Raw genomic sequence first — 51,856 nt, forward strand, 5'->3', positions numbered from 1 at the left:
GAACACAGAAGTTAAGCTTCTAAACGCCGAGAGTAGTTGAGGGATCGCCCTCTGCAAGGGTAGGACGTTGCCGCGCGAATAAAAAAGTCTTCGATGTAAATCGAAGGCTTTTTGTTAATATTGCCGTTTTAGCTCAGGAGGTAGAGCGTTTCCATGGTAAGGAAGAGGTCCCGGGTTCAAATCCCGGAAACGGCTTAATGTTAAGAAAATATAATATTAGTTAATATATATATAACAATGAGTTCATTTTATTGAAAACGAACGGTTGGATTTGAGCAGTGAGAATGATTGATATAACAATTGTTTTCACTGCTTTTTTTATTTGTTTTGGAATTTAAAAATGAATCTTTAAACCATTTTTTTAAAAATTGAACGTAATAATTTATTTTGATATAACATTCTTTGAAAAGGAGGGATAACATATGAACAATAAAAAATTACCCTATAATTTTGATTTCACAGATATTTTGATGAAGACACCAACCGAATTAATTGTCGAAGGTAATCGATTAGCAATTGATACGAAGTTCAATGACATAGCGAATTATAAAGTTCAGCAACGCGATGTTTTGAAAATAATGAAACCGAAAAACGATTTGCTATATAAAGATTTACTTGAAACGAAAAGAAGGCGAATGTCTAAGTCTCCGTTTTCATTCTTTAGAGGTTCAGTAGATATTATGAATTATGATTTAAACCATTACAGTAATTCAGGAATTAAAACCTTAATTGGTGGAGATGCTCATTTAGGTAACTTCGGTTACTACGGATCATCAGAAGGACAGTTACTGTTCGACATGAACGATTTTGATGAATCACACATTGATTATTGGGAATATGATGTTAAACGCTTATTGGTTAGCGCATTACTCGTTGCTAAACAACAGGACTTTAAATTAAAGAAAAAAGTAGAACCCTTCCTAAAAAAATCTGTTATAACATATCTCAAGACTTTGAAGTATATGAGTAATTTAACAGCAATGGAAAGATTTATAACTCCAAACACACTAAAAAATATTTCGAGTAGTTTCTCTAAAATCCATGAATCTAAAAATACTTTTGATAAATCATTTAAAAAAATTGTCAGTAAGACTATCGATAAGGCTATTAATAGTAATTCTGATTATGCAGTTAAAAAATATACGACCACCGTAAAAGGGCAAAAACAATTTATTGAAAATGATCCTGTTACAGTGCATGTAGGAAATGATGATTATGAAAAGTTGATAAAAGGGTATACTAAATACCTTCATCATTCGAAAAGTGATATTAAACAGTTCCTATTACAATTTCACATCGTAGATATTGTACGACATACGGTTGGGGTTGGAAGTGTTGGTACACTTTGTTATCTAATATTACTAGAAAATTTTACCGGTGATAATTTAGTTTTACAAGTGAAACAAGGATTACCAATTTATCAAAACGATGGAATTTATATAGATGACAAGCATTCAACAGGTGAAGACATTGTCAATTGTCAATTGATACTACAAAGTGCATCAGATCCATTCCTAGGTTACTTTAATATTGATAATAATAGTTTTTATGTACGTCAATTTAAAGATATGAAGGGATCAGTAAAACTAAAAAAATTAGATTTTTCAGCATTTTGTGATTATGTAAATGTATGTATTAGTTTATTAGCAAGAGCCCACAGTCAATCACCAACTTTTTATAAAATCATTGGTTATTTAGAAAGTAAAGATTGGATACCCGAAGCCTTAGTAAAGTACTCAACTCGTTATGTTGAACAAGTGGAATTAGATTTTAAGTCCTTTACTGGAGGCGAAAAGCATGGGAATAAAATCTAAATATAAAGGTGATTTGTATAATCGAGACTTAAGCTGGTTACTTTTCAATCGTAGAGTAATTGAATTAGCTAACAACTATAACGTCCCATATTTAAATAAATTAAAGTTTCTATCTATTGCTTCAAGCAATTTAGATGAATTCTATAGCGTTAGGGTTCCGAGCATTAAAAGCCAAGAAACTTTAACGAATGACGGACATGATTCAAAAACAATGTTAAAGTATTCAGAAATACTAAAAAAACTCCATGAGATAAATAATAATAACTTTAAAATACAATCTAACTATTTTAAATTGTTAATTAAACAATTACCTGATTTAGGTATTGGTAATTTTGTTAAGTATGATGATTTATGCGATCGAATGAAACAAAAAGCCAACCAAAAATTTGATGAAAAAATTTTACCATTTTTAACAAGCACAACCTTTAATTCGGAATATAATTTAGACTTTATGAAAAATAAATGGATGGCAATAGCAACTTTGGTTAAAACAAAAAATGATACTTCGATTCGTGTTATGCCAATACCACCATATATCAGACGAACAGTTAGTTTGAAGGTCGATGGGAAAAAGCAATATTTGATGATGGAAGATCTAATCATCAATAACTTGAGAAATTTATATGACGATGGCGAAATCAAAGATGTAATCGTATTTCGGTTGAGTCGAGATCTAGATGCATCAATTGATTTAGAAAAAAATAACGGTAGCAAAAAAACTATCCAGAATTTGCGCCACTATCTAGCGAACCGGGAAAAAGGTAAAATCACAATGCTAGAAATACAAGATTTGCCTAATACCAATGAAAAATTCATTAATACCTTTATAAAAAAATTTAAAATTGAACCAAATGATGTATTTAAAATCGATACACCATTAGATTTAACTTTTATGTTTCCTTTAATAAATTCGTGGACTAAGAAACATCCTGAATTATCATATCCTGATTTTTCAGGGACAAAATGGAATTATAAGAAATCAATGCAGGAGTACCTCAATAAACACAATTTACTTTTACAATACCCTTATGATTCTTTTGAACAATTCATTCAGTTCCTAAAAGAAGCGGTTGATAATCCTCAAACGATAGCAATCAAACAAACAATCTATCGAGTCGCGGATAATTCTGAAGTAATTGAGTTACTGAAAAAGGCTTCAAGAAAAGGAATTAAAGTGACAGTGGTGGTTGAACTGAGAGCTAGGTTTGATGAGACTAATAATCTAAAAGTGACTGATGAATTGGAAGATGCTGGATGCGAAATTATATTTGGAAAAAAATATATGAAAGTGCACAGCAAAGCATGTTTGGTCATAATGAATGATAAAAGTAGTGTTAGAGGGTATGTGCAGATAGGAACTGGAAATTATAACGAACAAACAGCGAAGGGATTTGTTGACTTAAGTTTATATTCTAGTTCAGAAGGATATGTTAACTGCTTAAAATCCTTCTTTGATTATCTATCACACAATGGTGATTGTTCACGTTCACCAAAATATAATTCAATTGTGTCGTCACCAAATCGAATTGAAGACATGGTTATACAAAATATAAATAGAGTTAAGGAATATTATCAAAAATATGGTAAAGGAAAAGTTTTCCTTAAGGTAAATTCTTTAACAGATATTGATGTCATAGCAGCAATCTATGATGCTGCGAAGGTGGGGGTCCCTTTTAGGCTAGTCATAAGAGGATCATGTTGTTTGAAACTAGGAATTTGCGGTGAAAAAGAAAATATCGTTGTTTCTAGTATCGTCGGAGAGTTTCTCGAACACAGCAGAATATATGCATTTTATACAGACAAACCATCCTTTTGGATTTCCTCAGCCGATTTAATGACCAGAAATATGGTTAACCGTGTTGAATTAGCCGTTAAAATTATGGACAAACACAATATTAATAAAATTCAAAAGATTATTGATATCTATTCCGAAGATGATGTTGATGGTTTCTTCTTGGACAAGGAAGGAAATTATTTTAAGTATGAAAATTCTAAGAATCGCTCTGCACAACAAACATTTATCGAGGAAAGCATAAAATTATCCAGTCAAACTTCAAAGCAAAATAAGATTTATAAATTGATTACTGAAAAAATAAGTAAATTGAAGAATCTCCTAATTTCAAGAAAAAATAAAAATGCGTAGCAATGATTAGGTATGGTTCTTTAATAATTAATAATAAAATAAAAGGCCAATCGTAATTGATTGGTCTTTTTTGTTTGTTATTTAATTTTTCTATCAATCTTAACTTCATTAATTGGTAGGTTTGCGTTCGCAATAATTGGTGAAACGGGTCCATTGCTTATTAAGGTTAAATGATGCATTGCTCGAGTGGCAATGGTATAGAGTGTTCCAACGTAATCATCATTTGGATAATTATCCTTTGAAACGTTCCAAGCAATGACAGAATCAAATTCCAAACCTTTAGCTAAGTAAATTGGCATGATGACAATTCCCTTTGGAAGTGATCTATCCGTATCTGCTAGCAATGTTGGATTAAGTTGATTATAAGTGTGTTGATGAAGTTGTTTGGCTTCTGTTAGGTTCTTGGTAACAATCGCAACAGTACCTTCATCCTTTAGTTCTTGTTTAGCACATTTAACCAATGCTTCGATACATTCATTTTCGTTATGACGAATAAAGATTTCAGGTGACTTACCTGGACGGTTAAACGCTTCAATTTCATCACCATTAGGTAATAATGATTTGGCGAAATTGGTGATTGGATAAGTTGAACGATATGATCGATTTAAAGTAATCAACCTTGATTTCTTAGTAGCAAATGCTTCGTTTAACTTATTTAGTAATTCTTGAGGTGCTTCAACAGCTTTAAACAATGCCTGTTCACTGTCACCAATTAAGTTAATCTTGGTTTGTGGGAAAGCATGCTTAATGTAAATTAATTGAGCAATTGAGTAGTCTTGCATCTCATCAACGAATAAGTATTGCATTGTTTGGTTTTGACCGCCACCGATCATTAAATCACGCATGTATAAAAGTGGGGCGGCATCGTCTAGACGAACCTGGTGCAATTCGATTGAATCGTCAAAAGAATCAACATCATCATTCCATGCATCAACGTTAACGTATTTGGGTAAGACCACTTGTTGCATAAAACGTTGGTATTGAAGATATGGATCAAAGAATGAACCATTGTATAAAGCATCGTAGACTTTTCTGAAGTGTTCGGTCACGATTTGTTTTGCGATAAAGTATCTTTCATCGTCTTCGTCTTGGAAACTACCAAGTTGATGACCTTCCATAAAGTCATGATATTGTTCTGAGTTAAGTTGATCGATTTCATCGTCAACCCATGGCTTATAAACTTCAACTTCAATGCGTTTCTTTAAGATTTCAATCAAACGATTCTTGGTCTTTAAGAACTTATCAGCCGGTTTCATTTGTTTGGGTTGAGAAGCGTAGATATCCTTAATCACGTCAGCGTCAAAGAATACTTTACCGTCAATTAAAATACTTTGAAAGGCAATGTCATTATTAAAAACGTTGTTGATATAGTTCTCGATAGAGGTCATGTATTGATGACCACGTTTGAATGATTGAATCGTTTTTTCATCATCAGTGTATGCTTGTTCGGTTTCGTATTGATCAAACAAGCTTTGGACCTTTACACCTTCAAGTCGATGATCAATAAATTCTTGTAAGGTTACCTGTCTCATATTACGTTCACCTAAACTAGGTAAAACATCTGAAATGTAATGTGAGAATAAACGGTTAGGGGAGAATAGAATGATTTGGTCGGCTTGAAGAGAACTTCTACTGTGATACAACAAAAATGCAATTCGTTGTAGGATTGCTGAAGTCTTACCGGAACCGGCAACACCTTGAACCACGAGTAAATCACTATAAGTATCTCTAATGATGTCGTTTTGTTCCTTTTGGATTGTCGAAACGATGTTTTGCATCACTTCATCATGTTGTTGTCCTAACACGGATTGTAGCATTTCATCACCAACGGTTTCGTTGGTATCAAACATGTTATTAATCTCTCCGTGACTAATTTGAAACTGACGTTTCTTTTCTAAGTCAGTAGTTTGTTTTCCGGCGGGAGTTTGGTATGAAACTTTTCCTAACGTTCCGTTGTAATAGATACTAGAGATAGGGGCACGCCAATCGTAGACTAAGAAATTTTCGTTATCATCAACGAATGAAGCGGTCCCGATATATAAACTTTCTGTATCGTCATCACCGTCGTCTTTGATATCAATTCGTCCAAAGTATGGTGAATCAGCCAGTTTTTTATATGTTTCAAGTTGGTTCTTAATAATTGCTTCGCTTTGGACTACTTTATTAACTAGTCCTCTTTGTTGTTGGAGGTCGGCAGAAGTTTCAATTCTATCATCGACTTCGACGTAGTTAACAGAAGTATTGTTACCGTAGTTTTGTTGAACACGCTTTGTTTCATTGTGTGCTTTTTGGTATTCAGCTTCTGTCTTATCGATGCGTTTGTGTAATTTGGCGACAACTTTATCGACACGATTTTGTTCATTTGTAAGATCGTTATTAGCCATTTTTACCTCCTAATTTATTGTTAAATCCGTACATTTATGCTCAATAATTCTAATTAGATTTTGCCGTCATGTCAATTAATATCCTTTTTGACATGTCTATTTAAATCCAGTAAAATATAGTTAATATTAAAGTAAGTAGCGATGTCATTTACAGAGAGATTATGTATTACTGAAAGTAATCACGACTAGCGAAATGGATGAAGTTATGGGATTGCACCCTTATCGCAGAGTGGCAAATGATTATACATTTGCAAGTTAGGTGGTACCGCGCTCAAGCGTCCTATTGTTTTTTTAACAATGGGGCGCTTTTTTTGGAAAGGAAGTAACAAAATGGCAGATAAAAAAGTAATTCTAACTGGTGATCGACCAACCGGTAAACTACATATCGGACACTACGTTGGATCATTAAAGAATAGAGTTGCACTACAAAACTCAGGTGAATATGACACCAATATCATGATTGCGGACATGCAAGCATTAACTGATAATGCTCGTGACCCAGAAAAAATCAGAAACTCACTATTACAAGTTGCTTTGGATTACTTAGCTGTCGGAATTGATCCAGAAAAATCAACTATCTTGGTTCAATCACAAATTCCCGCACTAAACGAATTAACAATGCACTACTTAAACTTAGTTTCAGTTAACCGTTTGAAGAGAAACCCAACTGTTAAGACTGAAATTCAACAAAAGAAGTTTGGTGAGAGTGTTCCTGCTGGATTCTTCATTTACCCAGTCAGCCAAGCTGCAGATATTACTGCATTTAAAGCCGACACAGTTCCGGTTGGTGAAGATCAAGAACCAATGCTAGAACAAACTAGAGAAATCGTTAGAAGTATCAACGGTATCTATGGTAAGGATGTATTAGTTGAACCAGAAGGCTACTTCCCACCAAAGGGAATGGGTAGAATTCCTGGTCTAGATGGAAACGCTAAGATGAGTAAATCATTGAACAACGCCATCTACTTGGCCGACGATGCTGACACTATTCAAAAGAAAGTAATGTCAATGTACACAGATCCTAACCACATTCACGTGGAAGATCCTGGTCAAGTTGAAGGAAACACTGTTTTCACTTATCTAGACATTTTTGCTGATGATAAACAAAAGGTTAGCGAATTAAAGGAACAATACAGACACGGTGGTCTAGGAGACGTTAAGATTAAGCGTTACTTAAATGAAGTACTACAAGCTGAATTGGCACCAATTAGAGAACGTCGTGAACAATTCGAAAAGGATCCACAAGCAGTTTATGACATTCTAAAGGCTGGTAGTGAAAAAGCGAATAAGGTAGCCAACCAAACCCTAGATGAAGTAAGGGATGCTATTGGTATTAATTACTTTAAATAAAATACTATTTTAGGAGTTTAGGGTGAATCGGATGGAGAACTTAGTAATTGTTGACATCGGTTCGAATTCTGCTCGAATGTCCATCTATCGAATTGAAAATGATGGTTATTGCGTTGAATTAAAACGTAGTAAAAGTGATAGCCGTCTATCCGAGGGAATGGGAAAAGAAAAGATTCTACAACCGGTTGCAATTAATCGGACAATTAATGCTTTAAAGTCTTTCAAAAGAATTTATAGCTCAATGAATAATGCCACTGTGATTACCATTGCAACTGCTGCGGTTCGACAAGCTGAAAACCAAAAAGCTTTTATTCGCAAGGTAAGAAAGAAAGTTGGCTTAGACGTTAGAGTTTTATCAGGTCGTGAAGAAGCTTATTACGATTATTTAGGTGTCGTTAATAAGATTAAGATGAACGACTACATGGTGATGGATATTGGTGGTGCCAGTATCGAATTGGTCCGCGTTCAAGGAAAGAAACGTCGTGATTTAATTAGTTTGCCAATTGGTGCCGTCAATATTTCAGAACGTTTTAAATTGAATAACTCTGTTCACGCAGCTGACCTATTCAACGCACAACGTTTCTTAAAGGAAAACATACATCGAGTTCCTTGGCTTAAAAAAGCGGATCACTATCAATTAGTTGTTTTGGGAGGAGCTGCAAGAAGTTTAGCGAGAATTAATCGTAGTCACCAACACTTCAAAAACTCTGATAACCTAAACGGCTATCATCTAAATCAACGCCAAGTGATGGGAACGTATGAATTACTTTTACGTAAAAACTTACACAATCGAAAAGAAATTCACGGATTAGAAAACGAGCGAGCTGATATTATACTAGGTGGTCTACTACCTCTTATCACAGTTATTGATGAAATTGATTCAAGAAGAATCGTATTTTCTGAAGGCGGTGTAAGGGAAGGACTTATTGCTGAATATATAAAGAAGCACTATCGAAACTATTAAAGAGGTTTTTAATCCAATTAGGGTTAAAAACCTTTTTAAATGCCGAATATTTAAATAATGTTATCATAAATATCAGATATAAATACCGCACATCCGGGGGGACTAATAATGGGAACTTTTAAACATTTTTACCACCGTAATTACGATGATAGAATGAAACTAATCAGTGAATTTGCTGGATTAGACATGAATGAAAAACATGAAATGACTGGCGACTATCATCAATCAAGTGATAGTTTAGTTGAAAATTATGTAACTGATTACTCCGTTCCTGAAGGAGTGGCCGTTAACTTTATGATTAATGGTAAAGAAAAGATTGTTCCAATGGTCACAGAAGAACCATCCGTGATTGCGGCAGCCAGCAATGGTGCCCGTTTATTTGCCAAAGATCAAGGCATTAAGGCTGAAGTGTTAGGTCGTAACTTGATGGGTCAAATTGTCGTAAAAACAAGCGATATAAACCTATTGATTGGAATTGTGAATACACATCAACAACACATTATTGATGTCGCTAACCAATCGCATCCATCAATTTTAGAATATGGTGGCGGTGCTAAGAAGGTGCGTGTTAGAAAACTAGACGACAACTACGCGTCAGTTGATTTGTTTGTAAACGTTGGTGAGGCCATGGGTGCAAACATTATTAATTCCATGCTTGAAGCAACGGCGGAATTCATCGATGAACGTTTTAATGGGGATGTTTTGATGAGCATCCTATCTAACTACGGTGAAGATAACTTGGTGAAGGTTTCAGGAACAGTTCCCGTTAGTCAACTTGGTAATCCTGACACCAATGGAATCGACGTGGCTAAAAGAATTGTGGAAGCATCCCATATTGCCCAAATTGATCCGTATCGTGCTGCCACTCATAACAAGGGCATCATGAATGGAATCGATGCAGTAGTAATGGCAATGGGAAATGATTGGCGTGCCGTCGAAGCCGGCATCCATTCGTTTGCTTGTAGGGATGGTCAATACAAAGGATTATCTAACTGGTCAATTGACGGTGATAAGTTGGTTGGTGAAATGACAATTCCGTTGTCATTAGGTTTTATTGGTGGTGCCGTAAAGGTATTGCCAAAGGTTAAAATCAATCAACACCTATCACAAGTAACGTCAAAAGATGAACTAAGTCAATTGGTTGCCTCAGTTGGTCTAGCTCAAAACCTAGCTGCACTAAATGCTTTAGTCACTGATGGAATTCAAAAGGGTCATATGAACCTACAATTGAATTCATTGGTAATGAGTGCTGGGGCAAAGGGCGAAGAAATAAAACAAGTTGTTTCAGAAATGAGAGCTAATCATTTAAACGACTTAAAGTCAGCCCAAAAAATCTTAAATCAAATTAGAAATAATAATGAAGGTGAATTTTAATGGAAATCGAATTAAATCAAGATACACAAAGTTTAATAAACGTTGTAAATAAATTTTTCCCAGGTAAAATTGAAGTTCAATTTATCGGACAACTTCAATCTGGATACGTTAGACATGATCAAGCTCAAGTAGTACAAGATGGTAAGAACCTATTCGTTCAAATCTCTGACATGTCAGCTCCTAACTACACTGCTTCACATGAACTAATTCACTTGTTGATGACTCTACGTGGTTTTCCACAAGTATTCTTCTCACTATCAACTGGTCAAGACGAATTAGACGAACAACTAGAAGTAATGGGAACTGAACTATTTGATATCGTTGCCCACTTTGTGGTTGTTTCAGAACAAAGAAAACACGGTCTAATCAACGACGACATCGAAAAGATGTACCTAAAGGGTATTCAAAACACTATCGAACCCGAACCAGAAGAACTAGACAATGCGATGGAATTACGTCTACTAACTCTAATTGATGCCCACGTATTCTACGGTGACAAGTTCGATTCATTTGCTCGTCCAACCCTTGAAAAAGATTACCCAGTTGCTCTAAAGGCTGCTGATGAAATTTACAAGATTATCACTGAAAAACCAACTGATTCACCATTTGGTTTCAGAAGAAATGTTGTTAAGTTATTCAAGGCATTCGATGAACAACTAAAGAAGTGGGGATTACCTGCATTGCATAACTCAGAATTTGCAACTATCTCCAGTGTTGTTTCAGAAAGACAACTAAACCTAAACGTAAAACAACAATTTGAAATCTTCCATTCAGAATTACATGATAAAGAAACTGGTCGTCGTGCATACGTTGGTTTCAACAAATCAGATGATCAAAACTCATTCGTGATTCCTGCACCAACTGGTATGGATGACAGCCCAGAATACTTCAAGAAGTTATACGCTATGACTGTTCAAGAATTATTTAAAGAACTAAAAATGCCATATATCATTAGAAAATAAGGCAGGAGGCAATCTGATGGATAAGGAAATTCAATCATTATTTGATAATGCAAAAAATATCGTATTTTTGACAGGAGCCGGGGTATCGACAGCTTCCAACATTCCAGACTATCGTTCTAAGAATGGACTATATGCAACTGATACAACTGGAAAACCAGCGGAATATTATTTAAGCCATGCATGTTTAGTTAATGAACCAGATGTGTTTTACACATTTGTGAAGGAAAATATGTACTATCCAGATGCCAAACCTAATGTAATTCACGAAAAACAAGCTAAGCTTACCAGAGAAGGTAGAGCTAGTGTAATCACTCAAAATGTTGATGGATTATACGGTGCTGCCAACACCAAGAACTTAATTGAATTTCACGGTAATCTATACGACGTATACTGCCAAAAGTGTCATCAAAGAGTTGATTGGCACGAATACATGCAAAGCGATAAGCATGCAGATTGCGGTGGAACCCTTCGCCCAGGAATTGTTTTATACGATGAAGGACTTAACCAAGCCAATGTGGTCAATAGTGTGCAACTAATGGAAAAGGCCGACTTGGTGGTCATCGTTGGAACTTCCATGCGCGTTTACCCATTTGCCGGTTTATTAGATTACCGCAATCCGAATGCAAAAGTGATTGCAGTGAACCAAGAAAAGTTGAACTTAGGAATCGATTTTAAGATGATTCAAGATGATGCAACTAAATTCTTTAGTGAATTGAAATAAGAAGGAAGATGATGGTTTAATGATAACTTTAGGAGTAACGACTTGGAGCGAACATCCAGCATTGATTAATGGTGAAAATCGTGCCGTTAAGTTAAACGAGTACGCTGCCCATTTTCCCGTTGTGGAAGTTGATAACCCGTTTTACGGCATTCCACAGGAAAAAACAGTGCGTCAATGGATGCGTCAAGTCCCAGATTCATTCCAATTTATCTTAAAAGCCAACCAATTAATGACCAAGCATGACATGCGTTCACAGATGGCTGCCGATGATGATCAAAGAAGACAGGCATTTAGTGATTACGTCAAAATGCTTAAACCATTAATGGAAACCAATCAATTGAAGACAGTCTTGTTTCAATTTCCACCATATTTCCAACGTAATAATGACAACATCCGTTATCTAATGACTATCCGTGAGTTGATGGGGAGAAAGGTGCCAATTGCAGTTGAGTTTAGAAATCCGACATGGACGGAAAAATCGATGCAAACATCAATTCAAAATTATTTAAAACGTCTTGGGATGACATTTGTGATTGCCGACGAACCACATAACTTAAACGATGGAATTGAGTTATTACCAATGGTGACCACATCCAAAATGGCGATGCTAAGACTACACGGTCGAAATGCTCAGGGATGGTTTAACCAAGACAAGAATTGGCGTAGCCAAAGAACGTTGTACAAATACAGTGAAGAAGAGTTGCAAGAATTCGCTGACATCGTCACTAAATTAAATAAACAAGTCGATGAGGTGTGTGTAATCTTTAATAACAACTCTGGTAGGGATGCCGCACCAAACGCATTACAATTAAAAGAGATGTTGCACGTGTCATTTAACGATTTGGCACCAATGCAATTAGATTTGTTCTAAGAGCAATATTATTGACAATTCAAGTATGATATACTAATAGTTAATATTAATTACTGGTTGAAAGGATGATTTACATGGCTGATAACAATACTTTTTATGTTACAACGCCTATCTACTACCCATCAGGACGTTTACATATCGGGAACTCATACACTACCATTGCGTGTGATGCTTTAGCCCGTTACAAGCGTGCTGAAGGTTTTGACGTGTTCTTCCTAACAGGAACAGATGAACACGGTCTAAAAATCGAAGAAAAGGCAGAATCATTAAACACCACTCCACAAGAATACGTGGACAAGATGGCTGCACAAATTAAAGACTTATGGAAGAAATTGGACATCTCAAACGACAAGTTCATCAGAACCACTGATGCTCAACACAGAGAAGTTGTTCAAAAGATTTTCCAACAATTATTAGATCAAGGTGACATTTACCTAGGTGAATACTCAGGTTGGTACTCAGTGTCAGACGAAGAATACTTCACCGAATCACAATTAGCAGAAGTATACAAAGATGATAACGGAAACGTTATTGGTGGAAAGGCTCCATCAGGACACGAAGTTGAACTAGTTAACGAAAAGTCATACTTCTTCAAGATGAGTAAGTACGCTGATTGGTTGCTACAATACTACAAAGATCATCCTGATTTTATTCAACCAGAATCAAGAATGAACGAAATGATTAATAACTTCATCAAACCAGGTCTAGAAGATTTGGCTGTTTCTAGAACATCATTTAGTTGGGGAATTCCTGTTAAATCAAATCCAGAACACGTAGTTTACGTATGGATTGATGCGCTATCAAACTATATTAGTGCATTAGGATACGATACTGATGACGATTCACTATTCCAAAAATTCTGGCCTGCTGATGTCCACATGGTTGGTAAGGAAATCGTTAGATTCCACACAATTTACTGGCCAATCATCTTACATGCTTTAGGTTTACCATTACCAAAACATGTTATCGGTCATGGTTGGTTAACCATGAAAGACGGTAAGATGTCTAAGTCAAAGGGTAACGTTATTTACCCAGAAGTCTTAGCTGAAAGATACGGTTTGGATGCAGTAAGATACTACTTACTAAAGGCCGTGCCATTTGGTAACGATGGAGTATTTACTCCAGAAGACTTCGTAGATCGTATCAACTATGATTTAGCAAACGATTTAGGTAACTTATTAAACCGTACCGTTTCAATGATTAACAAGTACGAAGGCGGTGTGATTCCAGAATTTAAGTCAAACTTCTTAGAACCTGACAAGGAACTAGAAGCACTAAGTAAGGATGTTATTGCTGAATACAAGACTAAGATGGATGAATCACGCTTCTCAGATGCTTTAGCTGCTGTTTGGCAATTAGTTTCTCAAACTAACAAGTACATCGACCAAACTACACCATGGATTTTAGCTAAGAATGAAAACGATGGTGATGCTGAAAAGCTTGCTGATGTAATGGCTCATTTAGCTGCCAGCTTACGAGTAATTGGTCTATTAATTAGCCCAATTATGACTAATGCACCAAAACAAATCTTTACTCAATTAGGTTTAGATAATCAAGCAATTGATTTAACTAACATTTCAATCGAAGATTTACCAACTGGTGGTAAAGTTGTTGCTAAAGGAACTCCAATCTTCCCACGTTTAGACAAGGAAGAAGAAGTCGACTTTATCAAGAACCAAATGACTAAGTCAGACAAGAAGAAGGGTCGCGCAGCCAAGGAAGAAGCTAAGAAACAAGCTCAAGTAGATCAAGAGGGCGCTGAAAGTGCTGCTGACAAGAAAGAAATTAAGTTCGACACCTTTGAAAAGGTAGAACTAAAGGTTGCCGAAGTTAAGAACGTTGAACGTGTCGAAGGGGCAGATAAACTATTGAAGTTTACTCTAGACGCAGGTAAGGAAGAAACTACTCAAATCCTTTCAGGAATTGCTAAGTGGTACCCAGACTTCGAAAAACTAATCGGTAAAAAAGTAATCATAGTTTCCAATTTGAAACCTAGAAAGATGCGTGGCCAATTGAGCCAAGGAATGTTACTATCCGTTGAACATGACGATGGCAGCATTGAATTAGTTACAATTGGTAGCCAATTTGAAAATGGTGCCACTTTGGAATAATGGTGAGATAACAAACTAAAAAATAGCCATTAATTCAAAACGAATTGATGGCTATTTTTACGATAGGAGCAAATATGATGCAAATTTTTGATTCACATACGCATTTAAATGATGATGCTTTTAGAGGACAAGTACCGGAATATATTGAACACGCCAAGAAACTTGGTGTTACAAAGATGGCAATTGTTGGATCAAACCGTCAAATGAACGAAGAAGCGATTGAACTAGCTCATCAATACGATAACCTATACGCAATCGTCGGTTGGCATCCCGAAGATGCAATGAACTATAACGATGAAGAAGAAGCCATGTTATACAAGCAACTACAAGACGATAAGGTCGTTGCTTTAGGTGAAATCGGTCTTGATTACAATCAAAGTACCGCACCTAAGAAGGCTCAATTCAACGTTTTCAAACGCCAAATTAAGATTGCTCAAGAACTAGGCATGCCAATCTCAGTGCATAACCGTGATGCCTTTGAAGATACTTACGCCATTTTGAAGGAAATGGGCGTTAACAACGGTATCATTCACAGCTTTAATGGGGATGCTGAATGGTTGAACAAGATTATGGATTTAGGGATGTACGTCTCATACTCTGGTGTTGCCAGTTTTAAAAAGACCAAGGAAATCCATGATGCCGTTTCTAAAACACCAATCGATAGAATGCTAGTGGAAACAGATGCACCTTATTTGGCACCTGAACCATTACGTGGTCATCAAAACGAACCAGGATATACTCTATACACCGTCGAAGCGGTTGCTAGATTCAGAGATACAACCCCAGATAAGATTGCCGATGCAACTTATCAAAACGCACTACGAATTTTTGGATTGGATGAATAATGGAAAAAATCAAAGAAGTAATCGTGGTAGAAGGCCGCGACGATACCAAAAGAATAAAAATGGCTGTAGATTGTGACACCATCGAGACCAGAGGATCAGCAATCGATGATAAGACACTTGCGTTGATTAAGAAACTAGACAAGCAACGTGGAGTGATTGTTTTTACTGATCCAGATTTTTCTGGTGAACGCATCAGAAAAATTATCACGCAAGAAGTGCCGAATGCTAAACACGCATTTGTCGACCGTAAAAAGTCGGTACCAACTAAGAGTGATGGCTCTTTAGGTGTTGAACACGCCAGCGTTGAAACCATCAGAGAAGCATTAAAAAACGTCTATACAGCAGACACTAACCACGAGAGTGAAATCTCAGTGGCTGATTTAACTGCCGCTAGAGTTATTAATGATTCTAAAGCTAAGGTCAGACGCACCCAATTATGTAATGAATTGAAGATTGGATACGTGAACGGTAAACAACTGTTGAAACGACTATCCATGTTTGGAATTACCAAAGAACAGTTTAACGAAGCACTAAGTCATATTAAGGAGTAAACAATGTCAAATAATCCAGAAATTGCTAGCCCAGCTAGAACGCAAGCTATCTTAAATCGTTTCCATTTATCAGCTAAGAAGAGTCTAGGACAAAACTTTTTAACTGATTTAAATGTATTAACTAAGATTGTGGATGCTGCCCACCTAACAGATACCGATAATGTTATCGAAATTGGACCAGGGATTGGTGGTCTAACCGAATTCCTGGCACGTAGTTCAAAACGTGTGCTAGCGTTTGAAATTGACCAAAATTTATTACCTGTATTGGATGAAACACTAAGCCCATACGATAATGTTGAAGTGATTAACCAAGACATCCTACAAGCTAATTTACCCGCTATTATTGAAGAAAAGTTCAATAACGAACGTCCAATTAAGGTGGTTGCCAACCTACCTTACTACATCACAACGCCAATCATTTTGGATTTATTAAAGGGTAATGCCGAATTCGACAACATCACTGTAATGATGCAAAAAGAAGTTGCGCAACGACTAGAAGCTAAACCAGGTAGCAAGGATTATGGATCATTATCCGTAATTATCCAATACCTAAACGACGTTAAATTAGCATTCGAAGTATCTAGAAAATCATTTATTCCCGCACCAAATGTTGATTCAGCAATCGTGACTTTGGAAAGAAAAGAAACCATTGAAAACGAAGTGTTTGATGAAAAGGCATTTGCTAGCTTTGTAAGGGGATGCTTTGCTCACCGTAGAAAGACTTTATGGAACAACTTACAAGGATTATTCGGTAAGGATGCTGAAACCAAAGAAAAGGTCCAAGCTGTCTTAGATGAGTTTGATATTCAACCAAGCATTCGTCCTGAAAAGTTAACTGTTGATCAATACGTCGACTTAACTAATAAATTCCATTCTATAAAATTGGTATAATATTATTTGATTATTAAAAACCTCTGTGATATAATTTTGATTTTTAATATTCTCCGTGGTATAATGAACCTACTAGAGAGGTGAATATTATGCCAACCAGTTTGACTGACATTAAGAGCCACTTGGACACTCGCCTAGGCGAAAAAGTTGTTGTAACTGTTCAAGTAGGAAGAAATAAAACATTAGAACGCCATGGGATGTTAGCAGAAACATTCCCAGCTGTGTTTGTTGTTGAGTTAGAAGAAGATGAAAATCTTAAGAGAGTATCATACAGTTACACCGATATTCTAACCAAGAACATCGAAATGGATTTTACCGACGAAGTAAGTGAAGAAGCTTAAAACTAAGAGCTAATAATGTTTATTAGCTCTTTTTATTTTGCTCTTTTGACAAAATCCGAAAGTTTCACTGACTTTTCATTTTAACTTTAGTATAATGTTAATAAATAATTTAGTTAAATTGGGGGTGTGATACTTGAGAACCGTAGAGAAAGCATGCGCCAAACTTAACCTAGGCTTGGATACGCCGTATCGTCATAAAGACGGCAAAATTGAGTGGAATATGATAATGACCTCGATTGAATTATCAGATTACGTCGAGATTGTTACCGAAAAAGGAAACGGGATTTCCGTTCACTGTAATCGTGTGTTTTTACCACAAGATCATCGCAACTTAGCATATCAAGCAGCATTTCTACTTAAAAAGAAATTTGGAATTCAACAAAAGGTGGATATCCATATCAGAAAGAATATTCCTGTTGCTGCTGGAATGGGTGGAGGATCATCTGATGCTGCCGCTGTCATTCGTGGTCTGAATCGTCTCTGGGATTTACATATGACTGATCAGGAAATGGCAACGTTTGGATTGCAACTTGATTCAGACGTTCCATACTGTGTTTATAGTCAGACAGCGATGGTTACCGGAAAAGGTGACAACATCGAGTTAATGCCAAAGCTGCCAAAGATGTATTTCGTAATTGTGAAACCAAAAGTAAGTGTTTCAACGCCAGAAATCTTAAATAAGATTGATTACGATAAGTTAGAACATGTGAATGTTAACGAATTGGCAGAAGCAGTCGAGACACAAGATTATGATCAAATCGTTTCTCATATGGGAAATGTATTGGAACCATTGTCTGCAAAGCATCACAGTGAAATCAGAAAGATTAAAGAAAAGTTCGAAAAATATGGTGCCGATAGTGCTCAAATGTCAGGAACTGGACCGACTGTATTTGGAATTTGTAAAACAGAAAGCCAGGCAAAACACATTTTTAATAGCATTCGCGGTTTCTGTTCTGAGGTATATATTGTAAGACCTGTATAAAAATATCCGTTTAGGTGAAAGCTTAAACGGATATTTTTTTATTATTTAGTTTAAAAAGTATCTTAAATCCGAACATTATGATAAAATTTAAATGTAGTTTTTACTTAATGAGGTGAAAGAATGAAAGCAAAGCGTAGTGCGCGTCTAGTAGATATGACTCGCTACTTAATGGAGAATCCTAATACGGTAGTACCATTGACTTTTTTTGCAAATCGTTATGATTCTGCTAAGTCATCTATTAGTGAAGACCTAACCATTTTACGAAAAACATTTATGGAAACAGGAACTGGTGTATTAGAAACCATTCCGGGTGCCGCTGGTGGAAGTATGTTCATGCCCGGCATTCAAAAACAAGAAGCTAGTCAATTTATTGACGAAGTTCAATCAGCATTAGCTGACAATTCAAGAGTTTTACCTGGTGGATACGTATATATGAACGACCTACTTAACCGTCCATCAATTTTGAGACAAATTGGTCGAATTATTGCGACATTATACAGCGACAAGAAGATTGATGCTGTGTTAACTGTTGCCACTAAGGGTATTCCGGTTGCACAAAGCGTTGCAACCTTATTAAACGCCCCATTCGTGATTGCTAGACACGATTCTAGAATTACCGATGGTTCAACTATTAGTGTGAACTATATTTCAGGTTCGCAAAAGAGAATCGAAAAGATGGTTCTATCAAAACGTAGTTTACCTGCTAATTCCAACGTCTTAATCGTAGATGATTTCCTACGTGGTGGGGGATCAGCCGATGGACTATGTAGTTTAATCAAAGAATTTGATAGTGAAGTTGCCGGAATTGCGTTCGTTGCTGAACGTGACTATGAGGGTCAACGTAAGATTAGCGAAGACGATTACACTTCATTATTCAAGATTGATACTAATAACGGTGATATTAAAGTTGATTTAGGAAACTTTACCTACGATAACTTTAGCGACTTCACCAAGGAGGAAGAATAATGACGACTAGAAATACAATTATTTTAGCTGCCGGTAAAGGTACGCGAATGAAGTCAAAACTATACAAAGTTTTGCATCAAGTTTGTGGTCGTACAATGGTTGATTGTGTATTAACACAAGTAGAAAAAATTCATATGGATAACATTGTTACTGTAGTTGGTTTTGGTGCCGAAGACGTTAAAACTCAACTAGGTGACAGAAGCCAATATGCATTACAAGAAAAACAACTAGGAACAGGGGACGCAGTTAAAAAGACTGCTGACATTCTAGAAGACGTTGATGGATCAACAATGGTTGTTAGTGGAGACACTCCACTATTCACTGCCGAAACTTTTGATCACTTGTTCACTCAACACGAAGAAAGTGGTGCGGTTGCCACTGTATTAACTTCAAAAGCGCCTAACCCATTTGGTTATGGTCGTATCGTTCGTGATGACAAGGGTAACGTTAACAAGATCGTTGAACAAAAGGACGCCTCAGTTGCCGAACAAAACATCGATGAAATTAACACTGGTGTTTACGTTTTCGATAACCATGAATTATTTGAAGCGCTAAAGAAGGTTAAAAACGATAACGCCCAAGGCGAATACTACCTACCTGACGTTATTGGTATCTTCAAAGAAGAAGGTAAAAACGTTGGTGCTTACCAAATGAAAAACTTTGATGAGTCAATGGGTGTAAACGATAGGATTGCACTTTCAAAGGCTAACCAAGTAATGCAACAACGCATTAATGAATACCACATGTCAAACGGTGTTACCATGCCTAACCCTAATGATACATACATTGACTTTGGTGTTGAAATTGGTCAAGACACAATCGTAGAACCAGGTGTTCATATCAGTGGACACACTAAGATTGGTAACGATTGTAAGATTGGTGCCAACTCAGAAATTAGAGACTGCATCATTCACGACAACGTTACTGTGACATCGTCATTACTTGAAGAATCAGAAATGATGGAAGGCTCAAACATTGGACCTTACTCACATCTTCGCCCAGAAGCTAAGATTGGTGAAAACGTTCATCTTGGAAACTTCGTCGAAGTTAAGAAAGCCCAAATTGATGAAGGTACTAAGGTAGGTCACTTAACTTACGTTGGTAACGCCCATCTAGGCAAGAATATTAACGTTGGTTGTGGTGTTATCTTTGCTAACTACGATGGTAAGAATAAACACAATACTGAAGTGGGTGACAATTCATTTATTGGAAGCAATGCTAACTTAATTGCTCCATTACACATTGATGACCACACATTTATTGCTGCTGGTTCTACCATTACTGATGACGTAAAACAATACGATATGGCGATTGCTAGACAACGTCAAACCAACAAACCAGGATATTTCAAAAAGCTTCCATATGCTGATTAAGAGATAATCCAATGATATTTTATTTATTATTTGTATAATTTTTGCATGAAAAATTATCAATTATAGTGTAAAATTAACTGTGAATTAAGAATATAGTTACGAATTATAGAATTTATTGTTAGGTGGAGGACTTATGGCTGAAAGATATTCTGATCCTAAATTGAAGATTTTCGCTTTAAACTCTAACATTCCTTTGGCAGAAAAAATTGCTGATCGTGTTGGTGTTGATTTAGGTGAAACATCCGTTGACAGATTTAGCGATGGTGAAATTAGAATTAACATTGAAGAAAGTATCCGTGGGGATAACTGTTATATCATTCAATCTACATCAGCTCCCGTTAATGATAATTTAATGGAATTAATGATTATGATTGATGCTCTTAGACGTGCAAGTGCTAAGACAATTAATGTGGTAATCCCATATTATGGTTACGCTAGACAAGACCGTAAGGCTCGTTCTAGAGAACCAATTACTGCAAAGCTAGTTGCTAACATGCTTGAAACTGCTGGAATTGACCGTGTAGTTGCATTGGACTTACATGCTGCTCAAATCCAAGGTTTCTTCGATGTTCCAGTTGATCACATGATGGGTGCACCATTATTAGCTGATCACTTTATTAACCACGGCTGGGACTCAAACGCAGTCGTAGTTTCACCTGACCACGGTGGTGTAGTTCGTGCCCGTGCATTGGCCGAATTCCTAAAGGCACCAATTGCCATTATCGACAAGCGTCGTCCTAAGGCAAACGTTGCTGAAATCATGAACATTATTGGTGATGTTAAAGGTAAGTCATGTTTGATGGTTGATGACATGATTGATACTGCTGGTACTATTACTTTAGGTGCCCAAGCATTAATGGATGCTGGTGCTAAAGAAGTATACGCATGTTGTACACACCCTGTACTATCAGGTCCTGCAATTGATCGTATCCAAAAATCACCAATCAAGAAGCTAGTTGTTACTGATACAATTCGCTTACCTGAAGAAAAACAAATTGATAAGATTGAACAAATCTCAGTTGCTCCATTAATCGGGGACGCAATTAAGCGTATTAACGAAGATCGTGCCGTTAGTCCATTATTCAGCAACCGTTTCAGAAGTAACGCAGAATAATGAATAAACCAAAGAGATTAGGACTGTTAGTAGCGTTAGTTGGAATCGTTATTGCTTTAATAGCAATGGTGTTTAAAATTAGTGCTATTACGATTAGTAACTATCTATTCTTGATAGGACTACTAATCACAGTCACTGGCTTGATTGGAGTATTATCCAAGGGGCATCTTTTCACTGGATGGCGCATTTTTCACCGTAAGGATGATGATGAGCGCTTTGAAAACGAAAAGATTCCAGCCAACAAAATTGGAGGCATGAAGAATGCCAAAATTGTGGTACGACCATTTGCACAGTTAATGTTAATAATTGGAATTATCTGGATTGCATTTGCAATCATTATCACACTATAAAAAAAGAACTCACTTCATTGAAGTGAGTTCTTTTTGTTTGGTATCGATTATTTTAAAGCAAAGTTTCTAATTGCGTATGCAACACCATTTTCTTTGTTTGTCTTAGTAACTTTGTTGGCAACTTCTTTTAAGTCGTCAGCAGCATTACCCATGGCAACACCTGTACCAGCATAGGTAACCATGCTGATATCGTTTCCTTGATCACCAATAGCCATTACGTTTTCAGCGGTTAGGCCTAAACGAGTAGCAAGCTTACTTAAGGCAGCACCCTTAGAAGCTTGTTGGTTCACAAATTCGATAAAGACAGGTTCGCTTCGAACCATTGTTAAGTGGTCTAAGAAACTTTCAGGAACTGCAGGAATAGCCTTGTCGATAATGTCTGGGTCGGCGATAAGCATGGCCTTAACAATTTCGGTTTCTGAAGTGATTTCTTGTGGTTCACGAACACGAATTGGCATTCTAACTAGGTAACTTTCTGCAACACTGTATGGACTTAGGTCACGGTTAGTGGTGTAGATGTAGTCAGTAGTTTCAATTTGGAAGTTGGTGTTTAATTTGTGACTTAGTTTTTCTAGTTCAACGAAGTCTTTGTAATCTAGGTCGAACTTTTCAATGATGTTGGCGTCAGCATCTTGTAGTTGAGCACCATTGAATGTAATAGCGTATTCGTCGCTACCAGAAATATTTAATTTCTTTAGGTATGGTTTAACACCGGTCAAAGGACGTCCTGTACATAGGACCACTTTGATACCATTGTTTCTTGCTTCGGTAACGGCATCGATTGTTTCTTGAGCTAAAATGTTTTCTTCGTTTAAAAGGGTACCATCAATATCAATGGCAATTAATTTGATTTCACTCATGGAGAAATCCTCCTTACTTGATTAATTCATCATTTTTAATGTGTTTTTGAAACTCTTGATAGACTGGTTCGAATAAATCGATATCACTATCTTTAGATAACATTTCCTTAGGGAAGAAGAAGCGTTCATCACCTAAATGCTTACCGGTAACGGCACTAACTAATTGGGAAATCTTTGATAGTTCAATCATTGTACCATCATTTCTTCTAAGTTCAATTTGTGTAGCGTGATGTTTTTTGTTTGGATCGTAAGCATCATATGGTAAGTCGAAACTGTTATTAATGGCGGTGTAGTATTTGGTTTCAAAACCGGCTTCTTGAATCCACTTTTGCATGGTTGGAATCAATGATTCTGTTTCGTTGTTGTATTCGACGGACTTGAATGGCTTTCTATTAATGAATCGGTCTGCTAAATCAGCTAGGATTTGATCATCTGACTCAATCCAGTTGATGAAGTATGTGTTCAATACTCCATCATCTAGTTTCAAATAGTCATCAATAGTGAAGTCATTCTTGAAGAATGGCATTAATAGGTGCGGAGTTAAACGGTCGTTTTGATCTAACTTACCGGATAGTTTCTTGGCTCTTTGAAGTAGGTGACTTAGGATTACTTCCATTGAACGAGATACTGGATGGAAGTACACTTGCATGTACATTTGCAAACGGGAGATGATGTAGTCTTCAACGGCATGCATTCCGTTGATTTCAAAACAGATACCACCTTCGTATGGTCTCATCACACGCAAAATTCTGGTTAAATCAAAGTTACCGTAATTAGCGCCAGTATTGTACGCATCCCTTAGTAGGTAATCCATTCTATCGGCGTCGCATTGACTAGAAATCATTTGAACCACTTGTTGGTTTGGATAAGTGTGATCGATGACACTAGCAACTTCCTTAGGGAAGCTAGGGCTAATCTTACTTAAAACTTGGTTAACTTCTGTTTTTTCGGAAGTGATGATTTCTTGGGTGATTGCCTCGTGATTGGTACCAAAGATATGTTCAAAGGTATGTGAGTAAGCACCGTGGCCGATATCATGAAGTAATGCGGCACATAGCGCAACTAATCTTTGGGAGTCATCCCATAGACCGTCGCCAGCACCTTTGCTAGGATAGTTTCTAAGGAAACCATCACAGATACGACGAGTTATTTCGTACACTCCTAAACTGTGGGTAAATCTTGAATGTTCTGCACCATGGAATGTGTATGAAGCAGGACCTAATTGTTTTATTCTTCTTAATCGTTGGAATTCTTTAGTATTAATCAAATCTAAAATGACTTGGTGTTGTACGTAAATGTAGTTAAGAACCGGATCTCGAAAAACCTTTTCTCGAGGTAGTAGTTTTTCTTGGTATTCCAAATTCTTACCTCCTTACTATTATATATAAGTTATTTATGCTTATTATAACAAAGTTTTAAATGAAATAATTAATTTTCCAACCATTAATTAATGCATTTATGTAGATGTCCGTATATAATATTAGTTTGTGATATATGAAATGAGGGAAGGTGAGTCAGTGTGATGAATAAAAATGAAAATGCTCAAAAGGTTGTTGTGAACTTAAAGACAACTATTTTCCAAGATGCAGAGCGCGAAGACTTTATTTTTGAAGAAGTGGGGAGCCTAGTTCAAATGAACAATGGCCTATACCTTCGCTTTACCGAACATCAAGAAAACCAAGCGGTAGCCAACGTGACTTTAAAGATTACCGATGAACATGTTCAATTGACCCGCCAAGCAAAGGGTGGACATCACTCTAGAATGATTTTTGATGAAAACAAAGATCACGACACAATTTACCAAACTGAGTATGGTCCAATAAAAATTTTGGTCAAAACCAAAGAGCTAAACTACGATTATAATGAAGATATAATGAATGGTAAGCTTGGGATTGACTACGAATTACATTCTGGCGGAATGATTGTGGGAGAGTACAATCTTGCATTGCAATTTTCTGCTTAAAAAGGTATGATATTAATAGTATTTTGAAAGGACGTGCACCGATTTGAAATTACAAGCCTTAGAAGGTAAAGACAAAAAAGAATTATCAATGGTCGAAGTTGCTCACGCAATTCTTTCTGAACGTGGGGAAGTAATGGCCTTTGCTGATATCGCCAACGAAATCCAAAAATATTTGGGTGATTCTGATGAAGAAATTCGTAAACGATTGGTACAGTTCTACACAGATATGAACGTTGATGGTAGTTTTATTTCTTTAGGTGATAATCTTTGGGGACTAAGAACTTGGTATCCATATGATTCAATCGATGAAGCTACAGTTCATCCTGAAGACGAAGATATCGATCGTCCTAGAAAGAAAAAGCGTCGTAAGGTTAACGCATTCTTAGCTGATGCTTCTGACGATGATGACGTTATCGATTACGATGATGATGATCCAGAAGACCAAGACGACGAATTTGAAGATGCCGATGAAGGTATCGACGAAACCGACAAGTATCACAAAGATTTAGATGAAATTGACGAAGAGAACGATGTTGACGACGATAACATTCCTGATGGTATCGAAGGCGAATTGTCAGAATTACATGATGATGACGATGACATCGACGATGATTCTAAAGATTAATTTTTCCTAGAAAATAATAATTATATTTCTTGACTATAAACCTAGAACAATGTAATATTATTTTTGGGCTCCTTACAAAAGAGTTTGTAAGGACAATTGATCGATTATAGTAATCAATGACTCCCTATTCTCAATGAATAGGGAGTTTTTAATTTTTACCCTAATAGATTTTATGAGGAGTTTTTCACATGACTAAATATGTTTTTGTTACTGGTGGGGTTGTTTCTTCACTAGGAAAAGGAATTGTTTCTGCATCACTAGGACGTTTATTAAAAAACCGTGGGATTAACATTACTATTCAAAAGTTTGATCCATACGTTAACGTCGACCCAGGTACTATGAGCCCATACCAACACGGTGAAGTGTTTGTTACTAATGATGGTACTGAAACTGACCTTGATTTAGGTCACTATGAACGTTTCATTGATAATGACTTAAATAAATACTCAAATGTAACTACTGGTAAAATTTATTCAGAAGTATTGAGAAAAGAACGCCGCGGTGACTACTTAGGTGCAACTGTTCAAGTTATTCCTCATATCACTGGTATGATTAAAGAAAAAATCATGCGTGCAGCTAAGGTATCAAACGCTGATATCGTAATTACTGAAATTGGTGGTACTGTTGGTGATATCGAATCACTACCATTCCTAGAAGCTATTCGTCAAATGAAGAGCGAAGTAGGGGATGAAAATGTATTCTACATCCACACCACTTTAATTCCTTACTTACGTGCTGCTGGCGAAATGAAGACTAAGCCAACACAACACTCAGTTAAAGAACTACGTGGTTTAGGTATCCAACCAAACCTATTAGTTGTTAGAACTGAACAAGATGTTACTGATGCAATGAAGAGAAAGATTGCTTTATTCTGTGATGTTAAGCCAGAAGCTGTTGTTGAATCAAAAGATGCTCCAACACTTTACACTATTCCATTGATGCTAGAAGCTCAAGGTATGGATCAACAAGTTGTTGACCACTTTGGTATCGATGCTCCTAAGGCTGACATGACTGAATGGAAGGCTCTAGAACAAAAAGTACAAAACTTAAAGAATGTTGTTAACATTACTTTAGTTGGTAAATACGTAAAACTAAAGGATGCTTACATTTCAATTACTGAATCATTACGTCATGCTGGTTACCCAGTTGATGCAAAGATTAACCTAAAGATGTTAAATTCAGAACTAGTTACTGAAGATAACGTAGAAGAATTACTTGGCGATGCTGATGGTATTATCGTTCCTGGTGGATTCGGTGACCGTGGTATCGAAGGTATGATTACTGCAGTTAAGTATGCTCGTGAAAACGACGTTCCTTACTTAGGTGTATGTTTAGGTATGCAAATTGCAAGTATCGAATTTGCTCGTGACGTATTAGGTTACAAAGACGCAAACACTACTGAAATTGATCCTGAAACTCCACACAAGATTATTGACTTAATGGCTGACCAAGCTGATATCGATGGTATGGGTGGAACTCAACGTTTAGGTGCTTACCCATGTAAGCTAAAACCTGGTACTGTAACTGCTGCAGCATACGGTAACAAGGCTGAAATTTCAGAACGTCACAGACACCGTTACGAATACAACAACGAATACAGAGAAGAAATGGAAGCTCACGGTCTAGTTATTGCCGGTACTTCTCCAGATGATCACTTGGTAGAAGTTGTTGAAATTCCTACTAACAAGTTCTTCGTTGCTGCTCAATATCACCCAGAATTCCTATCACGTCCAACAAGACCTGAAGGATTATTCAAGGCTTTCGTTGCTGCTGCACACGAACAACATGAAGAAAATAACAAATAATATGTTTTAAAGAAAAGGCCGGGAATTTTCCTGGCCTTTTTTATTGTTTTTGTTAAATGTATGTTTAATTTAGCCGAAACTATTGTATTTTTAATATTTATTATTTAATATTGTTATTGTTCACTATTATTTTAGTGAAACTGTAAGCGAGGAATTTAAACAATGAATAAAATGATAATAAAGGGTGGCCATCGCCTATCTGGTAATGTGACCATTGGTGGAGCTAAGAATAGTACTGTTGCATTAATCCCAGCAGCTATCTTAGCCGACACGCCAGTGCAATTTGACATGGTGCCAAACATCTTAGATGTTCACAATCTAATGGTGATTTTGGAATCAATGAATGTCTCATCAGATTTTGCCGATGGAATATTAAACGTCGACCCAACAACAATAAATGAAAGTGCTTTACCAAGTAAGGCAATTAAAAGTTTAAGAGCATCATACTACTTCATGGGGGCATTATTAGGACGCTTCGGTCGTGCTAAGATTACTTTCCCTGGTGGAGATAACATCGGTCCTAGACCAATTGACCAACACATCAAAGCTTTTGAAGCAATGGGAGCAAAGGTTGAAAATGATGGTGATGAAATCATCATCACAACTGACGAAGATGGTTTACATGGAGCACAAATCTTTTTAGATGTTGTGTCAGTGGGGGCAACCATTAACGCCATCCTAGCAGCTGTTAAGGCTAAGGGCTCAACTGTCATCAGAAATGCTGCCAAGGAACCAGAAATTATTGATGTTGTGACATTCTTGAATAACATGGGTGCAAAGATTAGAGGTGCCGGCACAGATGTTATCAGAATCGAAGGGGTAGAATCACTTCGTGCCAAGAATACTCATATCATTATCCCAGATAGAATCGAAGCTGGAACATACCTATCCATGGCAGCTGCATATGGTGACGGTGTGAAAATTCAAAACGTGATTCCAGAACATTTGGAATCATTCATTGCGAAGTTACAAGAAATGGGTATTGATCTACAAATCAATGAAGATAGTATCTATGTTCCAAAGACTGAAGACCTTAAGAACATCGAAATTAAGACAATGCCATACCCAGGCTTTGCCACTGATTTACAACAACCAATCACGCCACTACTACTAATGGCGGCTGGTGACAGTACAATCATTGATACAATTTATCCAAAGAGAACCAAGCACATCGATGAATTAAAGAAGATGGGTGCAAAGATTAGATACGATGAAGGTAACGGTACAATCATCGTTAGTCATACCAACGAACTTGTTGGTTCAAAGATTGAAGCAGGGGAAATTCGTGCTGGGGCATCAGAAATGATTGCCGGTCTTATGGCAGAAGGTACCACTGTAATCGACAATGCTGACAACATCCTACGTGGTTATGACAACATCATTGATAAGCTAACTAACCTAAACGCTGTCGTTGAACTAGTTAACGACGAAAGTTAATTTTCGTGTTGAATTAACTTCTATTTAGTGTTACTATAATCAAGTCGACTAAACGATAATCTCTGAATCAACATATGATGCAGGGCAAAGGAGCGATTTATAATGAAACAAGGAATTCATCCAGAATACCACCAAGTGGTATTCCAAGATACAAGTACTGGTTTTAAATTCATGGCTGGTTCAACTATGAACTCAGCTGAAACTATCACTATGGATGATGGTAATGAATATCCATTAGTACGTCTTGAAATTTCTTCAGATTCTCATCCATTCTACACTGGCCGTGAAAAGTTCACTCAAGCCGATGGTGCTGTGGATCGTTTCAACAAGAAATACGGTTTCAAGTAAAGATAAAAAAAGACATATCCGTTTCGGATATGTCTTTTTTTTACATATTTAACACATAGTCAATCCATTTTGGCATCGCTTCGTTGATTTGATCAAAGGTTAAATCAAAGTTGCCGGTATACCATGGATCTGCGATTTCTGAACCTTGCATTCCATCGATAACATCTAGACATAGATGAATCTTGTGGGCTTGATCCTTAGGCGCCCAATGTAGCAGGTTGTTAATGTTTTCGAAGTCCATTCCAATGATTAAATCATAGTTTTGGAAATCTGATGCTTCGATTTGTCTTGAGTGTTGACCAGCATAGCTAATATGTTTTTGGTTCAACAATTTACGAACTTCTGGGTGTGGCGGATTGCCGATTTCTTCAGTACTGGTTGCAGCTGAATCGACTTGAATTTCGTTTTCTAATCCACGTTCTTTAATGATTTTGCTAAAAATAGCCTGAGCCATTGCAGAACGACAAACGTTTCCATGGCACACAAATAAGACTTTTTTCAAAGTAGTCACGTCCCCATTAATTATTATCCATTAAACATATTAACAGTGTTTTGACAATTAGTTAATAGTTTTTATAAGACCTCATTAAAAATAAAGGATTGTCTCATAAAGGATTGAAAAATCGCATTTAAAATAATTTATCGTTTCATGTTATAATATGCGTAACACTTATCGAACTGATGAAATGGAGATTTATTAGATATGAAAATGTCACTTACAGAAGTTGCTCGTGCGGTTTCTGCGCAAAACGATATTAGCGGATATGAAGATATTGATATTACTAGTGTTGCTTTTGATAGCAGGGAACTAACAGACGGGGCACTATTTGTGCCACTTGTTAGTCAAAATGATGGTCACGACTACATTCAAAGTGCAATTGATAATGGTGCCGTTGCAACTTTCTGGCAAAAAGACCACGAAAATGCTCCAACAGATTTTCCAATTATCGTTGTTGATAATACATTAGAAGCACTACAAAGATTGAGCCAATACTACCTAGCTAAGATTAATCCTAAGGTAGTCGCAATTACAGGAAGTAATGGAAAGACCACTACCAAGGATATGGTGGCTTCAGTATTATCCACTCAATTCAATGTCACAAAGACCCATGCTAATTTCAATAACGAAATTGGTGTACCAATGACTATTTTAGATATGGAACCAAACACCGAGGTGTTGGTTGTTGAAATGGGAATGGATCGTCCAGGCCAATTAGATTTCTTAAGTCATTTAGTTGAACCAGACGTAGCTGCCATCACAATGATTGGTGAAGCTCACATCGAATTCTTTGGCACTCGCGACAAGATTGCTGATGCCAAAATGGAAATCGTTAATGGCCTAAAAGAAGACGGTATCTTCGTTTATAACGGTGACGAACCACTATTAGCAAGTCGCAGTGAATCACTACCGTTCAAACGTACTTTTGGTTTGGCTGAAGATGATGATTTTTATGCATACGACATTGCTGGGAATGAAGTACAAACTACATTCAAGGTTAATAAGTACCCGGATGTTGAATTCAAGATTCCAATGATTGGTGAATACAATGTTAACAACGCATTGGTAGCCATCACCATCGGTGACTTATACAGAATCAGAGAAGAAAACATCCAAAAAGCATTATTGAACGTTAATTTGACTAATAATCGTACTGAATGGATTGAAGGAAGTAAACACGAAATGATCCTTTCAGACGTTTATAATTCAAATCCTACTGCTGTAAAAGAAGTAGTGAACGCATTTACTCGTGAAAAAATTGATGGTCGTAAGATTGCCGTTTTAGGTGATATGCTGGAACTAGGTGATCAATCGATTGAATTACACGAGTCATTGGCTGAAGTATTAGATCCAAAAGAAGTACAAAGCGTTTACTTAATTGGTCCTGACATGAAGTACTTGTACGACAAGTTAAGTTCAGTTTATCCATCAGAAAATCTTTATTATTTTAAGGCAGATCAATTAGATGATTTATATGATCAACTAAATGCTGAAATTTATGAAGGTGACCAAGTATTACTAAAGGCTAGTCATGGAATTCATTTGGAAAAACTATTAGATAAATTAACAAATTAATATAGGTAATTCATTTGCTAATTTGGTCTAAAAGAGTTATATTAGTCTAGTTACATTTTTAGAACACGGAATTTTTATAATCAAGTGATTAGCGCATTAACGGGAACGGATTCTTCCTTAGCTAATGGCGGTATTATATTGAATGTTTCGTTTAGGAGGAAACATATTTGAAGTTTAGAGAATTAGGTCTTTCAGAAGATCTATTAAAAGCGATTGAAGACAAGGGTTTTAAGGAAGCCACTCCAATCCAAGCAGAAACAATTCCTTTATCCCTACAAGGAAAGGATGTTTTAGGACAAGCACAAACAGGTACAGGTAAGACAGCTGCTTTTGCTCTTCCTATCATTGAACACGTTGATTTAGATAATCCAAACGTGCAAGCATTAGTTATTTCACCAACTCGTGAATTAGCTATTCAAACTCAAGGCGAAATTAGTCGTTTTGGAAAAGAAAAGGGCGTTAAGGCTGTATCAGTTTTTGGTGGTTCTGACATCAGAAGACAAATCCAGAGCTTAAAGCGTAAACCACAAGTTGTTGTGGGTACTCCTGGACGTTTATTGGATCACATCAACAGACATACATTAAAATTAGACCATGTTAAGACATTGGTTCTAGATGAAGCCGATGACATGTTGGACATGGGATTCCTAGATGACATTGAAAGCATCGTAAAACAAGTTCCAGAAGAAAGACAAACATTGTTATTCTCTGCAACTATGCCACCACAAATCAAGCGTGTTGGTGTTCAATTCATGAAGGACCCTCAACAAGTTACAATTAAGGCTAAGGAATTAACTACTGATTTAGTTGATCAATACTACATCAGAGTTAAACAATTTGAAAAGTTTGATATCATGACTAGATTCTTTGATATTCAAGCACCTAAGGTAACTATCGTATTCTGTCGTACTAAACGTCGTGTTGACGAAGTTTCTAAGGGACTTCTATTACGCGGTTACCGTGCAGCAGGAATTCACGGTGACTTGACACAAAACCGTCGTTCACAAATCATGAAGGACTTCAAGCATGATAAAGTCGACGTTTTAGTTGCAACCGATGTTGCCGCTAGAGGTATTGATATCTCAAGTGTTACTCACGTATACAACTACGATATTCCTCAAGATTCAGAAAGCTACGTTCACAGAATTGGTCGTACCGGTCGTGCCGGACGTCATGGGGTTTCAATGACTTTTGTTGAACCAAACGAAACTAGTTACTTAAGAGATATTGAAAAGCTAACTAAGGTTAGAATGTTACCTCTTAAGCCACCTTCAGCTGATGAAGCATTGAAGGGTCAACTAGAAGTAGCTACTAAGGAGATTGGTTCATTAATTGAAAAGACTAAGATGGAACCATTCTCAGAAGCTTCTGACGAATTGTTAGAAAAATACGATGCTAAGGAATTAGTATCTGTCCTATTAAGCAAGATGACTAGAAACCAAGTTAAGGTTCACATCACTGCTGAAAAGCCACTTCCTAACAAGAATAAGCGCGGTCATGGTGGTGGATATCACCGTGGCGGTGGTAACCGTCGTGGTGGCTTCAAACGTGGTGGTAACAGAAATGGTGGTGGAAACCGTCGTCGTTACAATGGTAATGGCGGTGGCAAGCACCGTGATGATCACAAGAAGGGCAACCACTCATCAAACCACAAGCGTCCAAACAAGTCATTTACAATTAAAAACAAAGATTAATAAACAAAAAAGCTGTTGATATGAAAATTTGTCAATGGCTTTTTTTTACATAAAGAATTACAATAAAAGGAAATGCCCATTATTAATTGGAGGAAAGATTAATATGGTAGTAGGAACTCATAGAAATGCACAAGTACTAATTAGTAAGAGTGCTTTATATCATAACATTAGTAACGAAAAGAAACGTTTAAAGAAAGACGAATATTTATTCATGGTCGTAAAGGCCAATGGATATGGACACGGAGCAGTCGCAGTAGCACACGAAGCGAAGAAGGCTGGTGCCGATGGCTTTTGTGTGGCCATTTTAGATGAAGCACTACAATTAAGGAATGCTGGTTTTAACGAACCAATTCTAGTGCTAGGAATCACAGATGTTAAACATGCATCATTAATGGCGGAGAAGAACATTTCAGCAACCATATCATCAATTGATTGGTTGAAAGAAGCCGATGAACAATTAGCTAAACAAAATCTACCAAAGCTAAATGTTCATGTTGGTTTGGACACTGGAATGGGAAGAATCGGTTTTCAAGACAAAAATTCACTTAAAGAAGCGGTTGATTACTTGAATCAGTCTAATACATTGAACTTTGAAGGAATTTTTACACACTTCTCAACCGCTGATACACATAACGTAAAGTATTTTAATTTGCAAGTTGAACGATTTAATGATTTAATTTCAGTTATAGATACGTTACCTAAGTATGTACATGTGTCTAATTCAGCTACTAGCTTGTGGCATAGTGAATTTAACTGCAACATGATTAGATTTGGTGTTGCTGGTTACGGTTTGAATCCATCTGGGGGAGAATTAGACCTACCATATGAATTAAAACCAGCACTTAGTTTAACTACTGAAGTCGTTTACTGTAAGAAGATTGATGCAGGTCGTTCGGTTGGATATGGCGCGACTTATACATCCAAGCAACCTGAATGGATTGCCACAGTTCCTGTTGGCTATGCCGATGGAATTGTTCGTGCAATGCAAGGATTCTCACTATTAGTTAATGGTAAATTCTGCCCAATCGTGGGTCGAGTTTGCATGGATCAGCTAATGATTAAACTAGATGAACCAGTAGAGCCAGGCACAAAAGTTACAATTGTGGGTCAAGACGGTAAAGAAAAGATTACTTTACAAGACATTGCGTCATATTGTGATACAATTCATTATGAGGTGGCTTGCTTACTCACTGATAGACTACCACGCATTGTGGTAGAATAACCCGTTTTAAGAGGATTAATCAATGCAATCTAAGAACCGATATGTTTATTCACTTCTAAGCACAGCTACATCAAGTAACACAGCAAAAATATCACATCCTAGAATGAATGTTTCAATGGATACGCATACTAGGATTGTGATTAATCCATGTTTTAACGATTATTTGATAGTCCAGAATTTAATTGCTGGGTACACTGAGATGACCGATATTAATCGTGATATTTCAAAGGAATTCACTTTTTGTGAAGCCTCAAGTGTGCATCACATTACGTTTTAAGAATTCGAAAGAATTCATTATAGATAGGGGATGTTAGAATGGCTAACGTTGAAATCAAACGTGGCGACGTTTTTTATGCTGACCTATCACCAGTTGTTGGTTCCGAACAGGGTGGAATGAGACCGGTGTTAATCATCCAAAACAATATCGGTAATCACTATAGTCCTACCGTGATTGTTGCCGCAATTACTGCTAGAATTTCAAAACCAAAGATGCCTACTCACGTAGCTATTAGTGCTGATAAGACCAGAATCGAGAAAGATTCAGTCATCCTATTAGAACAAATTAGAACGATTGATAAACAACGATTACATGATCGAGTGGATCACTTAAGTGATAAGTTTATGAAACGAGTGGACGAATCATTGAAATTAAGTATTGGTGTACAGTAAAACATACATAAAAAAAGGATGCGAATTTAATTCGCATCCTTTTTGTTTTGATAATGTTATTTCTCGTCCGCTAAATCTTCAATCTCTGCAATTTTAAAACCTTTACGTTCTAACGCAGCTGTGATTCGTTTTAATAATTTCTTATCTACCTCTTCAGGAAGGGTGAACATAACTCTATGTACCAATTCACCTTCTTGACCATCTAGACTGATAACACTGGCGATTGCAGTGTACTTAGTGATGATTCTAGACATTGATTCTAGATCACCACGGTTACCAGGAGCTAGAACAGTTATTACATAACTGCCCACGTTTACGTTCCATGATTGTGAAAGCATGTCCAATAAACGAGTATGGGTCAAGATACCGTAGAAACGATTATTATCATCCAATACAGCGATGTAAGGTAAATCCTTAATCGAAAAGAAAATGTGGAAGAAGGCTGAATTAACATTGATGAACTTAGTGGAGTTCTTTAGTAGGGTGGTAACTGGTTGAGTCATATCACCACCGTTAGCTTTGTGACGGTAGATATGCATCTTGTATATGTTACCTCTAAAGATTGTTCCAGTTTCGTCTAAGATAGGAATACATCTGTAACCAGATTCTTCCAAAGTTTCAAGAGCTTGTTCTAATGAAACGTTTTCTGAAACTGTAACTAGGCTGCCCTTAGGTTTAACCAATGACTTCAATAGCATAACATAACCTCCTTTTTAAATTATTAGAATTTTTCTCATATTCTAATTTTAACATAAATCGATGAATTTGTGGCGATAAATCAACAAATAGTCAAAATAAAAAGCCGAGGAGCAAAGTGCACCTCGACTTTTTATTTTAATCAAGTTGATCGATTATTTTAAAGCTTCCATACCTTTTTCGGCAGTTTCCTTTAAGGTCTTACCTGAAGCTTCCATCTTAGCTTTTTCTTCATCGCTTAGAGGAACTTCGATAACTTGCTTAATACCTGATGCGTTAACAACAGCTGGAGTACCGATGTAGATATCGCTTAAACCATATTCACCGTTAACTGGAGCACCAACAGGTAGTACTGAGTTTTCGTCACGTAAGATAGCACGTGAAATTCTCATTAGGGCAGTTGCAACACCGTAGAAAGTAGCGCCTTTCTTGTTGATGATTGTGTATGCCTTATTTCTAGTTTCTTCTTCTAATTGTAGTAAGTCGTCTTTGCTTACGCCAGCATCTTTAGCTACGTCTAATAGAGGACGTGAACCAACAGTTGCTTCGTCAATAGCAGCAAATTCTGAGTCACCATGTTCACCCATGATGTATGCATTGACGTCAGCAGGGTTAACACCTAACTTCTTAGCAACAGCAACTTGGAAACGGGTAGTGTCCAATGAAGTACCTGAACCTACAACCTTTTCCTTTGGCCAACCTGAAAGTTTTTGAACACCGTAAGTTAAGATGTCAACTGGGTTAGCAGCAACTAAGAAAACACCCTTAAATCCTGACTTAACAACTTCAGGAACGATTGATGAAAGAATCTTTAGGTTCTTTCCAACTAGATCTAGTCTAGTTTCACCTGGTTTTTGAGGTGCACCGGCAGTGATAACAACTAAGTCAGCATCTGCACAGTCACTGTAGTCACCAGCGTAAATGTTCTTAGGAGCAGTAAATACTTGAGCATCTTCTAAGTCAAGTGCGTCTCCTTCGATACGATCTCTAATAATATCAACGATGACGAATTCTTCGCCTAGTCCTTGTTGCATCATAGCAAATGCGTATGAAGAACCAACGGCACCGTCACCAACTAAAACAACTTTTTGATGTTTTAAAGCCACAATAATCATCCCTTCAAAAACATATTTAAATCTACAACTGAATTATATCATTAATTTGGAAATTAGTAATTACAAAGCGCTAAAAAAACGAATAGTTTTCTATATTTCTGTAAGCGACAGGATAAATATCGGATTGCATACTATGATATAATTTACATATTAATTGAGCGAAAAAAGGAGCGGATTTTTTATGAAGATGATTGTGGGATTGGGAAATGTAGGACCACAATATAAGGAAACCAGACACAACACTGGTTTTATGGTAGTAGACGAGTTTGCCGACAAACACGGAGTAGAACTATCAACACAAAAGATGGAAGCAAAGATTGGATCAACCAATATTAATGGGGAAAAGGTTATGTTAGTTGAGCCATTAACATTTATGAACGAATCAGGTCGTTCAGTTGGACCATTAATGAAATTCTTTAAGCTAGATTTAAACGATTTAATAGTAATATATGATGATATGGATTTACCAATCGGTAAGATTAGATTGAGAAACCACGGTTCAGCCGGTGGACATAACGGAATTAAGAGTTTAATTTCCCACTTAGGTACTGATAAGTTTAACCGTATCAAGGTGGGAACTGATCACCCAACCAAGGAAAGCGTTGTTAACTATGTATTAGGTCACTTTACAGATGACCAAAAGCCAGGATTAAACCAAGCAATTGATAACACTGTTTCAGCACTAGAAGAATTTATCGATGGAGAAGAATTCAACAAGCTAGAAAACAAGTATAACTAGTATTTAGAGGGGATAACTATTTTGGAATTAAGTCAATTTTTCACACAATTGCCACAATACGATGATATTGTTAACGATTTAGCACCAAAACATCGTCAGTTAGTGACTGGTTTATCAGGTTCTGCGAAGACAATGATGATTGCAGCTTTGTTTAAATCCACAAAGCGTAACTTTTTAATTGTGACTGATACTTTATCCAGATGTGATGATATTGTTGAAGATTTACAAAATGTTGTCTCCGAAGATGATGTATTAGAGTTTCCAGTCGAAGAAGTATTAGCCGCAGAAGTAGCCACCAGTTCGCCAGAATACAAGGCGACTCGTGTGCAAGCTTTATCAAAGCTATTGAGCGATGAGCCTAAAATTATTGTAACGTCTGTTTCCGGTACCAAACGTATTTTGCCGGAGCCAAACGATTTTTCTGATGCTAATTTAACCATCTCAATTGATGATGAAGTTAATTTAGATGAATTAAGAAACAAACTATTTCAAATGGGCTACACACCTGAAAAGATGGTGGCAGCACCGGGTGAATTCTCACTTCGTGGATCAATTATTGATATTTATCCGTTGAACTCAGAATATCCAGTTCGAATTGATTTATTCGATACTGATGTCGATTCATTGAGATATTTTGACGTATCTAACCAAAGAAGTTTGGAAAATATTGAAACCATCTCAGTATTACCAGCGACTGATATTGTATTAAACGAAGCACAAAGACAACAAGCAGTTTCTAATTTGACCCAATTACGTGATAAGCGTTTGGCAAAATTAGATAGCGACGAATTAAAACAACGACTAACTGACGCTGTTCAAACTATGATTGATGATGCCAACGAAGGAGTCATCGATCCTGATTGGATAATGTATACCAAAGCGATGTATGAAAAAGAAACGACTATCTTCGATTACCTAGATGATAACGGGGTAGTCTTATTTGATGACTACAGTCGCATTTTGGAAAACAGTCAACAGTTAGTCGAAGAGGAACAATCATGGGCCGACGACAAATTTGACCACGGTGAGATTGCATCGACTGATTTATTCAGTGTGGACTTTAGGGAACATTTCCACAAAATCAATCAAGCAGAAATTTTAATGTCATTGTTCCAAAAGGGGATTGGGAATCTTAAGTTAACCCAATTAAATGATATTAAGGTGCGTCCAATGCAAAAGTTTTTTGGGCAAATGCCACTTCTAAAGACAGAAATAGACCGTTGGCACAAACAAGATGATACCGTTGTGATTCTGGTTAAGGACAAGGCTAGAATGCAGAAGGTATCACAAACTTTGACCGACTTTGAAATCGAATCTGTTCAAACTACCAGTGACAACATTTTAGAACATCAAGTTCAGGTTGTTAGTGAACGTTTGAAGAGTGGTTTTGAATTGCCAATTAAACAGTTGGCGGTAATTACCGAATCAGAAATGTTTACGACTGTGCATAAGAAACGTCCACGTCGTCAAACATTCTCAAATGCGGAAAGAATTAAGAGCTATGCCGATTTGAAACCGGGCGACTATGTTGTTCACGCTAATCATGGGATTGGTAAGTATGAAGGTATGAAGACCATGGAAGTTGATGGTAAACATCAAGATTACATGACCATTGCTTACCAAAATAACGCCAAGTTGTTTATTCCGGTTACTCAATTAAACTTAATTCAAAAGTACGTTTCATCAGAAGATAAACATCCACGTGTTAATAAGCTGGGTGGAAGTGAATGGCAAAAGACTAAGTCTAAGGTTCAAGGTAAGATTGAAGACATTGCCGATGATTTAATTGACTTATATGCTAAACGTTCTAACCAGGTGGGATACGCATTCCCAGAGGATGATGAATACCAAGAAGAGTTTGAAGGGGCATTTCCATACCAACCAACACCCGATCAGGTAAAGAGTTCAGAAGAAATTAAAAAGGATATGGAACAACCACATCCAATGGATCGTTTGTTAGTTGGGGATGTTGGATATGGTAAGACCGAAGTAGCATTACATGCTGCCTTTAAGGCGGTCGAAGCCGGAAAACAAGTTGCTTTCTTGGTGCCAACCACTGTCTTGGCACAACAACACTATGAAACAATGGTGAACCGTTTCGAAGGTTTCCCGGTATCAGTAGCTGTACTATCTCGTTTCAGAACTAAGAAGCAGGTAGAAGAAACCAAAAAAGGTTTACTGGATGGCTCAATTGATATCGTGGTCGGAACCCATCGTTTGTTATCAGATGACATCAAGTTTGCCGATTTAGGACTGTTAATGGTCGATGAAGAACAACGTTTCGGGGTTAAGCACAAGGAAAAGATTAAACAACTGAAATCTAACGTTGATGTATTAACATTAACCGCGACACCAATTCCTCGAACATTGAACATGTCGATGATGGGTGTTCGTGATTTATCAGTTATCGAAACACCACCAGCAAACCGTTACCCAATTCAAACTTATGTAATGGAAGAAAATGCCGGAGCAATTCGCGAGGGGATTACCCGTGAAATGCATCGTGGTGGACAGGTCTTCTTCATGCATAACCGTGTTTCAGACATTGAAGATACCGTCATGAAGCTACAAAAATTGGTACCGGATGCTAGAATCGCATATATTCACGGTCAAATGACCGAAAATCAATTGGAAACTATCCTGTATGATTTCGTTAACGGTGAATACGATGTATTGGTTACAACTACCATCATCGAAACCGGGGTGGATATTCCAAACGCCAATACTTTATTTGTCGAAGATGCTGATCACATGGGACTATCACAGTTGTATCAAATTCGTGGTCGAATTGGTCGTTCCAACCGTGTCGCTTATGCGTACTTTATGTATAAACCTAACAAGGTTTTGACCGAAGTTTCCGAAAACCGTTTGGAAGCCATCAGAGACTTCACCGAATTAGGTTCTGGTTTTAAAATTGCCATGCGTGATTTATCACTTCGTGGGGCCGGTAACCTATTGGGTAAGCAACAATCAGGTTTCGTCGATTCAGTCGGTTATGATATGTATACTCAAATGCTGGCCGATGCGGTGGCAACTAAGCGTGGTCGTCGTGCTGAACAACGAGTTGATACGACAGTTGAAATGGATGTTGAAGCATACTTGCCAAGCGACTATATTCAAGATGAAAAACAAAAGATTGAATTGTACAAGCGAATTAGACAAATGCAAAACGACGATCAATATCGTGAATTACAATCTGATTTAATTGACCGTTTCGGTGATTATCCAACCGCGGTAGAAAATCTATTAACCATCAGTCGTATTAAAATGTATGCTGATTCATCATTAATTGAAAAGATTAGGCAAACACCAAAACAAATTACAGTCACTCTATCAACGATTGGAACTCAATTCTATGATAGTAAGCAAGTGCTAAAGGCAATCGCTCAAACTGAATTTAGATCAATGGTTGGTACTGCTAATGGCAAAATGCAAATCACCTTAATCATTCAACCTAATATGGATGAACAAAAATGGTTAGGTGAGTTAAGCAAGTTTGTCGAAGCATTAGATAAAGAACACACAGGAAACTTAAAAAATGAAAAATGACAATAAACTATCAGTGATAATGAAAGGGGCAATGATTTTATCTGTTGCATCCTTGATTAGTAAGGTATTGAGTGCCGTTTACCGTGTCCCATTTCAAAACCTAGTTGGCAACATTGGCTTTTATGTTTTCCAACAGGTATATCCAATCTATGGAATCGGGATGGTGTTAGCGCTAAGTGGACTGCCAATTATTATTTCACGTGTTATCGCTGAGCAAGAAACAACATTGCAGAAAAAAGCCCTCTTAAGACAGCTATTCATCATGCTTTCGATTTTTGGGATATTGATATTTATCATCTTTCAAGTTAAAGCAACATCGATTGCAGCTCTAATGGGTGACATCAGATTAGACAGCTTGATTCGCGCAGTTAGCTGGATGTTTTTAATGATGCCAATCTTGGCATGCCTTAGAGGATATTTCCAGGCAACCTTGATTATGAAACCAACTGCTTATTCTCAGGTGGTAGAACAGGTAATTCGTGTCGGATTAATTATCGCTGCTGCGTATGTTGGTGTCAGACATCATGTTGATCCATATACAATTGGAACCTACGCAATGATTGCGACACCAGTTGCTGAAATTTTTTCAGTTGCAATTTTAATTCGCTACTATGCTGTAGATATTAAAGAATTACCACATAAAAAGGTGATGTCTTATCAATCACTATTGAAACGATTGGTGTATGAAGGTGGCACAATCTGCATGCTTTCATCATTAATGGTGTTGATGCAATTAGTCGATTCGTTTACAGTTCGTAAGGGACTGCTGTTAAACGGATTGAACCTAATTGATTCTCAAGCGGTCAAGGGAATCTATGATCGTGGCCAGCCGCTAGTGCAATTAGGACTGGTAATCGCAACATCGTTTGCCTCTGCGATTCTGCCATCATTGAGTTTGGCCTATTCGAAGAAACAAATGAAGTCGTTTCATAACCTAGCATCTGAAATGCTTAGGGTTAGCATGTTTATGACTGTAGGTGTTGCAGTCGGGATGATTAGTTTAATGCCATTGATTAATCGTTTGCTATTTAACAGTGGTCAACAAAACACAACAATCAGTATCTTCATGATTAGTGTCGTGTTGACAACGATGATTATGATTTATAGCAGTATCTTGCAGAGTGCAAATCACTTTAAAATCACAATTATAGCGATTATATTGGGGTTAGTAAGTAAAGTCTTAATCACCAAGGAAATGGTTGCCCACATGGGAATCGTTGGTGCAAGTATTTCTACAGTAATTAGTCTGTTGTTGATGCTAATCATTGAAGTAAAGTTCGCGCCAAGAGACATTGTTAAGATTGAACATAAGTGGAGCTTCCTATGGAAGTTATCCGTAATTGCTTTGATTATGCTAGTCATTGAAATGATTTTGATGAACCTGTTTGGAGCAGTTCATTTGGTTCTTAGTCAAAGACTAAGCGCCGTCATCTCACTATGTTTCTTAGTGCCAATTGGAGCGACCGTCTTTGGTGTACTGGCAATCAAATGGAAACTATTAACCAACCAAGAATGGCAATCAGTGCCAGTAATAAATAAGTTTATAGATAGGTGGATGTCAAAATGAGATTAGATAAGTTTTTAAAAATTTCAAGAATTATTAAGAGAAGAACTGTAGCAAAGGATATTGCTGATCAAGGTCGTATTACCGTTAATGACCGTGTGGCAAAATCATCATCAAATGTTAATTCAAATGATAAGTTAGTGATTAAATTTGGTAACAAGACATTAACTGTTCAAGTAAATCAATTGTTCGAAACTACCAAGAAGGCTGATGCGGACAGAATGTACACCGTTTTGGACGAACAATACGAAAGAGACTTTAACGCTGAATAATTAAAATTTAGTTACAAAATTAATTATCTATTTATTTTTTTTAAGAATCATCTATACTATTAAGTATCAAATTGAGGAGGGGATACCATGGATGTTGATAAGGTTCATCAATTGAATAATCGATACACGAAGATCAAACGATCTCGACATCAAGAAATTTTACGCAGTCGAAAAAAACGTGGAATTATCCTGGTAAGTTTTTTCCTCGTTGTGATCTTAATGTTGGTTGCTCAAATTTTTATAACTAAATCAAAGATTAGCAACGTTTCTGAACAACAAGTTCAAACTAAAAAAGACCTTAAGAAGAGTAAAGTCGATAATCAAAAGTTAAAGCAAAATATAAAACAGTTACATGATAAGGACTATATCCAAAAAGTAATTCGTGAAAAGTATTACTACACCAAGCCGGGCGAGACTGTTTACAGTCTTCCTGGGGATGTCTCAAAGGATGTAACTCAAAATTAAAATGGTATGAAAAAATACCATTTTTTTTATACAATTATCATTTAAATGGTGCTATACTAAAGTTACTAATCATTATTAGGAGGACAAATTTTTTTATGGCAATTGAAGTTGGAGCAAAAGTTTCCGGCAAAGTATCAGGAATCACTAATTTTGGTGCTTTTGTTGATCTAGGCGAACACAAAACAGGATTGGTTCACATTAGTGAAATTTCTGATGGCTATATCAAAGATATCAAAGATGTATTAAAAGTTGGCGATGACGTTAAAGTTAAGGTTCTAAGTGTTGGTGACGATGGTAAGATTGCTTTATCAATTAGAAAAGCAGTTGATAAGCCTGCCAAACCACAAAGAAGAGAACAACCAAAGATGGCCCATGGACATTCAAATCACGGTAAGTTTGGTAATAACCGTCATCACAATGATAACCATAAAAATAACAAGGCTAGTTTCGATGACTTAATGGACAGTTTCCTAAAGGAAAGTGAAAGCAGACTAGCTACAATCAAGAAAAATACTGAAGGTAAGCGTGGAGGCCGTGGCGGTCGCCGTAGTTAACCAAATAAAAAATGATTGGGGTAGGATTACCTTAATCATTTTATTTTTACCAAAATTGTGACTAAAAGGGGACGGTGTTAATGCCGGAACAAAATATTACCCAGCAAAAATTTGATCGGATAGTCGATAGTAACGACTGGTTTAAGCACGATGAAGCGGTGGTTGTTGCTGTATCTGCTGGTGTGGATTCGATGGCGTTGCTTAACTTAATGATGAATCTGCCTAAACAGAATAGACCAACAATAATCGTTGCTCATGTGAACCATCATTTAAGAGAGCAAAGTGCAGAAGAGGAACAATATGTCAGAGACTTCTGTAGCAAGAATGATTTAAAACTGGAAGTTGGTAATTGGGAAGAACAAAATCACCCAAGCAATGGAATTGAGATGGCTGCTAGAAAATACCGCTATGATTTCTTTTCACGGGTAATGAATAAGTATAATTCACGTATATTACTAACGGCACATCATGCCAATGATCAAGCTGAAACCATTTTGATGAGATTGATTCGGGGATCATTTATCAAGGACTTAGTTGGAATTAAGCAAATCCGTCAGTTTAATGGTGGATGCTTAATTAGACCACTACTTGGTTTTAGTAAAAAAGAATTAACTAATTATATGAAGGATTCCACTATTAAATGGTATGAAGACGATACCAACCAAAAGCTAGACGTTACCAGAAATCGCATCAGACATCGTTTAATTCCATTTATTGAAGCCGAAAACAATCGCGGAATTGAGCATATTGATTCTTTTTCACAGCAGCTAGACTTAATGAAAAAACAAAACGATTATTTGATGGGGAAGATATTAAAAAATATTAAGGTTGTAAGAGATGTCTATTCACTAGATAATTTTTTGAAGCTACCGGATTACGTTCAGGTCGGCGTAGTCGATTATTTAATCGATCAAAAAGTGGTAGATGGTCTTAATGTAGACATCGTTAAACAAGCCACTGCACTACTTAATAATGATGAAAAGCCACAAGGTGTTGTCGATTTATCCGATAAATGGGTCTTAAAAAAAGAATATGACAAATTTTTAATTGAAAATATCAATCAAAACGTAATAACTGGATTTAAAAACGAATATTTTGTGGTAACATTGAATAAATGGTATTCAGAAGATAATATTCAGTGGATGATTACGGATAGTTCTGATGTTTCTGATAGTGAGGCAAAACGAATTTCACGTTTTCATCTTTTTGATGCAGAATTCCCATTGATTGTACAAAAGACGCAAAATCGTGATAGAATAACGCTTAAAAATGGTGGACATCAAACAGCTAAACGACTATTTATCAACAAGAAGATACCAGTTGATAAAAGGCATTCGGCCCAAAGTTTGATGACTGATCAGGGAAGGTTATTAGCCATTTTAGGCTACAGTGAATCTGTATCTATTGATAACTCTAGTGCTAGAGTTTATACATTAATCATTAAATAAAGTATGTGGAAGGAGAAACTAATGAACAACGACATTCTAAAAACCTTGTATAGTAAGGAAGACATCACAGATGCTTGTCGCAGATTAGGTCAACAAATTACAACTGATTACAAAGACAGAAAACCAGTGGTAGTTGGTGTATTGAAAGGTGCTATTTTCTTCATGACTGATATTGTCAGGGAAATGGACCTTTACATGGACATCGATTTTATTGACGTTTCAAGCTACCATGGAGGTACTGCATCAAGCGGAACCATTGAATTAATGAAAGATATTGATGTGGATGTTAACGGTAGGGATGTTATTTTCATTGAAGATATTATCGATACTGGTAGAACATTGAAATATTTAGAAGATTTATTAGCTGAACGCGGTGCTAGATCAATTAAGGTATGTACTTTAATGGACAAGCCTGAAGGAAGAGTAGTTGAAGCTAAAGCTGATTACGTTGGTCTAGAAGTACCTAACGAATTCGTAGTTGGTTATGGTTTAGATTACCAAGGTAAGTATCGTAACCTTCCATATGTTGGTGTATTAAAACCAGAAGTTTATTCAGACAAATAAATAGTTAATTCTTCTGAAAAATGATAATATATGCTTTGTGTAATGTGTTGAAAAAATGGCGGGTCTCACCATTTTATTTTTAATACATAACAAAGCATTGAACACAGGAGGCAATTGATGCGTAATAACAATAATAAAGGATTATTCAAGAACAGCCTGTTCTACATAGTGTGCTTCTTGATTGTCTTGGGAGTTACTTTCTTTGTTACATCAAAGAACGGTCAACCTCAAAACAAAGAATTACAATCTAGTCAGTTTGTTCAAGAACTAAAAGATAACAAGATTAAGAGTTTTTCAATTCAACCAGAAAATGGTGTATACACTGTTTCTGGTGAATACAGAAAAGCACAAAGCGTTAAATCAAACAATTCTGGTAGTATTTTATTTAGTAATACCAAGAGTGAAACTAAGGTTTCATCTTTCAAGACTAAGGTTTTGAAGAACAATGGTACTATTAATGAAATTACAAACTATGCTAAGAAGAATAACGTTAAGATGGGTGCCAAAGCCGCTGATACTGACAGTGGCTTCTGGTCAAACCTAATTTTCTCATTACTACCAATGTTAATCATCATCATTTTCTTCTTCGTAATGATGAACCAAATGGGTGGTAAGAATGGCAGCAAAGGCGGCATCATGGGTGTTGGTAAGTCAAAAGCTAAACCAACTAAGAGTGATGTTCGTTTCACAGACGTTGCCGGTGAAGAAGAAGAAAAACAAGAACTTGTTGAAATCGTTGAATTCTTAAAGGATCCAAAGAAGTTCACCAAGTTGGGTGCTAAGATTCCACATGGTGTCTTATTAGAAGGACCACCAGGAACTGGTAAAACTTTACTAGCTAAAGCCGTATCTGGTGAAGCTGGCGTACCATTCTACTCAATCTCAGGTTCTGATTTTGTTGAAATGTTTGTCGGGGTTGGTGCTAGTCGTGTTCGTGACTTGTTCACACAGGCTAAAAAAGAAGCCCCAGCAATCATCTTCATTGATGAAATCGATGCCGTTGGTAGAAAGCGTGGCAACGGCATGGGCGGTGGTCACGATGAAAGAGAACAAACATTGAACCAACTACTGGTTGAAATGGATGGTTTCTCAGGTAACGATGGTGTCATCGTAATTGCCGCAACTAACCGTGCTGACGTATTGGATCCTGCCTTAACTCGTCCAGGTCGTTTTGACCGTAAGGTACTAGTTGGTAGACCAGACGTTAAGGGTAGAGAAGCAATCTTAAAGGTACATGCTAAGAACAAGCCAATCGCTGATAACGTTGACTTACATGAAATCGCTAAACAAACTCCAGGATTCGTTGGTGCTGATTTAGCTAACTTGCTAAACGAAGCTGCTTTATTAGCTGCTAGAAGAAACAAGTCAGAAATCGGTCCATCAGAATTGGATGAAGCTGAAGATCGTGTAATTGCTGGTCCAGCTAAGAAAGATAAAGTTGTTAGTCAAAAAGAACAAAACATTGTTGCCAACCACGAAGCTGGTCATACAATCGTTGGTTTAGTTCTAAACGATGCTCGTGTAGTTCACAAGGTTACTATCGTTCCTCGTGGACGTGCCGGCGGATACGCAATCATGCTTCCAAAAGAAGACCAACAATTGCTATCTAAGAAGAATGCAATGGAACAACTTGCTGGTTTAATGGGTGGTAGAACTGCCGAAGAAATTATCTTTGACTCATTGTCTTCAGGTGCTTCTAATGATTTCGAACAAGCTACTAACTTAGCTCGTGCTATGGTTACTCAATACGGTATGAGTGAAAAGTTAGGTACTGTTCAATTGGAAAGTCCAAACGATGACCCATACGCAAGAAGATATTCTGAAAAGACTGCTTCAGTTATCGATGAAGAAGTTAGAAGATTAATTGATGAAGCTCATGGTCAAGCTCATGATATTATCGAACAACACCGTGAACAACATAAGGTAATCGCTGACGCATTACTTAAGTACGAAACTCTAGATGAAAAAGAAATCTTAAGTCTATACCGTACTGGTAAGATGCCAGAAGAAAACACTTCAAGCGATAACGAAGATGCTTCTTTTGAAGAAAGTAAAGAACAATTAGAACAAAAAGAAAATCAACATCAAGATAATGATGAAGACTAACTAATAGAGCGTGGGTTGAATTTATTTGACTCACGCTTTTTTAGGTAATTACGGAGGAATAAAAATGGCAGACTATTTAACAAAGAGTGTTACCAAAGATGGTATGTTTAGAGCATACGCAATGGAAGCTACCGGAGTGGTAGATGAAGCACAAAAAGATCATAAAACATGGCCTGTATCTTCAGCGGTATTAGGTCGTTCATTGGTAGCTAGTCTATTATTAGCTACATCTGTATTGAAAGGTAAAGAAACAATGACTGTAAAGGTATTGGGTGATGGTCCTGCCGGACCAGTACTAGTCGACGTGGATGCAAATGGTCACGTTAAGGGATACATTCACAATCCACATGTTGATTTACCATTGAACAAGCACCACAAGTTAGATGTTGGTGGCGCAGTTGGACAAGGTAGTCTAGAAGTAATGAAAAACTTAGGTGGGGACGAACCATACGTAAGTAACGTCCAACTAGTTTCAGGTGAAATTGGTGACGACTTTACTTTCTACCTAGCTCAATCAGAACAAATTCCATCAGCTGTTGGTGTTTCAGTATACGTTAACGAAGATGGAACCATTGGTGCTGCCGGTGGATACTTGATTCAAGTGCTACCAGGTGCATCTGATGACGCAATCAGCAAACTAGAAGAACGTTTGAAGTCAATTCCAATGATTTCAGAACTATTCTTATCAAAACAAAAACCAGAAGACATTTTGAAATTAATCTTCGGTGAAGATAACATCGACATCTTACAAAACATGCCGGTTGAATTTAAGTGTGATTGTTCAAAGGAAAAATTTGCTGAAAAGATTGCCGGTCTAAACGATAAGGAAATCCAAGCTATGATTGATGAAGATCACGGGGCAAAGGTTATTTGTAACTTCTGTGAAACTGAATATAATTACAGTGAAGACGACTTAAGAGCCTTATTAACTGACAAGAAAGATTCAAAAGAATAGTAAGTATGCAGTTTTAAATTTAGTATGATATGATGTTTATCATGTTAAACGTGTTTAATATTGAGGTGAATATAAATGGAATGGAAAATCGGAGATGTTACTATCCCCAATCAAGTAGTTGTTGCTCCAATGGCTGGAGTTACTAACACTGCTTTTAGAATGATTTGTAAAGAATCAGGAGCCGGACTTGTTGTCTGTGAAATGATTTCTGATCGTGGTTTAATGTACAAGAACAAGAAGACTCTAAGTATGTTGGATATTGATCCAAAAGAACATCCAATGAGTATTCAAATTTTTGGTGGTACTAAGGAAACCCTTGTAGAAGGGGCTAAGTTTATCGACCAAGAAACTGATGCTGATATTATCGATATCAACATGGGTTGTCCCGTAAACAAAGTTATTAAGACCGATGCCGGTTCAAAATGGCTATTGGATCCAAATAAGGTATACGAAATGGTTTCATACGTTACAGACGCTGTTAAAAAACCAGTTACTGTTAAGATGAGAACTGGTTGGGATGAAGACCACGTATACGCTGTTCAAAATGCATTGATGGCAGAAAAGGCCGGTGCCTCAGCTATCGCAATGCACGGTAGAACTAGAAAACAAATGTACACTGGTAATGCCGACTGGGACGTATTAAAACAAGTTGCTGACGCTTTAACTATTCCATTTATGGGTAATGGGGATGTTAGAACTCCTCAAGAAGCCAAGAGGATGTTAGACGAAGTTGGAGCAGACGCTGTAATGATTGGACGTGCCGCTGAAGGTAACCCATGGATGCTACAACAAACAAAACACTATCTAGAAACCGGTGAATTATTGAAGGAACCTTCAGTCGATGAAAAGATTGCAACTGCTAAGGAACATCTACACCGTTTAGTAGGTGTGAAGGGTGACTTCACAGGTCCACGTGAATTTAGAGGACAAGCTGCTTACTACTTAAAGGGTATTTCTCACTCAGCAAGAACCAAAGTTGCTCTAAACAACGCTGAAACTGAACAAGAAATGGACGATATTTTCGATAATTTCCTTGAAAAGACCCATAAAAGAGAAGCAAAAAAAGCGGATTTAAGTGAAATGTAATTTTTTAAATTATTTTATGGTATTATGTTAATATAAAATAATTTATTCTGATGGAGGTTTTACTGTGGCACAAGAAAAGCAAATGAATGACCAATTGCGAGTTCGTCGCCAAAAGATGAATGAATTACGAGAAGAAGGGGTCGACCCATTCGGTAGCCGTTTTGAACGTACTCATTTAGCTAAACAATTACACGATAAGTACAACGATAGTACTAAAGAAGAACTAGAAGAAGAAAATCTTAAAGTTGTTATCGCTGGACGTATGGTTGCAAAACGTGGAAAAGGTAAGGTAGGTTTTGGTGATTTACAAGATCGTACCGGTAGAATTCAACTATACGTAAGAAAAGATGAAGTAGGTGAAGATAACTACCATTTCTTCAAGCGTGCCGACTTAGGTGATCACTTAGGTATCGAAGGTGAACTAATTAAGACAGACATGGGTGAATTAACTGTTAAGGCTACTCATGTAACTTTCTTATCAAAGGCTTTGCGTCCATTGCCTGACAAGTACCATGGTTTACAAAACAAGGAACAAAAATACCGTCAAAGATATCTTGATTTAATTTCAAATCGTGATAGCTTTGACCGTTTCCAAAAACGTAGCAAGATTATTTCTGCAATCAGAAACTATCTAGATAATGAAATGGACTGTACTGAAGTAGAAACACCAGTACTACACAACCAAGCCGGTGGTGCTAGCGCCCGTCCATTCATTACTCATCACAATGCACTAGACATTGACTTATACCTACGTATCGCACTAGAACTACATCTAAAACGTTTAATCGTTGGTGGCATGGAACGTGTATACGAAATCGGTCGTGTATTCAGAAATGAAGGTATGGATCAAAACCATAACCCAGAATTTACTGAACTAGAATCATACATTGCATACTTCGACTTCCATGATGTTATGGATGAAACTGAAGGTATTTTCAAGGCAGCTGCTAAAGTTGTTACTGACAACGGTATCATTAACTACCGTGGCGAAGACGTAGACTTTAACAAGCCATTTGAACGTTTACACATGGTAGATGCTATCAAAGAATTTACTGGAATTGATTTCTGGAAAGAAATGAGTCTAGAAGAAGCTAGAAAACTTGCTGACAAGAATAACATTGAATACCAAGATTTCTGGACTGTAGGACACATTATTAACGAATTCTTCGAAGAAAAGGTTCAACCAGAAATTAAAAACCCAACATTTATCTATGGACACCCAGTAGAAATTTCACCATTAGCTAAGAAGAATGCTGATGACCCAAGATTTACTGACCGTTTTGAACTATATGTTGAAGGTATGGAATACGCTAACGCATTCTCTGAATTAAACGATCCAATCGATCAAAAAGAAAGATTCCAAGCTCAAGCTGCTGAAAAGGCTAACGGTAACGATGAAGCACAACCTGTCGATTTAGACTACGTTGAAGCTCTAGAATACGGTATGCCACCAACAGGAGGACTAGGTATTGGTATTGATCGTCTAGTTATGTTATTAACTGATGCTGAATCAATTAGAGATGTTCTACTATTCCCAACTATGAGACCAGAAGACAACTCAGAACAAGACTAAGAACTACAATTAAGCGTAGAGAATTGATTAATTTCAATTCTTTACGCTTTTTTTGTCGAAAGTGGTTGACGATGTTACACAAACTTGATAATATATTAAATGTTGTTTGAAAGACGAACAGCTTGAAAAAATAAATATAAAAAGTTGTTGACATAACAACGATTACATGGCATAATATTTATTGTTGTCGTTAAGAGATAACGTTAATAAATTTGATTGCTTGAAAAAAGTTGTTGACATTGTTTCACAGCTTTGATATAATTAAGAAGTCGTAATTTAGACATATAAATGGTAGATCTTTGAAAACTGAACAAGATTGATAATCGATGATGTGTAAGGAACTTACAACTTGGTTGTAAGAATTAA

General features: G+C 36.9%; 46 protein-coding genes and 1 tRNA gene. 41 read left to right on the plus strand and 6 right to left on the minus strand.

Annotation, left to right across the window (positions count from 1 at the left end):
* The first annotated feature begins 122 nt into the window (after positions 1-122).
* The 3 genes from K5Q07_RS06560 (at position 123) to ppk1 (ending at position 3,957) form a co-directional block, all read left to right on the plus strand.
* Positions 123-195, plus strand: a tRNA-Thr gene (locus K5Q07_RS06560).
* Between the two features lie 227 nt (positions 196-422).
* Positions 423-1,814 carry a DUF2252 domain-containing protein gene (locus K5Q07_RS06565; protein WP_220730221.1) on the plus strand — a complete coding sequence of 464 codons (1,392 nt, stop codon included), beginning with the start codon at positions 423-425 and terminating at the stop codon, positions 1,812-1,814.
* A complete protein-coding gene (gene ppk1 / locus K5Q07_RS06570; RefSeq protein WP_220730222.1) occupies positions 1,798-3,957 on the plus strand; it encodes a polyphosphate kinase 1 in 2,160 nt (719 codons plus the stop codon). Before K5Q07_RS06565 ends, ppk1 begins: the two co-directional genes overlap by 17 nt.
* Before the next feature lie 77 nt (positions 3,958-4,034).
* Here ppk1 and helD read toward each other — a convergent pair whose 3' ends face one another.
* A complete protein-coding gene (gene helD, locus K5Q07_RS06575; protein WP_220730223.1) occupies positions 4,035-6,341 on the minus strand; it encodes an RNA polymerase recycling motor HelD in 2,307 nt (768 codons plus the stop codon).
* Positions 6,342-6,671: 330 nt separating this feature from the next.
* Between helD and trpS the strand changes: the two genes are divergently transcribed.
* The 16 genes from trpS (at position 6,672) to K5Q07_RS06655 (ending at position 22,107) form a co-directional block, all read left to right on the plus strand.
* Positions 6,672-7,691: a tryptophan--tRNA ligase gene (gene trpS / locus K5Q07_RS06580; protein WP_220730224.1), complete on the plus strand. Its 1,020-nt coding sequence runs from the start codon at positions 6,672-6,674 to the stop codon at positions 7,689-7,691.
* Between the two features lie 31 nt (positions 7,692-7,722).
* Positions 7,723-8,655, plus strand: coding sequence for a Ppx/GppA family phosphatase (locus K5Q07_RS06585; protein ID WP_034532451.1), 933 nt, complete (start codon positions 7,723-7,725; stop codon positions 8,653-8,655).
* 108 nt (positions 8,656-8,763) lie between these two features.
* Complete coding sequence (locus K5Q07_RS06590) at positions 8,764-10,029, plus strand: hydroxymethylglutaryl-CoA reductase, degradative (RefSeq protein WP_220730225.1); 1,266 nt, start codon at positions 8,764-8,766, stop codon at positions 10,027-10,029.
* On the plus strand, positions 10,029-10,991 hold the full coding sequence (locus K5Q07_RS06595) for a hypothetical protein (RefSeq protein ID WP_054606218.1): 963 nt from the start codon (positions 10,029-10,031) through the stop codon (positions 10,989-10,991). Before K5Q07_RS06590 ends, K5Q07_RS06595 begins: the two co-directional genes overlap by 1 nt.
* Before the next feature lie 16 nt (positions 10,992-11,007).
* On the plus strand, positions 11,008-11,712 hold the full coding sequence (locus K5Q07_RS06600) for an NAD-dependent protein deacylase (protein WP_220730226.1): 705 nt from the start codon (positions 11,008-11,010) through the stop codon (positions 11,710-11,712).
* 19 nt (positions 11,713-11,731) lie between these two features.
* Complete coding sequence (locus K5Q07_RS06605; RefSeq protein ID WP_220730227.1) at positions 11,732-12,583, plus strand: DUF72 domain-containing protein; 852 nt, start codon at positions 11,732-11,734, stop codon at positions 12,581-12,583.
* A gap of 74 nt (positions 12,584-12,657) precedes the next feature.
* Complete coding sequence (metG, locus tag K5Q07_RS06610; RefSeq protein WP_220730228.1) at positions 12,658-14,694, plus strand: methionine--tRNA ligase; 2,037 nt, start codon at positions 12,658-12,660, stop codon at positions 14,692-14,694.
* A gap of 77 nt (positions 14,695-14,771) precedes the next feature.
* A complete protein-coding gene (locus K5Q07_RS06615; RefSeq protein WP_220730229.1) occupies positions 14,772-15,539 on the plus strand; it encodes a TatD family hydrolase in 768 nt (255 codons plus the stop codon).
* Positions 15,539-16,090 (plus strand): ribonuclease M5, encoded by a 552-nt coding sequence (gene rnmV, locus K5Q07_RS06620; RefSeq protein WP_220730230.1) that lies wholly within the window; start codon positions 15,539-15,541, stop codon positions 16,088-16,090. Before K5Q07_RS06615 ends, rnmV begins: the two co-directional genes overlap by 1 nt.
* 3 nt (positions 16,091-16,093) lie before the next feature.
* Positions 16,094-16,981, plus strand: coding sequence for a 16S rRNA (adenine(1518)-N(6)/adenine(1519)-N(6))-dimethyltransferase RsmA (rsmA, locus tag K5Q07_RS06625; RefSeq protein WP_220730231.1), 888 nt, complete (start codon positions 16,094-16,096; stop codon positions 16,979-16,981).
* Between the two features lie 89 nt (positions 16,982-17,070).
* Positions 17,071-17,322, plus strand: a complete 252-nt coding sequence (locus K5Q07_RS06630) for a Veg family protein (protein ID WP_034532463.1) — start codon at positions 17,071-17,073, stop codon at positions 17,320-17,322.
* 133 nt (positions 17,323-17,455) lie between these two features.
* The gene (gene ispE / locus K5Q07_RS06635) at positions 17,456-18,304 is read left to right on the plus strand and encodes a 4-(cytidine 5'-diphospho)-2-C-methyl-D-erythritol kinase (protein ID WP_220730232.1); all 849 of its coding nucleotides are present in this window, start codon (positions 17,456-17,458) and stop codon (positions 18,302-18,304) included.
* Positions 18,305-18,424: 120 nt separating this feature from the next.
* The gene (gene purR, locus K5Q07_RS06640; protein ID WP_220730233.1) at positions 18,425-19,270 is read left to right on the plus strand and encodes a pur operon repressor; all 846 of its coding nucleotides are present in this window, start codon (positions 18,425-18,427) and stop codon (positions 19,268-19,270) included.
* The gene (gene glmU, locus K5Q07_RS06645) at positions 19,270-20,643 is read left to right on the plus strand and encodes a bifunctional UDP-N-acetylglucosamine diphosphorylase/glucosamine-1-phosphate N-acetyltransferase GlmU (protein WP_220730234.1); all 1,374 of its coding nucleotides are present in this window, start codon (positions 19,270-19,272) and stop codon (positions 20,641-20,643) included. The genes purR and glmU overlap by 1 nt, the downstream gene beginning before the upstream one ends.
* 133 nt (positions 20,644-20,776) lie before the next feature.
* The gene (locus K5Q07_RS06650) at positions 20,777-21,757 is read left to right on the plus strand and encodes a ribose-phosphate diphosphokinase (protein ID WP_054606228.1); all 981 of its coding nucleotides are present in this window, start codon (positions 20,777-20,779) and stop codon (positions 21,755-21,757) included.
* Positions 21,757-22,107: a DUF3899 domain-containing protein gene (locus tag K5Q07_RS06655; RefSeq protein ID WP_220730235.1), complete on the plus strand. Its 351-nt coding sequence runs from the start codon at positions 21,757-21,759 to the stop codon at positions 22,105-22,107. The genes K5Q07_RS06650 and K5Q07_RS06655 overlap by 1 nt, the downstream gene beginning before the upstream one ends.
* 47 nt (positions 22,108-22,154) lie before the next feature.
* Here K5Q07_RS06655 and yidA read toward each other — a convergent pair whose 3' ends face one another.
* On the minus strand, positions 22,155-22,967 hold the full coding sequence (gene yidA / locus K5Q07_RS06660) for a sugar-phosphatase (protein WP_220730236.1): 813 nt from the start codon (positions 22,965-22,967) through the stop codon (positions 22,155-22,157).
* 13 nt (positions 22,968-22,980) lie between these two features.
* On the minus strand, positions 22,981-24,327 hold the full coding sequence (locus K5Q07_RS06665; protein ID WP_220730237.1) for an HD domain-containing protein: 1,347 nt from the start codon (positions 24,325-24,327) through the stop codon (positions 22,981-22,983).
* Between the two features lie 162 nt (positions 24,328-24,489).
* Here K5Q07_RS06665 and K5Q07_RS06670 point away from each other — a divergent pair, with 162 nt between their 5' ends.
* From K5Q07_RS06670 to K5Q07_RS06690, 5 genes are all read left to right on the plus strand, one after another.
* Positions 24,490-24,930 (plus strand): YwiB family protein, encoded by a 441-nt coding sequence (locus K5Q07_RS06670; RefSeq protein ID WP_054606232.1) that lies wholly within the window; start codon positions 24,490-24,492, stop codon positions 24,928-24,930.
* 88 nt (positions 24,931-25,018) lie between these two features.
* The gene (gene rpoE / locus K5Q07_RS06675; protein WP_373310053.1) at positions 25,019-25,555 is read left to right on the plus strand and encodes a DNA-directed RNA polymerase subunit delta; all 537 of its coding nucleotides are present in this window, start codon (positions 25,019-25,021) and stop codon (positions 25,553-25,555) included.
* 188 nt (positions 25,556-25,743) lie between these two features.
* Entirely contained in the window at positions 25,744-27,360 is a 1,617-nt protein-coding gene (gene pyrG, locus K5Q07_RS06680; protein WP_054606234.1) for a CTP synthase, read from the plus strand.
* A gap of 162 nt (positions 27,361-27,522) precedes the next feature.
* The gene (gene murA, locus K5Q07_RS06685) at positions 27,523-28,797 is read left to right on the plus strand and encodes a UDP-N-acetylglucosamine 1-carboxyvinyltransferase (protein WP_220730238.1); all 1,275 of its coding nucleotides are present in this window, start codon (positions 27,523-27,525) and stop codon (positions 28,795-28,797) included.
* A gap of 102 nt (positions 28,798-28,899) precedes the next feature.
* Positions 28,900-29,145: a type B 50S ribosomal protein L31 gene (locus K5Q07_RS06690; protein ID WP_034534394.1), complete on the plus strand. Its 246-nt coding sequence runs from the start codon at positions 28,900-28,902 to the stop codon at positions 29,143-29,145.
* Between the two features lie 40 nt (positions 29,146-29,185).
* On the opposite strand, the gene K5Q07_RS06695 is transcribed toward K5Q07_RS06690, so the two are convergent.
* Complete coding sequence (locus tag K5Q07_RS06695) at positions 29,186-29,647, minus strand: low molecular weight protein-tyrosine-phosphatase (protein WP_220730239.1); 462 nt, start codon at positions 29,645-29,647, stop codon at positions 29,186-29,188.
* 201 nt (positions 29,648-29,848) lie between these two features.
* Between K5Q07_RS06695 and K5Q07_RS06700 the strand changes: the two genes are divergently transcribed.
* From K5Q07_RS06700 to K5Q07_RS06720, 5 genes are all read left to right on the plus strand, one after another.
* Entirely contained in the window at positions 29,849-31,219 is a 1,371-nt protein-coding gene (locus K5Q07_RS06700) for a UDP-N-acetylmuramoyl-tripeptide--D-alanyl-D-alanine ligase (RefSeq protein ID WP_054606237.1), read from the plus strand.
* A 167-nt stretch (positions 31,220-31,386) separates the two neighbouring features.
* Positions 31,387-32,913: a degradosome RNA helicase CshA gene (gene cshA, locus K5Q07_RS06705; protein ID WP_220730240.1), complete on the plus strand. Its 1,527-nt coding sequence runs from the start codon at positions 31,387-31,389 to the stop codon at positions 32,911-32,913.
* A gap of 103 nt (positions 32,914-33,016) precedes the next feature.
* Positions 33,017-34,135, plus strand: a complete 1,119-nt coding sequence (alr, locus tag K5Q07_RS06710) for an alanine racemase (RefSeq protein ID WP_220730241.1) — start codon at positions 33,017-33,019, stop codon at positions 34,133-34,135.
* A 22-nt stretch (positions 34,136-34,157) separates the two neighbouring features.
* Complete coding sequence (locus K5Q07_RS06715; RefSeq protein WP_054606240.1) at positions 34,158-34,412, plus strand: hypothetical protein; 255 nt, start codon at positions 34,158-34,160, stop codon at positions 34,410-34,412.
* Positions 34,413-34,450: 38 nt separating this feature from the next.
* Positions 34,451-34,804, plus strand: a complete 354-nt coding sequence (locus K5Q07_RS06720) for a type II toxin-antitoxin system PemK/MazF family toxin (RefSeq protein ID WP_034532478.1) — start codon at positions 34,451-34,453, stop codon at positions 34,802-34,804.
* 56 nt (positions 34,805-34,860) lie between these two features.
* Here the strand turns inward: K5Q07_RS06720 and cbpA are convergent, their stop codons facing one another.
* Positions 34,861-35,502, minus strand: coding sequence for a cyclic di-AMP binding protein CbpA (gene cbpA, locus K5Q07_RS06725; protein WP_220730242.1), 642 nt, complete (start codon positions 35,500-35,502; stop codon positions 34,861-34,863).
* 153 nt (positions 35,503-35,655) lie between these two features.
* The gene (locus tag K5Q07_RS06730; RefSeq protein WP_220730243.1) at positions 35,656-36,606 is read right to left on the minus strand and encodes an L-lactate dehydrogenase; all 951 of its coding nucleotides are present in this window, start codon (positions 36,604-36,606) and stop codon (positions 35,656-35,658) included.
* 190 nt (positions 36,607-36,796) lie between these two features.
* Here K5Q07_RS06730 and pth point away from each other — a divergent pair, with 190 nt between their 5' ends.
* From pth to lysS, 12 genes are all read left to right on the plus strand, one after another.
* Positions 36,797-37,354, plus strand: a complete 558-nt coding sequence (gene pth, locus K5Q07_RS06735) for an aminoacyl-tRNA hydrolase (protein ID WP_220730244.1) — start codon at positions 36,797-36,799, stop codon at positions 37,352-37,354.
* Between the two features lie 21 nt (positions 37,355-37,375).
* Positions 37,376-40,903 (plus strand): transcription-repair coupling factor, encoded by a 3,528-nt coding sequence (gene mfd / locus K5Q07_RS06740; protein ID WP_505603631.1) that lies wholly within the window; start codon positions 37,376-37,378, stop codon positions 40,901-40,903.
* Positions 40,893-42,470: a putative polysaccharide biosynthesis protein gene (locus tag K5Q07_RS06745; protein ID WP_220730245.1), complete on the plus strand. Its 1,578-nt coding sequence runs from the start codon at positions 40,893-40,895 to the stop codon at positions 42,468-42,470. The genes mfd and K5Q07_RS06745 overlap by 11 nt, the downstream gene beginning before the upstream one ends.
* On the plus strand, positions 42,467-42,739 hold the full coding sequence (locus K5Q07_RS06750) for an RNA-binding S4 domain-containing protein (protein WP_220730246.1): 273 nt from the start codon (positions 42,467-42,469) through the stop codon (positions 42,737-42,739). Before K5Q07_RS06745 ends, K5Q07_RS06750 begins: the two co-directional genes overlap by 4 nt.
* A gap of 87 nt (positions 42,740-42,826) precedes the next feature.
* Positions 42,827-43,204, plus strand: coding sequence for an FtsB family cell division protein (locus tag K5Q07_RS06755; RefSeq protein WP_220730247.1), 378 nt, complete (start codon positions 42,827-42,829; stop codon positions 43,202-43,204).
* A gap of 95 nt (positions 43,205-43,299) precedes the next feature.
* Positions 43,300-43,758 carry a S1 domain-containing RNA-binding protein gene (locus K5Q07_RS06760; protein WP_220730248.1) on the plus strand — a complete coding sequence of 153 codons (459 nt, stop codon included), beginning with the start codon at positions 43,300-43,302 and terminating at the stop codon, positions 43,756-43,758.
* An 80-nt stretch (positions 43,759-43,838) separates the two neighbouring features.
* Positions 43,839-45,206 (plus strand): tRNA lysidine(34) synthetase TilS, encoded by a 1,368-nt coding sequence (gene tilS / locus K5Q07_RS06765; protein ID WP_220730249.1) that lies wholly within the window; start codon positions 43,839-43,841, stop codon positions 45,204-45,206.
* Positions 45,207-45,227: 21 nt separating this feature from the next.
* Positions 45,228-45,770 carry a hypoxanthine phosphoribosyltransferase gene (gene hpt, locus K5Q07_RS06770; RefSeq protein WP_041152423.1) on the plus strand — a complete coding sequence of 181 codons (543 nt, stop codon included), beginning with the start codon at positions 45,228-45,230 and terminating at the stop codon, positions 45,768-45,770.
* Positions 45,771-45,887: 117 nt separating this feature from the next.
* Positions 45,888-47,876 carry an ATP-dependent zinc metalloprotease FtsH gene (gene ftsH / locus K5Q07_RS06775; RefSeq protein ID WP_220730250.1) on the plus strand — a complete coding sequence of 663 codons (1,989 nt, stop codon included), beginning with the start codon at positions 45,888-45,890 and terminating at the stop codon, positions 47,874-47,876.
* Positions 47,877-47,940: 64 nt separating this feature from the next.
* Positions 47,941-48,831 carry an Hsp33 family molecular chaperone HslO gene (hslO, locus tag K5Q07_RS06780; RefSeq protein WP_220730251.1) on the plus strand — a complete coding sequence of 297 codons (891 nt, stop codon included), beginning with the start codon at positions 47,941-47,943 and terminating at the stop codon, positions 48,829-48,831.
* A gap of 75 nt (positions 48,832-48,906) precedes the next feature.
* Entirely contained in the window at positions 48,907-49,917 is a 1,011-nt protein-coding gene (gene dusB / locus K5Q07_RS06785) for a tRNA dihydrouridine synthase DusB (RefSeq protein WP_220730252.1), read from the plus strand.
* A gap of 64 nt (positions 49,918-49,981) precedes the next feature.
* A complete protein-coding gene (gene lysS / locus K5Q07_RS06790; protein ID WP_054606252.1) occupies positions 49,982-51,490 on the plus strand; it encodes a lysine--tRNA ligase in 1,509 nt (502 codons plus the stop codon).
* The last annotated feature ends 366 nt before the right edge of the window (positions 51,491-51,856 follow it).

Source organism: Apilactobacillus zhangqiuensis, from assembly GCF_019656215.1.
Taxonomy (GTDB): Bacteria; Bacillota; Bacilli; order Lactobacillales; family Lactobacillaceae; genus Apilactobacillus; species Apilactobacillus zhangqiuensis.

Excerpts from the sequence above, each read along its gene's own strand:
- K5Q07_RS06720 (WP_034532478.1), top strand. The coding sequence starts at position 34,451 with ATGGCTAACGTTGAAATCAAACGTGGCGACGTTTTTTATGCTGACCTA.
- metG (WP_220730228.1), top strand. The coding sequence starts at position 12,658 with ATGGCTGATAACAATACTTTTTATGTTACAACGCCTATCTACTACCCA.
- K5Q07_RS06670 (WP_054606232.1), top strand. The coding sequence starts at position 24,490 with ATGAATAAAAATGAAAATGCTCAAAAGGTTGTTGTGAACTTAAAGACA.
- glmU (WP_220730234.1), top strand. The coding sequence starts at position 19,270 with ATGACGACTAGAAATACAATTATTTTAGCTGCCGGTAAAGGTACGCGA.
- cbpA (WP_220730242.1), bottom strand. The coding sequence starts at position 35,502 with ATGCTATTGAAGTCATTGGTTAAACCTAAGGGCAGCCTAGTTACAGTT.
- K5Q07_RS06600 (WP_220730226.1), top strand. The coding sequence starts at position 11,008 with ATGGATAAGGAAATTCAATCATTATTTGATAATGCAAAAAATATCGTA.
- alr (WP_220730241.1), top strand. The coding sequence starts at position 33,017 with ATGGTAGTAGGAACTCATAGAAATGCACAAGTACTAATTAGTAAGAGT.
- yidA (WP_220730236.1), bottom strand. The coding sequence starts at position 22,967 with ATGAGTGAAATCAAATTAATTGCCATTGATATTGATGGTACCCTTTTA.
- hpt (WP_041152423.1), top strand. The coding sequence starts at position 45,228 with ATGAACAACGACATTCTAAAAACCTTGTATAGTAAGGAAGACATCACA.
- K5Q07_RS06650 (WP_054606228.1), top strand. The coding sequence starts at position 20,777 with ATGGCTGAAAGATATTCTGATCCTAAATTGAAGATTTTCGCTTTAAAC.
- trpS (WP_220730224.1), top strand. The coding sequence starts at position 6,672 with ATGGCAGATAAAAAAGTAATTCTAACTGGTGATCGACCAACCGGTAAA.
- helD (WP_220730223.1), bottom strand. The coding sequence starts at position 6,341 with ATGGCTAATAACGATCTTACAAATGAACAAAATCGTGTCGATAAAGTT.
- dusB (WP_220730252.1), top strand. The coding sequence starts at position 48,907 with ATGGAATGGAAAATCGGAGATGTTACTATCCCCAATCAAGTAGTTGTT.
- K5Q07_RS06565 (WP_220730221.1), top strand. The coding sequence starts at position 423 with ATGAACAATAAAAAATTACCCTATAATTTTGATTTCACAGATATTTTG.
- K5Q07_RS06585 (WP_034532451.1), top strand. The coding sequence starts at position 7,723 with ATGGAGAACTTAGTAATTGTTGACATCGGTTCGAATTCTGCTCGAATG.
- K5Q07_RS06715 (WP_054606240.1), top strand. The coding sequence starts at position 34,158 with ATGCAATCTAAGAACCGATATGTTTATTCACTTCTAAGCACAGCTACA.
- K5Q07_RS06750 (WP_220730246.1), top strand. The coding sequence starts at position 42,467 with ATGAGATTAGATAAGTTTTTAAAAATTTCAAGAATTATTAAGAGAAGA.
- ftsH (WP_220730250.1), top strand. The coding sequence starts at position 45,888 with ATGCGTAATAACAATAATAAAGGATTATTCAAGAACAGCCTGTTCTAC.
- rsmA (WP_220730231.1), top strand. The coding sequence starts at position 16,094 with ATGTCAAATAATCCAGAAATTGCTAGCCCAGCTAGAACGCAAGCTATC.
- K5Q07_RS06745 (WP_220730245.1), top strand. The coding sequence starts at position 40,893 with ATGAAAAATGACAATAAACTATCAGTGATAATGAAAGGGGCAATGATT.
- K5Q07_RS06700 (WP_054606237.1), top strand. The coding sequence starts at position 29,849 with ATGAAAATGTCACTTACAGAAGTTGCTCGTGCGGTTTCTGCGCAAAAC.
- rnmV (WP_220730230.1), top strand. The coding sequence starts at position 15,539 with ATGGAAAAAATCAAAGAAGTAATCGTGGTAGAAGGCCGCGACGATACC.
- K5Q07_RS06760 (WP_220730248.1), top strand. The coding sequence starts at position 43,300 with ATGGCAATTGAAGTTGGAGCAAAAGTTTCCGGCAAAGTATCAGGAATC.
- K5Q07_RS06615 (WP_220730229.1), top strand. The coding sequence starts at position 14,772 with ATGCAAATTTTTGATTCACATACGCATTTAAATGATGATGCTTTTAGA.
- K5Q07_RS06590 (WP_220730225.1), top strand. The coding sequence starts at position 8,764 with ATGGGAACTTTTAAACATTTTTACCACCGTAATTACGATGATAGAATG.
- murA (WP_220730238.1), top strand. The coding sequence starts at position 27,523 with ATGAATAAAATGATAATAAAGGGTGGCCATCGCCTATCTGGTAATGTG.
- ppk1 (WP_220730222.1), top strand. The coding sequence starts at position 1,798 with ATGGGAATAAAATCTAAATATAAAGGTGATTTGTATAATCGAGACTTA.
- K5Q07_RS06605 (WP_220730227.1), top strand. The coding sequence starts at position 11,732 with ATGATAACTTTAGGAGTAACGACTTGGAGCGAACATCCAGCATTGATT.
- K5Q07_RS06655 (WP_220730235.1), top strand. The coding sequence starts at position 21,757 with ATGAATAAACCAAAGAGATTAGGACTGTTAGTAGCGTTAGTTGGAATC.
- pyrG (WP_054606234.1), top strand. The coding sequence starts at position 25,744 with ATGACTAAATATGTTTTTGTTACTGGTGGGGTTGTTTCTTCACTAGGA.
- K5Q07_RS06595 (WP_054606218.1), top strand. The coding sequence starts at position 10,029 with ATGGAAATCGAATTAAATCAAGATACACAAAGTTTAATAAACGTTGTA.
- tilS (WP_220730249.1), top strand. The coding sequence starts at position 43,839 with ATGCCGGAACAAAATATTACCCAGCAAAAATTTGATCGGATAGTCGAT.
- K5Q07_RS06690 (WP_034534394.1), top strand. The coding sequence starts at position 28,900 with ATGAAACAAGGAATTCATCCAGAATACCACCAAGTGGTATTCCAAGAT.
- pth (WP_220730244.1), top strand. The coding sequence starts at position 36,797 with ATGAAGATGATTGTGGGATTGGGAAATGTAGGACCACAATATAAGGAA.
- K5Q07_RS06630 (WP_034532463.1), top strand. The coding sequence starts at position 17,071 with ATGCCAACCAGTTTGACTGACATTAAGAGCCACTTGGACACTCGCCTA.
- rpoE (WP_373310053.1), top strand. The coding sequence starts at position 25,019 with ATGGTCGAAGTTGCTCACGCAATTCTTTCTGAACGTGGGGAAGTAATG.
- K5Q07_RS06755 (WP_220730247.1), top strand. The coding sequence starts at position 42,827 with ATGGATGTTGATAAGGTTCATCAATTGAATAATCGATACACGAAGATC.
- hslO (WP_220730251.1), top strand. The coding sequence starts at position 47,941 with ATGGCAGACTATTTAACAAAGAGTGTTACCAAAGATGGTATGTTTAGA.
- purR (WP_220730233.1), top strand. The coding sequence starts at position 18,425 with ATGAAAGCAAAGCGTAGTGCGCGTCTAGTAGATATGACTCGCTACTTA.